At 72.3% G+C, this 55,690-nt stretch carries 59 protein-coding genes and 1 tRNA gene (2 of these 60 cut by a window edge); 19 read left to right on the top strand and 41 right to left on the bottom strand.

What is annotated here, in order from left to right; genetic code table 11:
• From ACK8HX_RS07760 to ACK8HX_RS07735, 6 genes are all read right to left on the bottom strand, one after another.
• Positions 1-203, bottom strand: the beginning of a protein-coding gene (locus tag ACK8HX_RS07760; protein WP_411940104.1) for a hypothetical protein. The gene continues 466 nt to the left of window position 1, outside the view; the window shows 203 of its 669 coding nt (coding positions 1-203); its start codon is at positions 201-203; the stop codon falls past the left edge of the window.
• 73 nt (positions 204-276) lie between these two features.
• Complete coding sequence (locus ACK8HX_RS07755; protein ID WP_411940103.1) at positions 277-648, bottom strand: helix-turn-helix domain-containing protein; 372 nt, start codon at positions 646-648, stop codon at positions 277-279.
• A gap of 476 nt (positions 649-1,124) precedes the next feature.
• Positions 1,125-1,625 (bottom strand): DUF4395 domain-containing protein, encoded by a 501-nt coding sequence (locus ACK8HX_RS07750; RefSeq protein WP_411940102.1) that lies wholly within the window; start codon positions 1,623-1,625, stop codon positions 1,125-1,127.
• 187 nt (positions 1,626-1,812) lie between these two features.
• Positions 1,813-2,679: a beta-keto acid cleavage family enzyme gene (locus ACK8HX_RS07745; protein WP_411940101.1), complete on the bottom strand. Its 867-nt coding sequence runs from the start codon at positions 2,677-2,679 to the stop codon at positions 1,813-1,815.
• Between the two features lie 42 nt (positions 2,680-2,721).
• Entirely contained in the window at positions 2,722-3,747 is a 1,026-nt protein-coding gene (gene ygfZ / locus ACK8HX_RS07740) for a CAF17-like 4Fe-4S cluster assembly/insertion protein YgfZ (RefSeq protein ID WP_411940100.1), read from the bottom strand.
• Entirely contained in the window at positions 3,744-4,166 is a 423-nt protein-coding gene (locus tag ACK8HX_RS07735) for a Fur family transcriptional regulator (RefSeq protein ID WP_411940099.1), read from the bottom strand. Before ACK8HX_RS07735 ends, ygfZ begins: the two co-directional genes overlap by 4 nt.
• 57 nt (positions 4,167-4,223) lie before the next feature.
• On the opposite strand from ACK8HX_RS07735, the gene ACK8HX_RS07730 reads away from it, so the two are divergent.
• Complete coding sequence (locus tag ACK8HX_RS07730) at positions 4,224-5,279, top strand: LCP family protein (RefSeq protein WP_411940098.1); 1,056 nt, start codon at positions 4,224-4,226, stop codon at positions 5,277-5,279.
• Between the two features lie 18 nt (positions 5,280-5,297).
• Here the strand turns inward: ACK8HX_RS07730 and ACK8HX_RS07725 are convergent, their stop codons facing one another.
• Positions 5,298-5,807 (bottom strand): heme-binding beta-barrel domain-containing protein, encoded by a 510-nt coding sequence (locus tag ACK8HX_RS07725; RefSeq protein WP_411940097.1) that lies wholly within the window; start codon positions 5,805-5,807, stop codon positions 5,298-5,300.
• Between the two features lie 12 nt (positions 5,808-5,819).
• Here ACK8HX_RS07725 and ACK8HX_RS07720 point away from each other — a divergent pair, with 12 nt between their 5' ends.
• Positions 5,820-6,191 carry a DsrE family protein gene (locus tag ACK8HX_RS07720; protein WP_411940096.1) on the top strand — a complete coding sequence of 124 codons (372 nt, stop codon included), beginning with the start codon at positions 5,820-5,822 and terminating at the stop codon, positions 6,189-6,191.
• 12 nt (positions 6,192-6,203) lie between these two features.
• On the opposite strand, the gene ACK8HX_RS07715 is transcribed toward ACK8HX_RS07720, so the two are convergent.
• Together ACK8HX_RS07715 and ACK8HX_RS07710 are read right to left on the bottom strand one after the other, a co-directional pair.
• Positions 6,204-7,058, bottom strand: a complete 855-nt coding sequence (locus tag ACK8HX_RS07715; RefSeq protein WP_411940095.1) for a hypothetical protein — start codon at positions 7,056-7,058, stop codon at positions 6,204-6,206.
• Between the two features lie 16 nt (positions 7,059-7,074).
• Positions 7,075-7,359, bottom strand: a complete 285-nt coding sequence (locus ACK8HX_RS07710; RefSeq protein WP_411940094.1) for a MoaD/ThiS family protein — start codon at positions 7,357-7,359, stop codon at positions 7,075-7,077.
• Positions 7,360-7,380: 21 nt separating this feature from the next.
• On the opposite strand from ACK8HX_RS07710, the gene ACK8HX_RS07705 reads away from it, so the two are divergent.
• The 8 genes from ACK8HX_RS07705 to pstB all read left to right on the top strand — a co-directional run bounded on the left by ACK8HX_RS07705 (position 7,381) and on the right by pstB (position 16,503).
• Positions 7,381-8,079 (top strand): winged helix-turn-helix transcriptional regulator, encoded by a 699-nt coding sequence (locus ACK8HX_RS07705; protein WP_411940093.1) that lies wholly within the window; start codon positions 7,381-7,383, stop codon positions 8,077-8,079.
• Between the two features lies 1 nt (position 8,080).
• Positions 8,081-8,986: a mycothiol synthase gene (gene mshD, locus ACK8HX_RS07700; protein WP_411940092.1), complete on the top strand. Its 906-nt coding sequence runs from the start codon at positions 8,081-8,083 to the stop codon at positions 8,984-8,986.
• Between the two features lie 31 nt (positions 8,987-9,017).
• Positions 9,018-11,333, top strand: a complete 2,316-nt coding sequence (locus tag ACK8HX_RS07695; RefSeq protein WP_411940091.1) for an RNA degradosome polyphosphate kinase — start codon at positions 9,018-9,020, stop codon at positions 11,331-11,333.
• Positions 11,334-11,358: 25 nt separating this feature from the next.
• On the top strand, positions 11,359-12,318 hold the full coding sequence (locus ACK8HX_RS07690) for an NUDIX hydrolase (RefSeq protein WP_411940090.1): 960 nt from the start codon (positions 11,359-11,361) through the stop codon (positions 12,316-12,318).
• A gap of 172 nt (positions 12,319-12,490) precedes the next feature.
• Positions 12,491-13,618, top strand: a complete 1,128-nt coding sequence (gene pstS / locus ACK8HX_RS07685; RefSeq protein ID WP_411940089.1) for a phosphate ABC transporter substrate-binding protein PstS — start codon at positions 12,491-12,493, stop codon at positions 13,616-13,618.
• 113 nt (positions 13,619-13,731) lie between these two features.
• The gene (gene pstC / locus ACK8HX_RS07680) at positions 13,732-14,745 is read left to right on the top strand and encodes a phosphate ABC transporter permease subunit PstC (RefSeq protein ID WP_411940088.1); all 1,014 of its coding nucleotides are present in this window, start codon (positions 13,732-13,734) and stop codon (positions 14,743-14,745) included.
• On the top strand, positions 14,742-15,674 hold the full coding sequence (gene pstA / locus ACK8HX_RS07675) for a phosphate ABC transporter permease PstA (protein WP_411940087.1): 933 nt from the start codon (positions 14,742-14,744) through the stop codon (positions 15,672-15,674). Before pstC ends, pstA begins: the two co-directional genes overlap by 4 nt.
• A gap of 52 nt (positions 15,675-15,726) precedes the next feature.
• A complete protein-coding gene (gene pstB, locus ACK8HX_RS07670) occupies positions 15,727-16,503 on the top strand; it encodes a phosphate ABC transporter ATP-binding protein PstB (protein ID WP_411940086.1) in 777 nt (258 codons plus the stop codon).
• 913 nt (positions 16,504-17,416) lie between these two features.
• Here the strand turns inward: pstB and ACK8HX_RS07665 are convergent.
• From ACK8HX_RS07665 to ACK8HX_RS07650, 4 genes are all read right to left on the bottom strand, one after another.
• Entirely contained in the window at positions 17,417-18,415 is a 999-nt protein-coding gene (locus tag ACK8HX_RS07665) for an inorganic phosphate transporter (protein WP_411940085.1), read from the bottom strand.
• A 5-nt stretch (positions 18,416-18,420) separates the two neighbouring features.
• Positions 18,421-19,044, bottom strand: coding sequence for a DUF47 domain-containing protein (locus ACK8HX_RS07660; RefSeq protein ID WP_411940084.1), 624 nt, complete (start codon positions 19,042-19,044; stop codon positions 18,421-18,423).
• A gap of 92 nt (positions 19,045-19,136) precedes the next feature.
• Positions 19,137-19,310 (bottom strand): hypothetical protein, encoded by a 174-nt coding sequence (locus ACK8HX_RS07655; RefSeq protein WP_411940083.1) that lies wholly within the window; start codon positions 19,308-19,310, stop codon positions 19,137-19,139.
• Positions 19,311-19,607: 297 nt separating this feature from the next.
• The gene (locus ACK8HX_RS07650; protein ID WP_411940082.1) at positions 19,608-20,252 is read right to left on the bottom strand and encodes a hypothetical protein; all 645 of its coding nucleotides are present in this window, start codon (positions 20,250-20,252) and stop codon (positions 19,608-19,610) included.
• A gap of 118 nt (positions 20,253-20,370) precedes the next feature.
• Here ACK8HX_RS07650 and ACK8HX_RS07645 point away from each other — a divergent pair, with 118 nt between their 5' ends.
• Complete coding sequence (locus ACK8HX_RS07645) at positions 20,371-21,558, top strand: YihY/virulence factor BrkB family protein (protein WP_411940081.1); 1,188 nt, start codon at positions 20,371-20,373, stop codon at positions 21,556-21,558.
• A 110-nt stretch (positions 21,559-21,668) separates the two neighbouring features.
• A complete protein-coding gene (locus ACK8HX_RS07640; RefSeq protein WP_411940080.1) occupies positions 21,669-22,715 on the top strand; it encodes a serine/threonine-protein kinase in 1,047 nt (348 codons plus the stop codon).
• A 50-nt stretch (positions 22,716-22,765) separates the two neighbouring features.
• Here the strand turns inward: ACK8HX_RS07640 and ACK8HX_RS07635 are convergent, their stop codons facing one another.
• The 12 genes from ACK8HX_RS07635 to ACK8HX_RS07580 form a co-directional block, all read right to left on the bottom strand.
• Positions 22,766-23,638, bottom strand: coding sequence for a fumarylacetoacetate hydrolase family protein (locus ACK8HX_RS07635; RefSeq protein WP_411940079.1), 873 nt, complete (start codon positions 23,636-23,638; stop codon positions 22,766-22,768).
• A 48-nt stretch (positions 23,639-23,686) separates the two neighbouring features.
• A complete protein-coding gene (locus tag ACK8HX_RS07630) occupies positions 23,687-24,361 on the bottom strand; it encodes an SDR family NAD(P)-dependent oxidoreductase (protein WP_411940078.1) in 675 nt (224 codons plus the stop codon).
• Positions 24,358-25,146 (bottom strand): SDR family NAD(P)-dependent oxidoreductase, encoded by a 789-nt coding sequence (locus ACK8HX_RS07625; protein WP_411940077.1) that lies wholly within the window; start codon positions 25,144-25,146, stop codon positions 24,358-24,360. Before ACK8HX_RS07625 ends, ACK8HX_RS07630 begins: the two co-directional genes overlap by 4 nt.
• On the bottom strand, positions 25,143-26,054 hold the full coding sequence (locus ACK8HX_RS07620; RefSeq protein ID WP_411940076.1) for a dihydrodipicolinate synthase family protein: 912 nt from the start codon (positions 26,052-26,054) through the stop codon (positions 25,143-25,145). The genes ACK8HX_RS07625 and ACK8HX_RS07620 overlap by 4 nt, the downstream gene beginning before the upstream one ends.
• A complete protein-coding gene (locus ACK8HX_RS07615; protein ID WP_411940075.1) occupies positions 26,051-26,797 on the bottom strand; it encodes a TSUP family transporter in 747 nt (248 codons plus the stop codon). The genes ACK8HX_RS07620 and ACK8HX_RS07615 overlap by 4 nt, the downstream gene beginning before the upstream one ends.
• On the bottom strand, positions 26,797-27,642 hold the full coding sequence (locus ACK8HX_RS07610) for a carbohydrate ABC transporter permease (protein ID WP_411940074.1): 846 nt from the start codon (positions 27,640-27,642) through the stop codon (positions 26,797-26,799). Before ACK8HX_RS07610 ends, ACK8HX_RS07615 begins: the two co-directional genes overlap by 1 nt.
• A complete protein-coding gene (locus tag ACK8HX_RS07605; protein WP_411940073.1) occupies positions 27,639-28,535 on the bottom strand; it encodes a carbohydrate ABC transporter permease in 897 nt (298 codons plus the stop codon). The genes ACK8HX_RS07610 and ACK8HX_RS07605 overlap by 4 nt, the downstream gene beginning before the upstream one ends.
• A gap of 59 nt (positions 28,536-28,594) precedes the next feature.
• The gene (locus ACK8HX_RS07600; RefSeq protein WP_411940072.1) at positions 28,595-29,950 is read right to left on the bottom strand and encodes an ABC transporter substrate-binding protein; all 1,356 of its coding nucleotides are present in this window, start codon (positions 29,948-29,950) and stop codon (positions 28,595-28,597) included.
• Positions 29,951-30,011: 61 nt separating this feature from the next.
• Positions 30,012-30,479 (bottom strand): nuclear transport factor 2 family protein, encoded by a 468-nt coding sequence (locus tag ACK8HX_RS07595; protein ID WP_411940071.1) that lies wholly within the window; start codon positions 30,477-30,479, stop codon positions 30,012-30,014.
• An 11-nt stretch (positions 30,480-30,490) separates the two neighbouring features.
• The gene (locus tag ACK8HX_RS07590) at positions 30,491-31,411 is read right to left on the bottom strand and encodes an SMP-30/gluconolactonase/LRE family protein (protein ID WP_411940070.1); all 921 of its coding nucleotides are present in this window, start codon (positions 31,409-31,411) and stop codon (positions 30,491-30,493) included.
• An 11-nt stretch (positions 31,412-31,422) separates the two neighbouring features.
• Positions 31,423-32,601 carry a mandelate racemase/muconate lactonizing enzyme family protein gene (locus ACK8HX_RS07585; RefSeq protein WP_411940069.1) on the bottom strand — a complete coding sequence of 393 codons (1,179 nt, stop codon included), beginning with the start codon at positions 32,599-32,601 and terminating at the stop codon, positions 31,423-31,425.
• 117 nt (positions 32,602-32,718) lie between these two features.
• Positions 32,719-33,444, bottom strand: coding sequence for a GntR family transcriptional regulator (locus ACK8HX_RS07580; protein ID WP_411940068.1), 726 nt, complete (start codon positions 33,442-33,444; stop codon positions 32,719-32,721).
• 180 nt (positions 33,445-33,624) lie between these two features.
• Here ACK8HX_RS07580 and ACK8HX_RS07575 point away from each other — a divergent pair, with 180 nt between their 5' ends.
• Positions 33,625-35,727 (top strand): hypothetical protein, encoded by a 2,103-nt coding sequence (locus ACK8HX_RS07575; RefSeq protein ID WP_411940067.1) that lies wholly within the window; start codon positions 33,625-33,627, stop codon positions 35,725-35,727.
• 26 nt (positions 35,728-35,753) lie between these two features.
• Here the strand turns inward: ACK8HX_RS07575 and ACK8HX_RS07570 are convergent, their stop codons facing one another.
• Positions 35,754-37,346, bottom strand: coding sequence for an alkaline phosphatase D family protein (locus tag ACK8HX_RS07570; RefSeq protein ID WP_411940066.1), 1,593 nt, complete (start codon positions 37,344-37,346; stop codon positions 35,754-35,756).
• Between the two features lie 106 nt (positions 37,347-37,452).
• Complete coding sequence (locus ACK8HX_RS07565; RefSeq protein WP_411940065.1) at positions 37,453-37,710, bottom strand: SHOCT domain-containing protein; 258 nt, start codon at positions 37,708-37,710, stop codon at positions 37,453-37,455.
• 442 nt (positions 37,711-38,152) lie between these two features.
• Here ACK8HX_RS07565 and ACK8HX_RS07560 point away from each other — a divergent pair, with 442 nt between their 5' ends.
• The gene (locus ACK8HX_RS07560) at positions 38,153-38,935 is read left to right on the top strand and encodes an AfsR/SARP family transcriptional regulator (protein ID WP_411940064.1); all 783 of its coding nucleotides are present in this window, start codon (positions 38,153-38,155) and stop codon (positions 38,933-38,935) included.
• A 10-nt stretch (positions 38,936-38,945) separates the two neighbouring features.
• Here ACK8HX_RS07560 and ACK8HX_RS07555 read toward each other — a convergent pair whose 3' ends face one another.
• The 6 genes from ACK8HX_RS07555 to ACK8HX_RS07530 form a co-directional block, all read right to left on the bottom strand.
• Positions 38,946-39,263, bottom strand: coding sequence for a hypothetical protein (locus ACK8HX_RS07555; protein WP_411940063.1), 318 nt, complete (start codon positions 39,261-39,263; stop codon positions 38,946-38,948).
• Complete coding sequence (locus tag ACK8HX_RS07550; protein WP_411940062.1) at positions 39,260-40,576, bottom strand: S8 family serine peptidase; 1,317 nt, start codon at positions 40,574-40,576, stop codon at positions 39,260-39,262. Before ACK8HX_RS07550 ends, ACK8HX_RS07555 begins: the two co-directional genes overlap by 4 nt.
• 114 nt (positions 40,577-40,690) lie before the next feature.
• Positions 40,691-41,056 (bottom strand): protease inhibitor I42 family protein, encoded by a 366-nt coding sequence (locus ACK8HX_RS07545; protein WP_411940061.1) that lies wholly within the window; start codon positions 41,054-41,056, stop codon positions 40,691-40,693.
• A gap of 6 nt (positions 41,057-41,062) precedes the next feature.
• The gene (locus tag ACK8HX_RS07540; RefSeq protein WP_411940060.1) at positions 41,063-41,476 is read right to left on the bottom strand and encodes a hypothetical protein; all 414 of its coding nucleotides are present in this window, start codon (positions 41,474-41,476) and stop codon (positions 41,063-41,065) included.
• Positions 41,477-41,508: 32 nt separating this feature from the next.
• The gene (locus ACK8HX_RS07535; RefSeq protein WP_411940059.1) at positions 41,509-41,721 is read right to left on the bottom strand and encodes a hypothetical protein; all 213 of its coding nucleotides are present in this window, start codon (positions 41,719-41,721) and stop codon (positions 41,509-41,511) included.
• Between the two features lie 39 nt (positions 41,722-41,760).
• On the bottom strand, positions 41,761-42,858 hold the full coding sequence (locus ACK8HX_RS07530; RefSeq protein ID WP_411940058.1) for a C1 family peptidase: 1,098 nt from the start codon (positions 42,856-42,858) through the stop codon (positions 41,761-41,763).
• Positions 42,859-43,068: 210 nt separating this feature from the next.
• Here ACK8HX_RS07530 and ACK8HX_RS07525 point away from each other — a divergent pair.
• Positions 43,069-43,144, top strand: a tRNA-Lys gene (locus tag ACK8HX_RS07525).
• A gap of 94 nt (positions 43,145-43,238) precedes the next feature.
• Here ACK8HX_RS07525 and ACK8HX_RS07520 read toward each other — a convergent pair.
• Positions 43,239-43,439, bottom strand: coding sequence for a hypothetical protein (locus tag ACK8HX_RS07520; protein ID WP_411940057.1), 201 nt, complete (start codon positions 43,437-43,439; stop codon positions 43,239-43,241).
• 74 nt (positions 43,440-43,513) lie between these two features.
• Between ACK8HX_RS07520 and ACK8HX_RS07515 the strand changes: the two genes are divergently transcribed.
• The gene (locus ACK8HX_RS07515) at positions 43,514-43,999 is read left to right on the top strand and encodes a MarR family winged helix-turn-helix transcriptional regulator (protein ID WP_411940056.1); all 486 of its coding nucleotides are present in this window, start codon (positions 43,514-43,516) and stop codon (positions 43,997-43,999) included.
• A 278-nt stretch (positions 44,000-44,277) separates the two neighbouring features.
• Positions 44,278-44,856 (top strand): TMEM165/GDT1 family protein, encoded by a 579-nt coding sequence (locus tag ACK8HX_RS07510; RefSeq protein ID WP_411940055.1) that lies wholly within the window; start codon positions 44,278-44,280, stop codon positions 44,854-44,856.
• A gap of 4 nt (positions 44,857-44,860) precedes the next feature.
• On the opposite strand, the gene ACK8HX_RS07505 is transcribed toward ACK8HX_RS07510, so the two are convergent.
• Positions 44,861-45,166, bottom strand: a complete 306-nt coding sequence (locus ACK8HX_RS07505; protein ID WP_411940054.1) for a glutaredoxin domain-containing protein — start codon at positions 45,164-45,166, stop codon at positions 44,861-44,863.
• Positions 45,167-45,275: 109 nt separating this feature from the next.
• Between ACK8HX_RS07505 and ACK8HX_RS07500 the strand changes: the two genes are divergently transcribed.
• Positions 45,276-46,091, top strand: coding sequence for a transglutaminase-like domain-containing protein (locus ACK8HX_RS07500; protein WP_411940053.1), 816 nt, complete (start codon positions 45,276-45,278; stop codon positions 46,089-46,091).
• Between the two features lie 4 nt (positions 46,092-46,095).
• Here the strand turns inward: ACK8HX_RS07500 and ACK8HX_RS07495 are convergent, their stop codons facing one another.
• The 3 genes from ACK8HX_RS07495 to ACK8HX_RS07485 form a co-directional block, all read right to left on the bottom strand.
• Positions 46,096-47,271, bottom strand: coding sequence for an AGE family epimerase/isomerase (locus ACK8HX_RS07495; RefSeq protein ID WP_411940052.1), 1,176 nt, complete (start codon positions 47,269-47,271; stop codon positions 46,096-46,098).
• On the bottom strand, positions 47,268-48,104 hold the full coding sequence (locus ACK8HX_RS07490) for a D-hexose-6-phosphate mutarotase (RefSeq protein ID WP_411940051.1): 837 nt from the start codon (positions 48,102-48,104) through the stop codon (positions 47,268-47,270). Before ACK8HX_RS07490 ends, ACK8HX_RS07495 begins: the two co-directional genes overlap by 4 nt.
• Positions 48,105-48,189: 85 nt before the next feature.
• Positions 48,190-49,038, bottom strand: coding sequence for a hypothetical protein (locus tag ACK8HX_RS07485; RefSeq protein ID WP_411940050.1), 849 nt, complete (start codon positions 49,036-49,038; stop codon positions 48,190-48,192).
• 1 nt (position 49,039) lies between these two features.
• On the opposite strand from ACK8HX_RS07485, the gene ACK8HX_RS07480 reads away from it, so the two are divergent.
• Entirely contained in the window at positions 49,040-52,708 is a 3,669-nt protein-coding gene (locus ACK8HX_RS07480; RefSeq protein WP_411940049.1) for a PxKF domain-containing protein, read from the top strand.
• A gap of 93 nt (positions 52,709-52,801) precedes the next feature.
• Here the strand turns inward: ACK8HX_RS07480 and ACK8HX_RS07475 are convergent, their stop codons facing one another.
• From ACK8HX_RS07475 to ACK8HX_RS07465, 3 genes are all read right to left on the bottom strand, one after another.
• Entirely contained in the window at positions 52,802-53,878 is a 1,077-nt protein-coding gene (locus ACK8HX_RS07475; protein ID WP_411940048.1) for a TerC/Alx family metal homeostasis membrane protein, read from the bottom strand.
• Positions 53,879-54,171: 293 nt separating this feature from the next.
• On the bottom strand, positions 54,172-55,539 hold the full coding sequence (locus ACK8HX_RS07470; RefSeq protein WP_411940047.1) for a cryptochrome/photolyase family protein: 1,368 nt from the start codon (positions 55,537-55,539) through the stop codon (positions 54,172-54,174).
• A gap of 10 nt (positions 55,540-55,549) precedes the next feature.
• Positions 55,550-55,690 carry the 3' end of a CPBP family glutamic-type intramembrane protease gene (locus ACK8HX_RS07465; protein WP_411940046.1) on the bottom strand. It continues 585 nt past the right edge of the window, so only the last 141 of its 726 coding nucleotides appear in the window; its start codon lies beyond the right edge, outside the window — the gene reads right to left on this strand; its stop codon occupies positions 55,550-55,552.

Genomic DNA, 55,690 nt, shown 5'->3' with positions numbered 1-55,690 from the left:
TTGAGGGCGAGGGCGGGGAGCTCCTTGACCTGGTCGGCGACCTTGGTCGCGTCGAAGTCGTTGGCGGCCTTCTCGGCGCGCACGCGGGCGGCCTCGGCGCGGACGCGGGCGTCGCGAACCTTCTCGACCGCGAGGTCGGTGGCGCCGACGGCGGCGAAGAACGGGGTGGTGTCGACCTTCTTGAGGTCCTGGAGGACGGTCATGGTGGATCTCCTTCTCGGTGGGCTGGGCGGGGTCAGCGGGCCGGCGACGCTGCCGGCGGGGTGCGTGGGGCGGTCAGGGCCGCGGGTCGTCCTCGACGTAGGACTCGTAGATGTCGAGGAGCGTCTTCTTCTGACGGGCGGTGAGGTGCGGGTCGTCGGCGACCGCACGGCGCACGTCGGTGTGGGAGGCCTCGTGGGTGACCTCGGCGTCGAGGATCCCGGCCTTGACGTAGAGGCTCTCTGCGGAGACCTCGAGTCCCTTCGCGAGCTGCTGGAGGATCTCGGCGCTCGGGCGCTTCAGGCCTCGCTCGATCTGGGAGAGGTAGGGGTTGGACACCCCGGCGAGCTCGGACAGCTGACGGAGGGAGAGCTTGGCGGCCTGGCGCTGCTCGCGCAGGTAGTCGCCGAGGCTGCTGCCCAGGTCGTTCAGCGGGTTCTTGCTCACGCCACCATTGTGCTTGCTTCAGTTAGCAAAACGCAAACTGCGGCAAGCGTGAGGGTGCTCACACGGTGAACACGGGGCGACAGCCGTGCCCAGCGACGACCACGACTCCGCCATCCGGCTGGTGGCACGCGGGGACGCCACTGGCCGCAGCGCCAGGCCCCGAGCCTTGTCGAGGTCCCACCGGCGGACCCGCAGACCCACCCCGTCCGCTGACTACGCTTTGCCTCCCGTCAGGACGCGAAGTCACCTGCCCCCCGCGGGGACGCACCACGCTTTGCCTCCCGTCAGGACGCGAAGTCATCTGCCCCCCGCGGGGACGCACCACGCTTTGCCTCGCCTCGGGAGGCAAAGTCACCTGCCTCCTGAGGGGACGCAACGCACCGTGCTTCTCACGCGGACGCAGGTGACTTTGCTCGCCGGGGGGAAGCGAAGCGTAGTGAGCGGACAGGATGTGTGGCCGGGCCGCGTGGCGCCGATCAGGCGAGCGCGGCCTCGCGGCTGCGCTGGCGCAGGGTGATGTCGTTGCACTCGACGCACACCGCCTCGGGCACCAGGCCCCAGCGCATGAGGTAGCCGAAGACCCAGCAGCCGGCGCAGAAGCCGAGGGCACTCTCCAGGAGCGCGAAGACGACGAGGATCGCGAGCAGGCCGAACGCCACCCCCGAGGCGCCGAGGACGAGGGCCACCGTCGCGGCCACGGTGAAGGCCAGCCCCACCGCCTGTGCGAAGCGCTTGGGGGCGCCGGCCACCCACACCGGCCGCCCGAGCCTCGGAGCGATGACCTTGGTGGCGAGCTGCCCGAACGGGTCGAGCTTCGGGCCGCTCGCGACGCGGAGGGCGAACCCGACCGCCAGCACGGCCGCGAGCCACAGCCATCCGGTCACGAGCGCGAGCCCGGCGACGAGCACGACGATCCCGGCCACCACCCGGGCGGCCTTCTCGTTGACGACCTTCGGAAACCCAAAAGCACGACGCACGACTGTCATAACCAAGGATTATGCAACGTGGCGTGCACCGCCACCACCGCGTGTCCATCCTTCGGCCGGGCTCCGGCTCGCGTGCCGACCGACGGACGGCGGACGGCGGCGTGGCCCCCGGCAGCCCGAAGGCGGCACCGCCCGGTCGAGCCGGGCGGGCCGAACGACCGCGCGGCGAGCCCGCGGGTCAGGCAGCCGGCCGGGAGCGACGGTCCTTGATGCCGAGGAGCTCGCGTGCCTGGGCCGTCGACAGGGGCGGGCGCTGCATCACCACCGCGAGCTCGGCGGCCCGCGACACCAGCTCGTCGTTGTGCGACACCACCTGGCCGCGCCGGAAGACGACGTTGTCCTCCATCCCGACCCGCAGGTGTCCCCCGGCCGACAACGCCGCCGCCATGATCGGCAGGTGGCCGCGGCCGATACCGGTGGCCGACCACGACGTCACCTCGTCGGGCAGCATCGCCACGCCGGCCATGAGGGCCGCGGTCGTCGCGGGCATCCCGCCGGGCACCCCGGTGACGAAGTCGACGTGGACTCGGCCCCCGAACGGCAGCCCGTGGGTGTCGAGCAGCCGCCGCAGCGCGTGGACGTGCCCGAGGTCGAACAGCTCGAACTCCGGGACCACCTCGCGCTCCTGGGCCTGCACGTACAGCTCGGACATGAAACCCCACGGGTTGAGGAAGACGTCGTCACCGAAGTTCGTCGTCCCGCACGTGAGCGAGCACGAGTCGGGCTCGGCGTCGAGGACGGTCAGCCGGGCCTCGAGCGGGTCGTGGACGGACCCCCCGGTCGACAGCTGCACGACGAGGTCGGTCGCCTCGCGCACCGCGTCGACCGCGGCCCGCAGGTACGCCCCGTCCAGCGTCGGCGCGTGCGCCGCGTCGCGGACGTGCAGGTGGATGAGCGAGGCCCCCGCGGCCTCGCACCGCACGGCCGTCTCGACGACCTCCTCGAGGGTCGTCGGCAGCTGCGGCAGGTCGGCCTTGGCGTGCTCGGCGCCCGTGGGCGCGACGGTGATGAGGGTGCCGGCGGAGGCCGTGGCGACAGGGCTCATGCGCCCATCATGGCAGCCGGGAACCGGAGGACTTGCGGCGAATCAACCGCGCACGACGACGGTCTGCGCCGCCGACACGCCACCGGCGAGAAGATCCGCGTCCTCGGGCACGGACCGCTTGATGACGGCCAGCGCCACCGGGCCGTCCTCGAAGTGCCGTGCCACCGACGTCAGGCGGCCGACCTCACGCCCGTCCCGGACGACCGGCGCCCCGGCGTCGGGCAGGACGTGCCCGGACCCGTCGAGGTGGAGGAAGACGACCCGCCGCGGCGGCCGCCCCAGGTTGTGCACCCGCGCGATCGTCTCCTGCCCGCGGTAGCAGCCCTTGTGCAGGTGCACGGCCGTGCGCAGCCAGTCGACCTCGTGGGCGATGGTCCGGTGGTCGGTCTCGAACCCGAGCCGCGGCCGCCACGCGGCGACCCGCAGCGCCTCGGCGGCCCAGGTGCCGGCGAGCGGGCGGTCGCCCAGCGCGGCCTCGAGCGACTGCCGCGGCACGACGAGCTCGCGCCAGACCCGCCCGATGCCCGGGTGGCCGTCGACCGGGCCGTACGCCGCGGTGTCACCGACGAGCGAGGGCCAGGGGTCGACCCACGCGAGCGCCTCGCCCTCGACGGACTCCGCGCCCACGGGCTCGCCGAGCACGGCCCACTCGGCCGTCACGTCGGCCACCTCGACGCGGAGCATGAACCGCATCGACTCCAGCCACGTCACGAGCGCCGGCGCGGTGCCGGGCTCGACGGTGACCCACGTCGTCGAGCCGTCGTCGACGAGGTGCAGGGCGTGCTCGACGTGACCCTTCGGGGAGAGGACGAGCGACTCCCGCGACTGCCGCGGCCCGAGCCCGAGGAGGTGCTGGGTCGTCATCGAGTGCAGCCACGACAGCCGGTCGGGACCGGACACGGTGACGACCCCGCGGTGCGAGAGGTCGACCGCGGCCAGCCCCTCGGCGAGCAGCCGCTGCTCGCGCGCGGGGTCGCCGTAGTGCGCGGCGACCCCGGCGTCGGGACCCTCCCCCTCGACGGCGCCGGGGCGTCCGAGGAGGGGCGAGGTGGCGGTGGACGTGCTCATGGGGTGCTCTCCCTGCAGGTGCGGCACAGGCCGTGGACGGCGGCGTGCGAGATGTCGGCGGCGAAGCCGAGCCGCTCGTCGACGCGCGAGACGAGCTCGTCGGCGACGTCGAGCGGGACCTCGCCCACCCAGCCGCAGCCCCGGCAGACGAGGTGGAGGTGGGTGGCGTGGTCGGCGAGGTGGTAGCTGGGGGCGCGGTGGTCGACGTGGGTGTGCCCGACGAGCCCGAGCTCCTGGAGGGCGTCGAGCGCCCGGTAGACCGTGGACGCCGGCACCGACGGGCCCCCGTCGGCGCACACCGCCTCCGCGACCTCCTCCGGCGTGCCGTGGCCGAGCCGGCCGACGGCGGCGAGGACGCGCTCGCGCTGCGACGTCAGGCGCTTGCCCTGCGCCCGCAGCCGCTCACCGAGGTCACTCACCCCTCCAATGTAGGCCGGGCGCCAGCGGGCCATGGGGGCCCCACCTACACTGACGACGTGGCTCAGCACGATCTCGACTCCCTCACGGAGCGCATCGGCGGCGGCGAGGAGGTGCCGGCCGAGACCCGACGCAAGGACCGCCGGGGCCTCAGGCGCGTCCTCATCGGCCTGCTCGCCATCGTCGTCCTCCTGTTCGGTGGGGCCGCCGGGTTCGTCGGCTACCTCGGCTACACGGTCAACGACAACGTCACCCAGGAACAGCTGCTTCCCGAGAAGCGCCAGCCCGTGGTCGCCCCCGACGGGAAACCGGTCGCGGAGACCGGGACCGGCACGAACTACCTCGTCCTCGGTGCCGACACCCGCCCCGGGGACGCCGGCCGCAGCGACGTCATCGTCCTCGTCCACGTCCCGCAGGACGCCGAGACGATCCAGATGATCCACTTCCCCCGCGACCTCTACGTGTCGATCCCGGGCCACGGGAAGAACAAGATCAACGCCGCGTACGCGTTCGGCCGCGAGCCCCTGCTCGTCGAGACGATGGAGAACCTGCTCAAGGTCCGCATCCACCACGTCGTCCGCACCGACTTCGAGGGCTTCGAGAACATGACCGATGCCGTCGGCGGCGTGCGCGTCTACGCCGAGGAGGGCAGCGACGGCACCGGCAACGGTGGTGAGGTCGTCATCCGGAAGGGCTGGAACGACCTCAACGGTGAGCAGGCCCTCGCCTTCGTCCGCGAGCGCTACACGCTGAGCGAGGGCGACATCTCCCGCGGCCGCCGCCAGCTCGCCTTCATCAAGGCGCTCTTCCTCAAGGCCACCGCCCCCGAGACGATCACCAACCCGGTGAAGATCGCGAAGTTCACGAACGCGGCGACCGAGAACCTCGTCCTCGACCAGACGCTCACCGTGGGCGACATGCGCGACACCGCGATCAGCCTGCGGCACATCCGCTCCGGCGACATCGTCTTCGCGACCGCCCCGTTCACCGGCTTCGGCACCTCGCCGCAGGGCGCCTCCATCGACATCGTCGACGAGAAGGGCATGGCCGACCTCGGCGAGGCGATCCGCACCGACACGATGGACGAGTACGGCGACGTCTTCGTCACCCCCTGAGGGGCCGGTGCGGCAGCGTCACTCGACCCGCTTGAGCTCAGCGCTCACGTGCGACTGGAGCGGCTGCCCGACGGCGCCCATGTCCATGACCCACAGCAGGTCGGAGTTGACGTAGCCGTACATGCGGTGACCCGCGGTGTACTCCTTGGCGAACGGGCTGCGCATGACCCCGTCGGTGCGCAGCTCGACCTTGGCGGTCTCGGCAACGCCCGCGTACATCTCGACGATGCCCGTCGGGTGGGTGAGGAGCAGCTCGACGTTCGTGCCGTCCTCGGCCGGCGGCGTCATCCGCCAGAAGCCCACCTCCGTGGCGAGCGGGCGCACCTGGTTGCCGTCGTCGTCGAGGAGCCAGGTCCGGGAGCGCCACTCGAGGAAGGGGCGCCCGTCGTGGCTGACGACGACCTCCTGCCCGAAGCGCTGCGACTCGATCGTCGGGTAGCCCACGAGGCCGGCTCCCGCCCACCGGCCGACGAGCCAGGCGAGGGGGGCGAGGTCCTCGTGGAGGGAGGTGTCGAGCGTGAAGACCATAGGGTGCAGTCTATGGAGTCCCCCGCGACCACCCTCGTCGTCAAGGTCACCTGCGGTACCGAGGCCCCCGAGCGCCTCAACCAGGGCTTCACCGTCGCCTCGACCGCCCTCGCGTCCGGCCTGGACGTCAGCCTCTGGCTCACCGGCGACGCCACCTGGATGGCGGTGCCGGGCCGGGCCGAGGACGTCGCCCTCCCCCATGCCGCACCCCTCGCCGAGCTGCGCGACGCGCTGCTGGACGGCGCCCGCGTCACGGTGTGCGGCCAGTGCGCCGCGCGGCGCGAGCTCACCGAGGCCGACCTGCTCCCGGGCGCGGTCGTCCGGGGCGCGGCGGCGTTCGTCGAGGAGGTCGTCGCGCCCGGCGCTCGCTCGCTCGTCTACTGACCCGGCCGCTGCTCAGCCGACGAGGGCGAGCGAGAGGACGTACACGACGACGCCCGGCACGAGGGCGCTCGCGGCCCCGGACGCGAGCTGGGCCCGGAAGGTGCCGATCGCCGGCAGCACCGTGAGGACGCGGCGCACCGCATGGGCCACGGCGGCACAGAGGAGACCGGTGAGCGCGGCGGGCCCGGAGTCGGGGCCACCGAGCAGCGCGGCCACCACGAGGCCCGCACCCCCGCCGAGGAGCATGGCGATCGGCAGCATCCACGGCCGCAGCCTGGCCAGCCCGGTGACGAGGTCGCCGAGCGCGGACGCGGCGACGGCGGCGAACGCGATGACGGCGAGGTCGGCCGCCCGGCCGCTGCGGGTCAGGGGCACCCAGGCCGCCCCGAGGGTGACGACGGCGATCCCGAACGAGGTGACGGCGATCGACTCGGTGAGCCGGGGCCGCCCGTCGCGCCGCACCATCTGGTGGACGAACATCACGGCCAGCCCGGCGACCACCGCGACGGGCACGAGGCGCAGGTAGGGCTCGTCGGCGGGCACGACCGCCGCGGCGGGTCCGAGGACCGCCACGACGCCGATGGCCAGCGAGGACCCGAACCGGCTCGAGGAGCCGTGCAGGCCCGGCCAGCCCCAGGCGAGAACGATCCCGGCCCAGGCGAGCCCGGCCGCGAGGACGACGGGGTCGGCGACGAGGGCCAGGCCCAGCAGGGCGGCGAGGACGACGGTGGCGACGACGGCGAGGGGCCGCGGCACGGTCGCGAGCGCCGGCAGCACCGGGTCGCGCAGCAGGGCCTCGCGCCGCGCCCGCCGCGACGCCCGGGTCTCGCTGACCTCCGCGGTCACCTCGGTCGCTCGGTCGTCCACGCGCGGCATCCTCCCATCATCCACCGGCGAAGGGCGGCAGGACCTCGACGACCGACCCCTCGGCGACGACGGTCGCGGCCTCGCTCGCCCGCCCCTCGACGAGGACGGTGCACACCGGCAGGACGGCGGCCAGCGCAGGCCGCCCGGCGAGGAGGCGCGCGGTCAGCTCGCCGACGGTCGCGACGCCGGACACGCGCTCCTCGTCGACGCCGGCGGCCGCCCGGGCCCCGGCCCAGTAGCGCACGGTGACGGCCTGGGGGCTCGTCTCACCGGCGCCGACATCCGGACGTTGCGTGTGCATGACCGCCTATCCTGTGGGGCAATGGCCCACCTGCTGCTGTTGACGAACACCTTGGCGCCCTCCGCCGAGGTCGTTCCGGCGCTCGGGCTGCTGTCGCACCATGTTCGCATCCTCCCGGCGGAGGCCAGCGCCCTCGTCGACGCCCCGCAGGCCGACGTCGTCATCGTCGACGCCCGCCGCGAGCTCGCGATGGCGAAGTCGCTGTGCCGCGTCATCTGCACGACCGGCATCTCCTCGCCCCTCCTCGCCGTCGTGACCGAGGGCGGACTCGCCGGGATCACGAGCGACTGGGGCATCGACGACGTCCTCCTCGACACCGCCGGTCCGGCCGAGCTCGAGGCCCGGCTGCGGCTCGCGCTCGGGCGCACGGCGGAGGCGGTCCCCGACGAGGGGGGCCCCATCACCGCCGGCGCCCTCGTCATCGACGAGGCCACCTACTCGGTCCGGCTGCGGGGCCGCCTGCTCGACCTCACCTACAAGGAGTTCGAGCTCCTCAAGTACCTCGCACAGCACCCCGGACGGGTGTTCACCCGCAGCCAGCTGCTCCAGGAGGTCTGGGGCTACGACTACTTCGGCGGCACCCGCACGGTCGACGTGCACGTGCGGCGGCTGCGCGCCAAGCTCGGCACCGACTACGAGGTGCTCATCGGGACCGTCCGCAACGTCGGGTACCGGTTCGTCCCCGAGGTCGCCGACAGCTTCTCCGAGGTCGAGGGCTGACGTGGCCCGCACCGAGCGGGCCACCTCGGTCGACGCCTCGACCGCCGACACCCTCCACGAGCTGTGGGCACGGGCCCTCGAGACCGACGGCGTCGGCGCGGTGTCCGAGGCCTTCCGCCTCGCGGTGGGTCCGCAGCCGCGGGCCGGGGTGGTCCACCTGCTCCGGTACGCCGATGACGACGCCCTCGTCGGGTACGCGCAGGTGGCCTCCACCGGAACCCCGGACGCCGTCGCCGAGCTCGTCGTCGACCCCTCGCACCGGCGGGCGGGGCACGGCCGCGCCCTCCTCGACGCGGCCCTCGCCGAGGGCGCTCGGAGCGTGTGGTCGCACGGGCTGCTCCCGGCCGCCGAGGCGCTGGCCGCGTCCGCCGGCCTCGTCCTGACCCGCAGCCTGTACCGGATGACGCGCCCCCTGACCGACGACGACCGTGCCGACCCCGTTCTGCCGCAGGGGTTCTCCGTCCGCCCCTTCGAACCCGGCCGTGATGACGAGGCCTGGGTGCGTCTCAACGCGGCGGCCTTCGCGACGCACCCGGAGCAGGGCCGGCTCACCGTCGCCGACCTGAGGGAGCGCATGGCGCAGCCCTGGTTCGACGCCGCCGGCTTCCTCCTCGTCGTCGACGACGCGAGCGGGCAGGTCGTCGCCTTCCACTGGACCAAGGTCGAGCCGGGGTCGTCGAGCGGTGAGGTGTACGTCGTGGGGGTCGACCCGGGGCACCAGGGCCGTGGCCTCGGCGGACCGCTCACCGCCCTCGGGCTGGCCCACCTGGCGCGCCTCGGGCTCGGCGAGGTCGAGCTCTACGTCGACGGCGAGAACACCGCCGCCCGGCGCACCTACGCGCGCCTGGGCTTCACCGACGCAGCCGTCGACGGCCAGTACTCCGTGGTCGCGCGGGCGCCAGCCTGACGTCGGACGCCCGACCTGACAGGATTGGCGCATGACGACGACGGATCCGGGAGTCGAGGTGGACGAGCAGACCTCTGCCACCGACGAGGCGGCCGAGGCCGCGGCGGAGGCGCACATCGTCAGCGAGGTGTCGATCGCGAGCGCGTCGGCGAGCGAGACCCGCTCGCACCAGCCGCGCGCCACCAACGGCCGCTTCGTCCGCGCGTCGCAGGGCGGTCCGCTCGACGAGGGCGAGGGGCTGCCCGCCGACCGCTTCCTCGACCGCGAGATCAGCTGGCTGCAGTTCAACGAGCGGGTCCTCCAGCTGGCGGCCGACGAGAACGTCCCGCTCCTCGAGCGCTGCCGGTACCTCGCGATCTTCACCTCGAACCTCGACGAGTTCTTCATGGTCCGCGTCGCCGGGCTCAAGCGCCGCATCGCCACCGGCATCGCCGTGCGGTCGGCGTCGGGCCTGGAGCCGCGCGAGGTCCTCGACCAGATCAGCCACGTCGCGCACGAGCTGATGTCGATGCAGGCCCGCGTCTACCGCGACCAGGTGCGCCCGGCGCTCGAGACCGAGGGCATCACCATCGTCCGCTGGGACGAGCTCGCCGAGGAGGAGCGCACCCGGCTCGGCTCGGTGTTCCGCCAGCGGCTCTTCCCCGTGCTCACCCCACTCGCCGTCGACCCGGCGCACCCGTTCCCCTACATCTCCGGGCTCTCGCTCAACCTCGCGGTCGTCCTCGTGAACCCGCGCACCGGCAAGGAGCACTTCGCCCGCGTCAAGGTGCCCGAGGTGCTCCCCCGCCTCCTGCGCGTCGAGGCCGGGCCGGAGGAGGACGCCCTCGCGGACATGTACGACACCCGGTTCGTGCCCCTCGAGGACGTCATCGCCGCCCACCTCGAGCACCTCTTCCCCGGGATGGAGGTCCGGGAGCACTTCACCTTCCGGGTCACCCGCAACGAGGACCTCGAGGTCGAGGAGGACGACGCCGAGAACCTCCTCACCGCGCTCGAGCGCGAGCTGACCCGTCGGCGCTTCGGTCCGCCGGTGCGCCTCGAGGTCGAGGAGGTCATGGACGACCACGTCCTCGACCTCATCGTCCGCGAGCTCGGGGTCGCCTCCTCCGAGGTCTACCGGCTGCCGGCCCCCCTCGACATCCGGGCGCTCAACGTCATCGCCGACCTCGAGCGCTCCGAGCTGCACTTCGAGCCGTTCGTGGCCCGCACCAACGCCGACCTCGCGCCGACCGAGAGCGCCAAGGCCCGCGACCTGTTCGCCTCGATCCGCAAGCAGGACGTCCTCCTGCAGCACCCGTACGACTCGTTCTCGACCTCCGTGCAGGCGTTCATCGAGCAGGCCGCCGCCGACCCGCGGGTGCTCGCCATCAAGCAGACGCTGTACCGCACGAGCGGCGACAGCCCCATCATCGACGCCCTCATCGACGCGGCGGAGGCGGGCAAGCAGGTGCTCGCCGTCGTCGAGATCAAGGCGCGCTTCGACGAGGTCAACAACATCAGCTGGGCCCGCAAGCTCGAGCACGCCGGGGTCCACGTCGTCTACGGCATCGTCGGGCTCAAGACGCACTGCAAGCTCGCGCTCGTCGTGCGCCAGGAGGCCGAGGGGCTGCGGCGCTACTGCCACGTCGGCACCGGCAACTACAACCCCAAGACCGCGCGCGTCTACGAGGACTTCGGCCTCCTCACCGACGACGACCAGGTCGGTGAGGACCTCACCCGCCTGTTCAACCAGCTCTCGGGGATCGCCCCGCGCAGCCGGTTCAAGCGCCTCCTCGTCGCCCCGCGCTCGGTCCGTTCTGGGCTCATCACGCACATCGAGGCCGAGATCGAACACGAGCGGGCGAACCCCGGGACCGGGCACATCGCCATCAAGGTCAACTCGATCGTCGACGAGCAGGTCATCGACGCCCTCTACCGCGCGTCGCAGGCCGGAGTCCGGGTGCAGCTGTGGGTGCGCGGCATCTGCGCGCTGCGCCCCGGCATCCCCGGCGTCTCGGAGACGATCGAGGTGCGCTCGATCCTCGGCCGCTTCCTCGAGCACTCGCGGATCTTCCTCTTCGGGGGAGGCGGCGAGCCCGTCGTCTACATCGGCAGCGCGGACATGATGCACCGCAACCTCGACCGTCGCGTCGAGGCGCTGGTGCGCCTCAGCGACCCGCGCCACATCGCCGACCTCCAGGCCCTCATGGCCCGGGGGATGAGCGACGAGTACTCGCACTGGCGCCTCGGCAGCGACGGGCGGTGGACGCGAAACCACGTCGACGACGAGGGCGCGCCGCTCGCCGACCTCCAGTTCGCCCTCATCGAGATGCACGCCAAGCGGCGCCGGAAGGCCCGGCGGCGCTGAGGCGCCCCTGCCGGACCCGGACACCGTGTCTCCGACGAGGATCCCCGCCGCCGGGACGGTGCCGTGGCGCCTCCGCGACGGTGTGCTCGAGGTCGCCCTCGTCCACCGTCCCCGCTACGACGACTGGTCGTGGGCCAAGGGCAAGCTGGACCCTGGGGAGGACTGGGCGGTCGCAGCCGCGCGGGAGACGACCGAGGAGACCGGGCTCGTCGTGCGGCTCGGTCCCCCGCTGCCGGAGTCGCGCTACGTCGTGCTCGACCGGGGGCTGCCCGGCGACAAGGTCGTGCGGTACTGGTCGGCCCAGGTGACGGGCGGGGACGGGCGGCTCGTCAACGAGATCGACGAGGTCGTGTGGCTCGACGTCGCCGGTGCCCACGCCCGGCTCGACTACGCCCGGGACCGGGACCAGCTCCTCGCCCTCGTGCGCCTGCAGCAGAACGACCGGCTCGACACCTGGCCGCTCGTGCTCGTGCGGCACGCGCACGCCGTGGGCCGGGGGGCGTTCGACGGCCCCGACGACAGGCGGCGCCCGTTGGACGACGCGGGTCGGGCGCGGGCGCGCGACCTCGTCGCCGTGCTGGGGGCCTACGGGCCGACCCGCATCGTCAGCTCACCCTCGCTGCGGTGCGTCGACACCGTCGCGCCGTTCGCGAAGGCCGCCGGTCTGCGGGTGCGCACGCGGGACGGGCTGTCGGAGGAGGGCCACGCGGAGGCGCCCCTCAAGGCCCGGCGTCACCTCCTGCGCGTCCTCGACAGGGGTGAGGCGGCCCTGATCTGCTCGCACGGCCCGGTGCTTCCGGCCCTGCTCGACGAGGTCGCCGCCCGGCTCGACCTCGACACCGAGGGGGCCGTCGAGGTCGTCGAGGCGTTCGCGGAGGCACGCGACGAGGAGCTCGCCAAGGGCGAGGCGCTCGTCTGCCACGTGGTTGGGCGTGGCGAGGAGGCACGCGTCGTCGCGGTCGAGCGCCACCTCCCCTCCCTCTGAGCCGCGGGCGGCAGGACGGATGCGCTGACCAACCGGACGGCCAATGGCCGGGCGCCGTTCACGGGGCGTTCACCCGGGACGGGCCGATGCGTCATCCGGCGTCCTTACCGTCGCTGACGTCGGGCACTGCAGCCCGGCCCCCATGACCCTTGTCCTCCGAGAGGTACAGACAGTGAAGATTCAGCGTTTCGGCCAGGTGGCGGCTCTCGCCCTGGTCGGGTCGATCGCCCTCGCGGGTTGCGGCTCCGACAACAACGCCGGCGCGGGTGCGGGCGCCTCGGGCTCGGCCTCCGGCTCCGCGTCGGCCTCGGCCGACTGCTTCGAGGGCACCCTGAACGCCGAGGGCTCCTCCGCGCAGAAGAACGCCTTCGAGGAGGCCGCGGCCTCCTTCGGCGAGGTGTGCTCCGGAGCGACCGTCAACTACAACCCGACCGGCTCCGGCGCGGGCATCAAGCAGTTCATCGCCGGCCAGGTCGACTTCGCCGGCTCCGACTCGGCGCTGAAGACCGAGGAGAAGGACGGCGTCGTCGAGGCCGACGCGGCCGCCGCCTACTGTGGCTCGCCCGCGTGGAACCTCCCCATGGTCACCGGCCCGATCGCCATCTCCTACAACCTGCCCGGCGTCGACAAGCTCACCTTGACCCCGGCCGTCGCCGCGGACATCTTCAAGGGCACCATCACCACCTGGAACGACCCGAAGATCGCCGCCGTCAACTCGGGCGTCCAGCTCCCGTCGACCGCGATCAAGGTCTTCTTCCGCTCCGACGAGTCCGGCACCACCGAGAACTTCACCAAGTACCTCGAGGCCGCCTCGGGTGGGGTCTGGACCGACGAGCCGTCGAAGAAGTGGACCGGCAAGGGCGAGGGCAAGGAGAAGTCGGCCGGTGTCGCCGAGGGCGTGAAGTCCACCGAGGGCGGCATCACCTACGTCGAGTGGAGCTACGCCAAGGACAACGACCTCGGCATCGCCCAGGTCGACAACGGCGGCGGCGCCGTCGAGCTGACCGGTGAGTCGGTCGGCAAGGCCGTCGAGGCCGCCGAGGCGGCGGGCGAGGGCAACGACCTGCGCCTCAAGCTCGACTACGCGACCAAGGAGGCCGGCGCCTACCCGATCCTCCTCGTCACCTACGAGATCGTCTGCTCGAAGAACAAGGACGCGGAGAAGGGCAAGCAGATCAAGGCCTTCCTGTCGCACTTCGCCTCCGCCGACGTGCAGAAGAGCCTCGAGGAGATCGGCTACGCCCCGCTCCCCGCCTCGGTGCAGACCAAGGTCGAGGCCGCCATCGAGGCGATCTCCTGACCACCGTCCCCCGGCGGCTCCGGCCGCCGACCTGACCGCGAGGGGGCGGGCCGGACACCGGCCCGCCCCCTCCGGCACGACCTCAGACCAGCGAGAGAACGACGAGGACCACCGTGACGACCTCCATCACCGGCCGCTCGGTCGGCGACGAGCTGCCCGGGCCCGACGGGCGGCCCCCGCTCCAGGGCGACCGCGCCGGCACCGGCCGCCTCGGCGACCGGGTGTTCGGCGCACTGGCCACCGGGTCCGGTCTGCTCGTCATCGCGATCGTCACCCTCGTCGGGGTCTTCCTCGTCTGGCAGGCCGTCCCGTCCCTGCTCAACAACGACGCGAACTTCCTCACCTCGCGGGTGTGGGAGCCCAGCGGCGCGAACCCGCGCTTCGGCATCGCGGACCTCGCCTGGGCGACCGTCGTCTCGTCGGTCATCGCCATGGCCATCGCCGTCCCCCTCGGCGTCGCGGTCGCGCTCTTCATCACCCAGTACGCCCCGAGGTGGCTCTCGCGGCCGGCCGCCGCGACCGTGGACCTGCTGGCCGCCGTGCCGTCGATCGTCTACGGGTTCTGGGCCATCCAGATCGCCGGCCAGTACTTCCAGCCCGTCGCCGACGCGATGACGAGCGTCTTCGGCTGGGTCCCCTTCCTCGCCGACGCCGGGACCTCCGCGAAGTCGACCCTCGCCTTCGCCGGCATCATCCTGGCGATCATGATCCTCCCGATCATCACCGCGATCTCGCGCGAGGTGTTCGCGCAGGTCCCGACGACCCACAAGGAGGGCGCCCTGGCGCTGGGCGCGACCCAGTGGGAGATGATCCGCGTGGCCGTGCTGCCCTACGGCAAGCCGGGCGTCATCAGCGCGGCGATGCTCGGCCTGGGCCGGGCGCTCGGCGAGACCCTCGCGGTCGTCATCATCCTGTCGACCCTCAACGCCTCCTCCCCCTGGAGCTGGTCGATCTTCTCCGGTGGCTCGACCTTCGCCTCGCGGATCGCGTTGGGCGCCAGCGAGTTCGACACCCCGCAGAAGACGGGGGCCTACATCGCCGCGGGCCTCGTCCTGTTCGTCCTGACCTTCATCGTCAACGCCATCGCCCGCATCGTCATCGAGCGCAGGAAGGCCTTCACCGAATGAGCACCGTCCAGCTCGAGGACACGACCACCGCCGGGCCCGTGGGCCCGCGGTCCCCGCTCGGTGGTCAGCTTCGCGCCAAGTCCGGGGGGCGGGCCGCGCGCGACATCCTCGCCCGGGTCGTCATGTGGAGCGCCTTCGCGATCGCCTGCGTGCCGCTGCTGTGGATCCTCGGCAGCACCATCGTCAAGGGCGGGCACATGCTCGTCGACGCGACGTGGTGGACGAACAGCCAGGCCGGGATCACCGCCCGCCGGGTCGGCGGGGGGGCCGCCCACGCCGTGCAGGGCACCCTGCTCCAGGCCGTCGTCACCGCCGCGATCTCGGTCCCGATCGGCGTCCTCACCGCGGTCTACCTCGTCGAGTACGGTCGCGGCCGGCTGGCCAGGGCCGTCTCCTTCATGGTCGACATCCTCACCGGCGTCCCGTCGATCGTCGCGGCCTTGTTCATCTACGCCCTGTGGGTCACGACCTTCGGCTTCCAGCGCGTCGGGTTCGCGGTCTGCCTCGCCCTCGCCCTCCTCATGATCCCGACCGTCGTACGGTCGACGGAGGAGATGCTCAAGCTCGTGCCGAACGAGCTGCGCGAGGCGTCCTACGCGCTCGGGGTGCCCAAATGGAAGACGATCATGAGGATCGTGGTCCCGACCGCGCTGTCCGGGATCGTCACCGGCATCCTGCTCGGCCTCGCCCGGGTGATGGGCGAGACGGCCCCCCTCATCATCCTCGGCCCGTACACCAAGGTCATCGCCTACGACCTGTTCGGCGGGCTCATGGGCACCCTGCCCACGATGATCAACCAGGACCGGACCGAGAACCTCCAGCCCGCCATCGACCGGGTCTGGGGCGCCGCGCTCACCCTCATCCTCCTCGTCTTCCTCCTCAACCTGCTGGGCCGCTTCATCGGCCGCTTCAGCAAGGTCAAGGGCTGAGAACCCTTCCCCCCGAACGCATCCACCCAGCAGCGACGAAAGAGCACCCACCATGGCCAAGCGGATCGACGTCAAGGACCTCGACATCTACTACGGCGACTTCAAGGCCGTCGAAGGCGTCACGTTGACGGTGGAGCCCCGGTCCGTGACGGCCTTCATCGGCCCGTCCGGCTGCGGCAAGTCCACCGTGCTGCGGACGCTCAACCGGATGCACGAGGTCATCCCCGGCGGGCGCGTCGAGGGGTCGGTCATGCTCGACGACCAGGACCTCTATGCCTCGTCGATGGACCCCGTGTCGGTGCGCCGGACGGTCGGCATGGTGTTCCAGCGGCCGAACCCGTTCCCGACGATGTCGATCCGCGACAACGTCGCCGCCGGGCTGAGGCTCAACGGGCTGAAGAACAAGAAGCAGCTCGACGAGGTGGTGGAGGCCTCACTCAAGGGCGCGAACCTCTGGAACGAGGTCAAGGACCGCCTCGACAAGCCCGGGGCCGGGCTCTCGGGAGGCCAGCAGCAGCGGCTGTGCATCGCCCGCGCCATCGCGGTGAACCCGCAGGTGCTGCTCATGGACGAGCCGTGCTCGGCGCTCGACCCGATCTCCACCCTCGCCATCGAGGACCTCATCAACGAGCTGAAGTCCGAATACACGATCGTCATCGTCACGCACAACATGCAGCAGGCGGCGCGGGTCTCCGACCAGACGGCCTTCTTCAACCTCAAGGCGACCGGTGAGCCGGGCCGTCTCGTCGAGGTCGGCGACACCCAGCGGATCTTCTCCAACCCGACCGAGAAGGCGACGGAGGACTACATCAGCGGTCGCTTCGGCTGACCGTGCCGCCGGGGCTCCGTCCCCGGCCTCGTGACCACCCGCGGGGGTCGCGCCGGTGCTGCGTCCACAACAACGCCCCGGCCGCGGCCCCCGCGGGCCTCGTCGGGGGCTTCCCTGGGCTGTCGGCTACCAGAGGGCGCGCAGGACCGACCTGCTCCCGGAGGGCGCACAGGACCGACCTGCTCCCCGAGGGCGCACAGGACCGACCTGCTCCCCGAGGGCGCACAGGACCGACCTGCTCCCCGAGGGCGCGCAGGACCGACCTGCTCCCCGAAGGCGCACAGGACCGACCTGCTCCCCGAGGGCGCACAGGACCGACCTGCTCCCCGAGGGCGCACAGGACCGACCTGCTCCCCGAGGGCGCGCAGGACCGACCTGCTCCCCGAAGGCGCACAGGACCGACCTGCTCCCCGAGGGCGCACAGGACCGACCTGCTCCCCGAGGGCGCACAGGACCGACCTGCTCCCCGAGGGCGCACACGACCGACCTGCTCCCGGCCAGTACGCTTCGCTTCCCCAGAGGACGCAGAGGCAGCTGCCCCGCCCCACGGCGCAACACCCTTTGCCTCCCGGCGCGAGGCAAAGGCAGGGGCCGCGCCACGGGAGGCAGCACGCTTTGCCTCCCGGCACGAGGCAAAGGCAGGGGCCGCGCCACGGGAGGCAACACGCTTTGCCTCCCGGCACGAGGCAAAGGCAGCCGTTCCTCCACGGGAGGCAGCACGCTTTGCTTCGTCAGGGGGAGCGAAGCGTAGTCAGCGGATGAGGTGCCCGCGGGCGGGCGTCCCCGCGGCCGGTCGCCCCCGCGGGCGGGCGTCCCCGCGGACGGTCGTCCCCGCGGACGGTCGTCCCCGCGGGCGGCCGTCCCCGCGGGCGGATCGTCCCGTCACCCTGACCAGCGCCCCAGCGGCGGGCGGTCAGATGGTCAGCCAGGCGAGCAGGCCGTAGGCGAGGGCCCCCGCCAGACCGGCCCCGGGGAAGGTCAGCACCCAGGCCAGCACGATCTGGCGCGCCACGCCCCATCGCACCGCCTTGAGGGACTTCGTCGAGCCGACGCCCATGATCGCCGACGTGATGGCGTGGGTCGTCGAGATCGGCGCCCCCGTGGCGGTCGCCACGTAGAGCACCGCCGCCGCGGTCGTCTCCGCCGCGAACCCCTGCGGCGGGTCGAGATCGATGATGCGGCGCCCGAGCGTGCGCATGATCCGCCACCCGCCGGCGTACGTCCCGAGCGAGAGGACGACGGCCGACAGGGCGATGACCCACACCGGGATCGACTCGTCGCCGACCTCCCGGTGGCCGCTCGCGATGAGCGTCAGCGCGACGACGCCGGCGGTCTTCGACGCGTCCTGCATGCCGTGGCCGAACGCCATGGCCGCCGCCGACACCGTCTGCGCGTACCGGAACCCGCGCGCCGTCGGCCCCGGCCGCCTCGTCCGGAACAGCCACAGGATGGCCGCCATCAGCGCGAAGCCGCCCACGAGCCCGACGACCGGCGACAGGAGCATCGGCACCGCGACCTTGTCGAGGATCGAGTCCCACTTGACCGTCGCCCCGCCCGCGAGCGCCGCCCCACCGAGCCCGCCGATGAGCGCGTGCGACGACGACGAGGGCAGCCCCCGCCACCACGTCAGCATGTTCCAGCCGATGGCCCCGACGAGGGCGCCGGCGCACATCGCCACGCCCGCTCCCCCCATCGGCACCTCGATGATGTCGCCGCCGATCGTCTGCGCGACCCGGACCCCGACGAACCCGCCGAGCAGGTTCATCACCGCCGCCAGCACGAGGGCGATCCGCGGCGTCAGCGCGCGCGTCGTCACCGACGTGGCGATGGCGTTCGCGGCGTCGTGGAAGCCGTTCGTGTACGTGAAGCCCATCGCCAGCACGACGACGAGCGCGACGGGCAGCCAGTCCACCCCGCTCAGGACTCCCGGACCGCGATCGCCTCGACCTTGAGCGCGACGGCCTCGAAGCCGTTGGCCGCGGCCTCGAGCGCGTCGATGATGTCCTTGTGCTTCATCACCGTGATGGGGTCGAGCTTGGGGGTGTTGAACAGCTCGGCGAGCATCCGGCGGTACTGCTTGTTCGCCCGGCTCTCGAGCCGGCTGACCTCGGCCCAGTACGCGGTGAGGCCCTTCATCGACCGCAGGCGGGGCATGGCGTCGGCCGTGAGCTCGGCCATCCGGGCGATGACCTCGACCTGCTTGGCGACGCGCGGGAGCACCTCGTCGACGCGGTAGAGCACGATGAGGTCGACGGCCGCCTCGATGAGGCCGACGCACCCGTCGAGCTGGACCGCGAGCGCGTGCATGTCGGCGCGGTCGAACGGGGTGACGAACGAGCCGCCGACCTCGCGGATGATCGTGTGGGTGGCCTCGCCGGAGGACGCCTCGATCTCGTGGACCCGCTTGAGGATCAGCTCACGCTCCTCGGCCGAGGCGCCGAGGAGGGCGGTGAGCTCGCCCGCGGCGTCGACGAGGTGGCGCGCGGACGCGCCGAAGAGGTCGAAGAAGCGGGGGTCCTTCGGGGTGAGGCGGATGCCCACGGTCGGTCTCCAGAAAGGGGGCCAGTCAGTGGTGTACAGGCTATGGCCACGAGGAGGACGACGGGTAGCCGGGGGCCGGGCGTCCAGGGCGGTCAGCCCTCGTCGGCCGCCGCGACGCCGACCGTACCGTCCTCGATGCCGAGCACCTCGTCGATCTGGGCCTGGGTGAGCGGGCTCTCGCTCTGCGACGCGGCGAGAACGAGGTCGCCGACGAGCCTGATCTCGGCCTCGAGCTGTTCGTCGTTGAGCGACGGGTCCGGCATCACGCCTCGACCCTACGGGCGCCCACGGCCTTGTGGAGGTTGTCCACAGCGAAATGACTCGACCTGACCACGGGGTGTCGAACGTCATGGCTCGGTCGGGTCGTGCCGGGGCCACGGCGGATAGCCCGAACTGCTGACGGAGGCGGGTGCCGGACCGGGAGCGCCTCACGGCGCGTGGCCGCTCGTAGCGGCTGATGTTGGGACCCGGGGCTGCCGCGGCCCGGCACCCACGAACGACCCTAACGCCTCCTCCCCGCCGTCGTGTTCCCGAACGGTGGTGTTCCGGGACGGGGCGTGACGTCAGTCGAGGTCGCCGGCCCGCCACAGGTGCGCGCACGCCCTGAGGTCCTCGCCCGTCGTGAGCATCGCCGCGCCGGATCGCGTGAGGTCGTGGGCGCCGTCGGGGTCGGCGGCGTCCCGGTCGTGGGCGAGCTCGGCCCGTCCCGCCGAGATGACCGCGCAGAAGGCCGCGGCCCGTTCGAGGGCGACGGCGAGGTCGCCCTCGAAGACCCCCGCGAGGATCTGGTCGGCGACCCGTTGGAGCTCCTCCGGTCGGGGCGGCTCGGCGATCCCCGCGACGGCGTGGGCGACGTCCGTGAACCGGATCCCGGCGGTGTACTGCCGGCTCGCCTCCTCCGGGCTGCGCCGCACCCACTCGCGCAGGGCGTACAGCCGCCAGAGGGCGCCGGGCAGGGACCTCGCCGGTCGGGCCGACCACAGGTCGGCGACGGTGGACAGGCCCAGGTCGTCGACGAGCCCCACGAGGCGATTCGTGATGTCGGGGTCGTGGGCGGCCCGCCCGGCCCCCACGAGGATGGCGGCGGTCTGGTGGGCGACCTCGGTGATCTCGGCGGGACCGGGGAGGGTGCCGCCGTGGGCCTCCAGCGCGTCCGGCCCGAAGGGCACGGGGCGCCGGGGGAGCGCGCGTCCGCCGTCCTGGCTCATCGCGCCAGTGTCGCACCCGGGTGGTGCCGCAGGCCCGCCGAGGGCGCTCCGCGCGCGTCGCCGCAGGTCGCCGGTCCCTCGCACCGTCCACCGCGGTCGCCCCCGTTAGGTTGGGGCGATGACCGCCCCGCACCCGGACGCCGCCTTCAAGCCGGCCTCCCCCACCGACATCGACCGGCGAGGCTGGCGCGTCACGGGGAAGTCGGCCTTCGCGGAGTTCCAGCGCGACCAGTGCACCGACCTCGCGGCCGCCCTGACGTACTACTCGATCCTGTCGATCTTCCCCGCCCTGCTGGCCCTCGTGTCGCTGCTCGGCGTGTTCGGCCAGGGCGAGTCGACGACCCAGGCACTCCTCGAGGTCATCCGCGGCCTCGGGCAGGGCGACGCCGCCGAGCAGCTCGCCGAGCCGATCCGGGCGATGGTCGGGGCGAGCGGCGCCGGCTTCGCGCTCGTCCTCGGGATCGCCACCGCCCTCTTCTCGGCATCCGGCTACGTCGGGGCGTTCGGGCGCGCGATGAACCGTGTCTACGAGGTCACCGAGGGCAGGCCGGTGTGGAAGCTGCGCCCCCAGCAGGTGCTCATCACCCTCGTCCTCGTCGTCCTCGCGGGGCTCGTCCTCGTCGGCCTCGTCGTCAGCGGACCGGTGGCCGAGGCGGTGGGCCGGGCCATCGGGCTCGAGGCCGCTGCGGTGACGACGTGGAGCATCGCGAAGTGGCCGGTCATCCTCGTCATCGTCACGGGCATGGTCGCAGTGCTCTACTACTGGACGCCGAACGTCCAGCAGCCGCGGTTCCGCTGGGTGTCGGTCGGCGCGGCCGTCGCGATCCTGCTGTGGGTCCTCGCCTCGATCGGGTTCGGCGTCTACGTCTCGACGTTCGGCAGCTACGCGAAGACGTACGGCTCGCTCGCCGGCATCGTCGTGTTCCTCCTGTGGATCTGGATCACCAACCTCGCGCTCCTGTTCGGGGCCGAGGTCGACGCCGAGCTCGAGCGCATCCGCGAGCTCGAGGCGGGCCTGCACGCGGAGCGCTCGCTCCAGCTGCCGGCGCGGGACTCCTCCGGGTCGCTCAAGGCGGCCGAGAAGCTCGAGGAGCGGGTGCTCACCGCCCGGCGGATCCGCCTCGAGGCCGTGGCCTCCGGGGCGGGCCCCGGGAGGTCCGGGACCCGTCCGGGGATTGGGGAGGGCGGCGGGGGGTACTCAACGGGGCATGCCGGACGCCGCCGCCCTCGACCCTCCGCCCACCCCGACGCCCTCGTCGAGCTCGAGCCGCTCCCCTCGGAGACCGCGAGGGGGGTCCGGTCGTGACGACCGCCGAGCGTGACTCTCGACAGAGCTTCGACATCGCAGGTGAACGGCGGCCGCCGACCGGTTCACCCGAGGGCTATGATCGCGGTCGTGACCTGCCGGAACTCCCCATGAACCGCCTCGGCGAGGGCTTCGTCCTCGGGGACCGCTACGCACTGAGGGCCCGGATCGCCTCCGGGGGCATGGGAGACGTCTGGGAGGGTCACGACCGCGTGCTCGAGCGCGAGGTGGCCGTGAAGGTCCTGCGCCCCGGCACCGACGAGGAGGTGTTCGCGCGGCGCTTCCGCAGCGAGGCGCTGCACTCGGCCAACCTCGCGCACCCGAACGTCGCGACCGTCCTCGACTACGGCGAGGACGAGCCGTTCGCCTACCTCGTCCTCGAGCTCGTCCCCGGCGAGCCGCTGTCGGCTCTCGTCCAGCGTGAGGGTGCCCTCGACCCGGCCCGCGTGCGCTCGATCATGGGGCAGGCCGCCCTGGCCCTCGGCGCCGCGCACGAGTCCGGCGTCGTCCACCGCGACGTCAAGCCCGCGAACATCCTCGTCACGCCCGACGGCACGGTGAAGCTCACCGACTTCGGCATCGCCCGCGCCGTCGACGGGTCCGGGCACACCCAGACCGGCGAGGTCCTCGGCACGCCCCACTACCTCTCCCCCGAGCAGGCGCTCGGCGAGCGGGCCACCGGGGCGTCGGACCTCTACGCCCTCGGGGTCGTCGCCCACGAGATGCTCACCGGGAGACGCCCGTTCGACAAGGGGACCCCCGTCGCGACGGCGCTCTCCCAGGTCAACGACCCGCCGCCGCCACTTCCCCCGCACGTCCCGCCGGGGCTGCGCGCCCTCATCGAGCAGTGCCTGGCCAAGAAGCCGGAGGACCGCCCGGCGAGCGCCCGTGAGCTCGGGGAGCGCCTCGGCCTCCCGGAGGCCGACCTCCCCGACGAGCACCCGGCGCTCGCGTCGGACGTCGTCGGCAGGGCCGAGCAGGAGGAGGTCGACGCCGGCCCCCACCGCTGGGGCGACGCGAGCGACCCCACCCCGACTCCCGAGGCGGTCGAGCCGGTCGTCGTCCCCCGCGGGCACGTGCACTGGGCCTGGGTGCCCGCGATGAGCGTCGTCGTCCTCGCCGTCGCCGCGGCGGCCTGGTACGCCATGACCCACTGAGGGGTGGGGTGACCGGGGGCGGGCGTGTGGGCCCGCCCTCGGTCGTGGCCTCACACCCCGTCCGCCACCGCTGACCACACCCGCTGGCGCTGCCGTCCGAGGCCACCGATCCCGAGCTCCATGACGTCGCCGGCCCTGAGGAACACCGGCGGCTGCATCCCCATCCCGACGCCCGGCGGGGTCCCGGTGTTGATGACGTCGCCCGGCTCGAGCACGAAGAACTGGCTCAGGTACTGCACGATGGTCGCAGGGTCGAAGACCATCGTCGACGTGCTGCCCCGCTGGCGCCGTTCCCCGTTGACGTCGAGCCACAGCTCGAGGGACGACGGGTCGCCCACCTCGTCCGCGGTCACCAGCCAGGGTCCCATCGGGTTGAAGGTGGCCGCCGACTTCCCCTTGCACCACTGCCCGCCACGCTCCAGCTGGAAGGCCCGTTCGCTGACGTCGTTGCAGACGGCGTAGCCCGCGATCACCGCACGGGCGGCCTCCGCATCCGGGAGGTAGCTGCTCCGTCGCCCGATGACGATCGCCAGCTCGACCTCCCAGTCGGTCTTGGTCGACCCCCGAGGGATGAGGACGTCGTCATCCGGGCCGACCAGGGTGTTGGGCGCCTTGGTGAAGACGATGGGCTCGTCGGGAACGGGCTGTCCCGTCTCGGCCGCGTGGTCGCGGTAGTTCAGCCCGATGCACAGGATCTGGTGCGGTCTGGCGACGGGCGGGCCCACACGGAGCCCGGAGAGGTCGTGGACCAGTCCGGCCGCGACGCGTTCGCGCACCAGCGGCCGCACGGCGTCCACGCCACCGTCCTGGAAGAACCGGGCGTCGAAGTCCCCGACCACGTCGGAGACGTCGACGTAGGTGGTGTCGCTCGCCAGGACGCCCGGCGACTCCTCACCGGGGGGTCCCACTCGGATCAGTCGCACCGTGCCGTCCTCCTCGTCGTTCGCGCGACCACGGCCGGTCGCGAAGGGTCAGTAGGTCGCACGTCCGCCGCTGATGTCGTAGACGGCGCCCGTGGAGAAGCTGCACTCGTCCGAGGCGAGCCAGGCCACGAGTGCGGCGAGCTCCTCGGGACGTCCCAGCCGGCGCATGGGGATCAGGGAGACGAGCCGGTCCAGCACCTCCGGCGCGGTCGTCGCGTTCATCGGGGTCTCGAACACGGCCGGGGTCACGGCGTTGACGAGCACCCCGCTCGTCGCCAGCTCCTTCCCGAGCGACTTCGTCAGGGCGATGACGGCCGCCTTGGAGGCGGAGTAGGCGCTCAGCCCCGGGTTGCCGTCCTTGCCCGCCATCGAGGCCAGGTTGACGACGCGGCCCCAACCGGCCTCCACCATGGCGGGCACCACGGTGCGGCACATGAGGAACGTCCCGGTGACGTTGACCGCGAAGGTCCGCTCCCAGTCCGAGGTCGACACGTCGACCAGGGGCGCGTTGGGGCCCACGACGCCGGCGCTGTTCACGAGGACGTCCACGCGCCCGACCCGGGCCACGGCAGCCTGCACCGCAGCCTCGTCGCTGACGTCCACGACCTCGTCGGCGTCCGGTGTGACGTCGAGCCGCACGACGTCGAGCCCCTCGTCGGCGAGGCGCTCGGCGCAGGCGGCACCGAGCCCGCTCATCCCTCCGGTGACGACCGCCCGTCTCATCGGCGGTCCCCGGGGCCGGTGGGCCAGGCGTCGGGCGACCCGGGGTCGATGAGACGGCGCAGGTCCGGGCGGGCCCAGGCTCCGGTCTGGGTGACGGACAGCCCACCGTCGACGGTGACCACCGTGCCGGTCACGAATGACGCCTCCGGTGACGCGAGGAAGTCGACGACGGCCGCCACCTCCTCCGCGGTGCCGGTCCGCCCCAGCGGGTAGCCCTCCGCGGCGTTGACGAGGTCCTGACCGCCGATCAGGCCGGGGGCCACCGCGTTCACGCGGATGCCGGCAGCGCCGTGCTCGAGCGCGAGGACGCGGACGAGCGCCTCCAGGCCGCCCTTGGCGGCCGCGTAGCCGGCGACGCCGGGCGACACGTGGTGCGACATCACCGAGGACACGGCGACCACGCTGCCTCCGCGCGGCATGTGCGGCAGCGCGGCGCGGGCGCTGTAGAAGGCGGAGTCGAGGGTGGCCCCGAGGGCGGTGCGCCACATCTCGTCGGTCTGGTCGACGGCGCGGGCGCGGGGGTTCCGCGCGGCTGCGGTGACGAGCACGTCGAGGCGCCCGTCGAAGCGGTCCAGGACGACCTCGAACACACGGGCCACCTCGGCGGGGTCGGAGCAGTCGGCCACCAGGTGCTCACACACCCCCTCGGCCGGGTCGAGGCTGACACCCAGGACCTCGTCGCCCCGCCCACGGAGGCGCTCGGCGATCGCCAGACCGATCGCCGAGCTGGACCCGACGACGAGGGCGTGGCGCGCACCACCTGCCGTCGGGGCGCTCGTGCTCACAGCCCGGCTCCTCGCATCATCCGGTCGAGGTCGGCGAGGTCGACCTCGTCCAGGGCCGGGCTGGCGATGCGCACGGTGGCGTCGCTGATGACGCCACGCCGTCGGAGCACCTCCTTGTGGAACGCGACGTTGTAGAGCACCTCGCGGGTGAACAGCGACCCCATGGCGTCGATCTCCTGCTGGGCCGTGTCCGGACCGTGCTCGGTCCACGTCCGGTAGGCCGAGACCACGCGGTCGACGAAGGCCGGCGACGGCATCGTCCCGACCGCTCCCCGTTCGAGCTCGTTGACGAGGTACACCCCGCCGATGCCGCCGAAGACGCCGTCGATGGCGTCGCCGAGCGCCCCGATGACGGCCGAGATGCCCTGGGTGGGAGGGTTGCTCTCCTCCTTGACGTACCGCACACCGGGAACGGAGGCGACGACGTCGGCGAGTGCCTGTGCTCCCAGGGGGAACCCGACCCGCGCGTTCTGCATGATGACGGGGACACCGACCTCTGCGACCCGGCGGGTGTGCTCGACCACGAAGGACGTCGACGGGGCGAAGAAGTGCTGGACGTAGGGGACCATCGTCATCACCGCCGCCACCCCGAGACCTGCCGCGTGACGGGTGAAGTCGACCGCGGTGTCGGTGCTGGCCCCGGTGACACCGACCGCGACCGGTACGTGACCGCTGGTGGCGTCCACGACCGTCTCGACGGCTGCTCGTCGTTCGTCGTCGCTCAGTGTGTAGAACTCGCTGACCACGCCCGGGTAGAGGATGCCGTCGGCGCCGTGGCCGAGGCAGAACTCCACCTGGGAGCGCAACCCGGCCAGGTCGAGCTTCCCGCCGCTGCTGAAGGTGGTCACCGGGATGGGGACCACGCCCCTCAGGCTCCCCGGGGCGGCGCCCCTGCTCGTGTCCGTCATCCCCACGCTCCTCTCGTCAACCACACCAGTGCCCGTCCCAACGTCCACACCCCCATGAGTCCCAGCGCCACGAGCGTGACGCGGTCGAGCAGGTCGTGGCGTCTGCCCGCCCACCACCGGCCCAGCAGCGTCCCGGCGACCGCAGCCGGGCCGATCTGCGCGACGAGCCGCAGGTCCGTGCAGGCCACGGCTCCCCGCAGGGTCAGCAGGGCCAGGCCGAGGATGCTGACGGCGCCGACGTAGGCGGCCATCGTCGCGGCCTGCTGTCGCGCGGAGACCCGGCGGCCGTGGACGTACATCGCGACAGCCGGCCCGCTCAGGCCGGTGCTCGTCGCCAGGATGCCGCCGAGGACACCGCTGGGGACGACCCAGTGCCGGTGGACGGCGACGCGGCCCGAGCCGGCCAGCCCGTAGCCGGCGTACGCGGCCAGGACCACACCCATGAGCCCGGTGACCCACATCGGGTCGACGTGCTCGAACACGACGATGCCGACGGGAAGGCCGATGACGGAGCACGCGGTGAGCGCACCGACGGTCCTCGCACGCACCTGCCCGCGAAGGCTCGGCGAGAGCAGGAGGACCGCGCTGGTGAGCGGCACCAGGCACAGGGCGATCACGACGACCTCCCGAGGAGGGAGCACGAGCAGGAGGAGGGGCACCGACAGGACGCTGAAGCCGAAGCCGGTGACGCCCGTGAGGACCCCGGCGAGCACCACCACGAGGACGGGCACGAGGAGTGACATCACTTCTCCGAGCCGGCCATGAAGCCGGACAGGAAGTAGCGGACGCCGGTGACGTAGAGGACGAACATCGGCAGGGCCGCGATGGTCAGCCCGGCCATGATCGCGGGGATGTTGCTCGAGAACTCGCCCTGGAAGACGGTGAGCCCGGCCATGAGTGTCCGCTTGTCGTTGCGCTGCAGGAAGATGATGGCGATGAGCAGCTCGTTCCACACCCAGAGCGTGTTGACGATGGCGAGGGTGATGACGCCCGGGCGCGACAGCGGGAGGGCGATCCTCCGGAACATCGTCAGGTGCCCGGCACCGTCGAGCTGCGCGGCCTCGAACAGGGCCGAGGGCAGCCGCCTGAAGAAGCCGGTGAGGAAGTAGGTCGTGTACGGGATCATCAGGCCCACGTAGGCGATGACCGCTCCCGGCAGGGTGTTGATGAGCCTGGCCTCGACCATCACCCGGAACAGGGGGATGGCCACGGTCACGGCGGGGGCGCCGAGCATGGCGACGAAGCCGATGAACGCGACCTGCCGGCCGGGGAAGTCCATGCACGCCAACGCGTACGCCGCCAGGGCGGAGATGGCGATCCCGATGGCGACGGAGACGACGGTCAGGACGAAGCTGTTGCGGATCCAGGTGAGGAACATGGGGTTGCCGAGGATCTGCTCGTAGTTCAGCAGCGTCGGGGACGTCGGCGGGGCCAGCTGGCTGTCCGCGTACTGCACCTCGGTCTTGAACGAGGTGCTGACCATGAAGTACAGCGGGACGATCGCCGACAGGGTGACGGCCAGGGCGACCCCGTGCTTGGTCAGGGAGCCGACCACGTCGACCGGTCGGTACCGGCTGACGGCGGTCACAGCGCCCCCCTCCTCGACAGCCACGTGAGGAAGGTGACCATGAAGGCGAGGATGGCCCCGAGCATGAGGGTCGACAGCGCAGCGGCGTTCCCGAAGTCGCCGTAGATGAACGCCCGGCTGTAGATGTAGTACTCCATGACGTACGTGCTGGTCCCGGGCCCGCCCTTGGTGAGCACGAACACGTAGTTGAAGACCCAGTTGAACAGGGCCACGACGATGATGCCGGCGTAGAACGCGATCATCGTCGACATCTGGGGGACGGTGACGTGACGCAGCCGCTGGTACCAGTTCGCCCCGTCCACCCTGGCGGCGTCGTACAGGTCGACGGGCAGCTGCGTCATCCGGGCGAGGAAGAGGATCACCCCGAAGGCGAGCTCGCGCCACTGGACGACGCCGGCGACCGACCACACCGCCGTCTTCGGGTCCCCCAGCCAGTTCTGCGCCAGCCCGCCGAGCCCCACCGCCTCCAGGATGGCGTTGACCAGGCCCCGGCTCTGGAGGATCTGGCCGAACACCAGTGCCGCGACCACGACGGGTACGACGTAGGGCACGAAGATGATGGCGCGGTACAGCCGCCACCCCCGGATCTGGTCGTGGAGGATCTGCGCCACGACCAGCGAGGTGATGACGAGGAACGGGAGGACGACGAACAGCTTGAGGTTGTTCGTCACCGCGGCGTGGAAGATCGGGTCGCTGAAGAGGGCCCGGTAGTTGGCCAGCCCGGCGAACTCGTCGGTGAACGGGTCCAGGAAGCTGGTCCGGACGACCGCGAAGATGGGGTAGATGAAGACGAACCCGACGAAGGCGGCTGCCGGCAGCATGAACACGACGGCCGCGCGAGCGTCCCGTCTGCGGGTGGTGCGGGGTCGGTGGTGCTGCAGGGTCGTGGCCATCGGTGGGGTCACCTCAGGGTCGGTGGCGTCGCCTCCGTGACGGGAGGCCGGTCGCGAGATCAGCTCCCGGACCACGCCCTGAAGTTCTTCAGCTCGTTGGCCGCGGACTGCCGCCACGCCCCGAGGCGCTGCTCGACCTCCTCGGCAGCCTTCTCGGGAGCGGTCCCCGAGAACACCGCCTGCACGGCGAGGAAGGAGTTCTCGCGGTCCATCTTCGAGGGCCAGAAGTTCTGGTAGCCGATCGTCGACTGGTTGCTCTGGAGCTCCCACAGCTGCTGGTCCTGGGGGGAGTTCATCGTCGAGCTGTCGAAGCGGTCGTCAGCCGGGAAGAAGCCGGTCGCCTTGTACATGCCGTTGAGCGCCTCGGGGCGGTGGAGGAACGCCAGGAACTTGGCGGCCAGCTCCTTCTTCTCCGAGAAGCTCGTGATGAACAGCGGATGCGAGTTGAAGTGCACCCGGCCGGCCAGGGCTCCGGACCCGCACTTGGGCGGCGCCATCACACCGAGGTCGCCCTTCAGGGCCGCCTCGAACTTCGTGAGGCTGCTCGTGATGGCGAAGGCGCACTTGCCGGCGAGGAACATGTTCATCGCGTCGGCGTACTCGAGGGAGGTGACGTCGGGGTTGAATACCTCGGCGTCGATCATCTGCTTGACCCAGGTCAGCCACTGGGAGAACTTCGGGTCCGTGTACTTCTGCTCGCCCAGCACGACGGGCAGCAGCTCCTTGGGGTCATCGAGGTTCTGCGTGTTGAACATGCCGGAGAAGTTCCCGATGCCGGTCAGGTTCTTGACCCCGTACCCCCACGGGGTGATGCCGGCCTTCCGCAGGGCGGCCGCCGCCGAGATGAGCTCGTCCATCGTGGCCGGTGGCTTCTCGGGGTCGAGCCCGGCCTTCGTGAAGAGGGCCTTGTTGTACATGAGGGGGATGGGGGCGTTGTACCAGGGCAGGGCCCAGGTCTTCCCCTGGAACTTGTAGATGTCGAGGGCCTGAGGGGGCAGGACGTGCCCCATCGTCTCGGCGTCGAGGGTTCCGTCGAGAGGGGCGATGCACTTCTCCCAGACGAACTGCAACGTGTAGGGGCCGGAGTACTGGTGCTGGAGGTCGGACCCCGTCCTGGACTGGCAGGCGGTGCGGAAGTTGCTCGCCAGCTGTTCCGAGGGCTGGGTCGTCGACTCGACGGCCGTGCCCTGGTTCGCCGCGACGAACTCCTTGATGACCCCGTTCATCCACGTCTGCATCTGGTCGGCGGACTCGACGCTGGGGTTCCACCAGAACTCCAGCGTCTGGGTTCCGGCGCCCTGGGAGGCGCCGCCGTCGCCGCAGCCCGCCACGAGGCCGGGCACGGCGAGCGCGGCGCCCATGAGCCCCGCGCCCTTGAAGAACGTCCTGCGGTCGAGATCGGTCGAGCCATCCATGGGTGCCTCCCCAGCGCCGGTGCTGATCGTGCCCTTTTTATATCTAATGCATAATGCAGTGTCAATGCCTTCCCGGGCGTGTCCACCCGCTGTCGGTGGGATCGGCGAACGCCACGTGCTGGACGCGGCTCGCGAAGAGCCATCGACCACCGACGCGCTCGTACTCGTCCTCGTACGACGCGACGAGGGCCGGCGTCGTGACCGGTACGGGCCCCGGCGAACCGGGCTCCCGCCAGCGGCGGAAGAGGCACAGGTTGACCCACCCTCGCGCCGCGGACCGCGAGAGCAGCTCGACGTCGATGTTCGTGCACAGGTGCAGGGTCCGCAGGTCGGCGAGGGCCTCGCGCCGCGCGAACGTCTCCGCGATGGCTGGCCGACCACGCAGCTCGAGGTCCGGGGTGGCGAACACTCCGTCCTCGGTGAACAGTCCGGCCAGCCGGGACGCCTCGCCCCCGTCGGCGAACCGGCAGTAGCGGTAGGTGAGCTTCTCGCAGTCACGCTCCGCGACCAGGGCCTCCAAGCGGTCCATCGTGCCTCTCCTCAGTCCGGAAGTGGTGCGGCGTAGAGACGCCCTTCGGCGCTGGGTGACCCCTCCGGCGACCTGACCGCCTCGGGGCGGGGGTCGCCGTCGCCGCCGTCGCCGCCGTCGCCGCCGTCGCCGCCGACGGCTGCCGGAAGGCGGCCACGCGCCGTCGTCACCACCAGCTCGCGCCCGTCACGGGACTCGATGACCAGCACGGCGGTCGGGCGGGCCACCGGGGCGGCGAGGACCTGTCGCAGCGTCCCGCGCGGGTCGTAGCGGTGGATCAGCCCCTCGTCCCAGACGGCGACCCACAGGTCCCCGTCCGGGCCCACCGCGAGCCCGTCCAGCCGCCCCGGCCCCTCATGGACGACGAGCAGGCGGCCCGCGTCCTCGGGGGGCCCGTCGAGCCGGTGCCGACGCACCGTCGCCCTGGCGGTGTCGACGGCGTAGAGGCCCCGGCCGTCCGGGCTCACCGCCAGCCCGTTGGCCGTGACGTACCCGCGCACGACGGGGGTCACCGTGCGCCGGCGCAGGTCGAGCGCGACGACGCCACCACGAGCCGAGACGCGGTCCTCGCTGAACAGGCCCACGAGGAGCCTCCCCGCGGGATCGACGGTCATGTCGTTGGTCCGCACCTCGGGGTGCGCCACCGTCACCGCGACTGGCCGGCTCACCTCACCGAGAGGGTCGATGACGCACATGGCGCCGTCGACGGCGACGGCGAGCGACCCGTCGGGCAGTGGCTCCGCGGCCGTCGGCATCCGTCCGAGGCGCCGGCGACGGACCTCGCCCCACGCAGCCCCGCTCCTCGTCGCCGTCGCCACGGTCCCGCCGAGGAGGTCGACCCACGACAGCCGCTGCCGGACCGCGTCCCACCGGGGGCTCTCCGCGAGCAGGTGGTCCCCGAGCGGCAGCTCGGCCCAGGCCGGGCGGTGCACGGGTGCAGGGCTCACAACCGGATCTCGACCTCCGCGGACGCCATCGCACGGACGCGCTCGTCGTCGACGTCCACGCCCAGACCCGGCCCCTCCGGCACGACGACGACGCCGGACTCCACCGTCAGCGACCCATCCACGAGGCCTCCGAAGGTCTCCAGCATGACCGGCTGGAACTCCTGGACGGCGAAGTTCGGCAGGGACGCGGCCACCTGCCAGGACGCGGCCATCCCCACGGCGGTGACCACCCCGGTGTGCAGCGCGACGGGCACGTGGTGGGCGGAGGCGAGCGCCGCGATCGCCAGCGACTCGGTGACGCCGTTGCGCATGAGGTCGGGCTGGGCCAGGCCCATGGCACGCCGGCCCAGCCAGTCGGCGAACTGGAAACGCGTGCGCAGCGGTTCGCCGACGGCGACCGTGACGTCGACGGCCTGGACCAGGTCGCGGTGGCCCAGGACGTCCTCCGGGGCGAGGGGGGACTCGAAGAAGGCGACGTCGGCCTCGGCCAGCACCCGTGCCAGCTGCTTCGCCTGCGGGAGCGTGTAGCCCCACATGCCGTCGACCGCGAGCCAGGCGTCGGCGCCCATGGCGTCGCGCAGGCCGACGACCTCGGCGGCGTCGGGCCCCACCCCGAACCCCAGGCACGGCTTGACGCCGAAGCCCCGGCGCGCCCACTCGGCGGCCTCCTCCCGTCGACCCTCCGGCGACGTCTCTCGTAGGCCGGTGACGTAGCAGGGGAGCCGGTCCCTCAGCCTGCCACCGGCGAGCTCGGCGATGGACAGGCCTGCCACCCGTCCGCGCAGGTCCCACAGCGCGGTGTCCAGGGCCGCGATGGCATCGAGCTGGAAGCCGCCGACCTGGCCCCTGACCCGCAGCGTCTCGTACATGTCGATGCCGCGCGCGGTCGTGGCGAGCGGGTCCGTCCCCAGCAGCGTGGGGCCGAGCACGCGCTCGACCACCGTCATGACGACCTCGGGGCCGATCGGCGCCTGGGCCTCGCCCCATCCCACGAGACCGGCGTCGGTCTCCACCCGGACCAGCAGGGCCTCGGAACGGTCCGAGTACAGCTGGCGGTGCGGGGCGAAGCGGCGGTAGTCGCTCCCGGGCAACCGCTCCCCCGGCCGCACGGCGCCGGACATCGCGTAGGCCGTCTCGGACTTGACCGCAAGGGCCGTGATCCGGGTGATCCTCATGGGTGCTCAGACTCCTGGCTGGCGGTCCTGGACTGGACCCACAGTAACGAGCCGGCGTCCCGTCAGGACCGATCTCCGCACAGTTTCTGCATTATGCCTAAGACTGCGCCGATCGCCTCACGCGAGCTGCCGCGCGGCGTCCTCGGTGGCGGCGTCGGGCCCCTCGTCCGCCGCGGCGGCCCGGGCGCGCAGGACACCGAGGACGTTCTCCTTGGCCGAGCCGATGTGCCGGCGCACGGCCTCCTGGGCCAGTCCGGCATCCCGCAGCCGGAGCGCCTCCACGATCTCGGCGTGCTGGTCCTGGGCCGCGCGCAGGCGCCCGGGCACGGACGCCCGCACGCGCGCCGCCTGGATCCTGCGGTGCACGCGCTCGGCCTCGGCCGCGAGCTCGCGGTTGCCACCGAGGTCGCTGATGGCCCGGTGCAGGCGCGCGTCCGCCTCGGCGAAGGCGGCGTCCCCCTGACCCACGAGCTGCTCGAGCTCTGCGAGCACCGAGTACACCGGCCCAAGGTCCAGCTCGGTCCTGGACGCGGCGAGACGCACGGCCTCGACCTCGAGGAGGAGCCGGAGGTCGTACAGGTCGGCCACGACGGCGTACTCGAGCGCCGTGACCACTGCCCCGCGCCGGGGGTGGACCTGGACCAAGCCCTCGCTCTCCAGCCTGCGCAGCGCCTCGCGGACGGGGGTGGTGGACACCCCGAAGTGCTTGGAGAGGGGGATCTCGCGCAGCCGGTCCCCGGGGTCCAGCCGACCGGACGTGATCGCCGCACGGATCGAGTCGCGCACCTGGTCGACGAGGCTGCCGCGGTCGGACAGCGCCTGGAGCGCCGCGAGGTCGGTCATGACGCACAGTATCCAAACGCGGGACCCACGGGCGCAATGGCCCGGACGGCAGGCTGCATGATGCATGCCCGTGGCCGCGTGGGCGCCGGGCCTCCGGCGCGAGGAGGCGTCATCATGGTTATGCATAATGCCTCAAAGGAGTCACCGGGCGCCCGCGCCCCTCACCGACGGAGGTCGACCGTGCCCGAGAGCTCGATCCAGTGGCTGACCGTGCGCGGTGGCGGGGTGGGTCTCGACCCGGCCTCCGGCGCGCTCGTGCGCGCGCAGCTCGACCCGGACGGGCGCGAGGTCGTCCACGCCGCCGGAGACCAGGGGCTGCTCCGGCTCGCCGTCCCCCTGCCCGACTACGGGTCCCACTACCTGGACGTCGGCGCCCACGGCCGGCCCGACGTCGCCCTCGGCCACGACGAGGTCAGTCTCACGTACTCCGGACTCACCTCGGCCCACCACAGTGCCGACATCACGGTGCGGCTCGAGCTGCGCTCGGCGCCGGAGGGGCTCGTCGTGCGCGCTCGCGTCCACAACGGCAGTGAGGCACCCATCCCCCAGGTGGCCTTCCCCCAGGTGACCGGCCTCCTCGCCGGGGGCCACGACCCGGACGCGCGGGTCTCGCTGCGCGCCTCGGCCGCCGGCCACCCTCCCCGCGTGGAGGTGAGCGGCTCGGACGAGACCCGGCTCCGGCTGAGCCGGGGCACCGTGTGGCCGCTGCGGCAGCTGGCCATGCGCCCGGACGACGCCTCGTTCCTCGAGACGCCGCTCCAGCGCTACTACGGGTACGGCGCCTTCGAGTTCAGCATGAAGTGGCTGGACTTCGGCGACCCGCGTGGGGGGATGACGCTGTACTCCCGCGACCGGCGGTACACGGCCCAGGGGCTGCTGGTGGAGCGTCCGGACCGGGCGCGGGACGAGTTCGTTCTGCGGTGGATCCACTTCCCCACCATCGAGCCCGGCGCGACGTGGGACAGCGGTGACTACGTCCTGGTCCTGCACGAAGGCGGATGGCACACCGGGGCCCGGGCCTTCCAGGAGTTCGCGGCCGAGGCCTATCCCTACGACGCGCCGCAGCACATCCGCGAGGCCCTCGGCATCCGGACGGTCTGGCCGCGCATCCGCCACGCGCCGGTCAACTTCGCCATCGACGAGCTGCCCCGGTACGCGGCGGAGCTGGCCGACCCCGACCTCGGACTGGCCGAGCTGTGCGTGTGGCACTGGTGGGAGAAGAACGGGCTGCCGGTCGTCATGGACCCGCGGCTGGGCACCGAGGAGGACCTCCGCTCGGCCCTGTCCCGGTGTCGCGAGCTCGGCGTCCCGGTCTCGTTGTTCGTCAGCCACCACCTGCTGCGGGACACCGACGAGTCCCCCGACGAGTGGAAGCACCACAACGCCGCCGGGCAGGTCGTCGGTGACGACTGGACCTACGGGCTGGACTTCCTGCCCCGGTTCCGCGTGCCGTTCATGGGCACGCACGCGATGGTCCGCGGGTCCCTCCTCGCGCCCGGGATGCGGGAGGCGATCCTCGCCGAGCACGCGCGCCTCCTCGACCTCGGCGCCACCTCCACGTCCTGGGACCAGTACTGGTCCTGGTTCGAGCCGAACTACGGCCCCCACGTCGACGGCCGGGCCGACGAGGAGGGCGACCGGCTGCTCGACGTGGGCCGCGCCATCCACGCCCTCGTGCGGAGCCGGGACCCCCGGGGCACCTTCTCGGGGGAGATGATCACCGAGCAGAAGGTGCCGGTCCTCGACTACACGTGGGACTGGCGCAACGGGGCCGACCTCGACGAGGACGCCCCCTTCCGCTACGTCTTCCCGCACGTCCGCCTCAACGCCAACGTCAACGAGCACCCGCGGGGCGCGCTGCTCGCCTTCGCCGACGGCGGTCTGATCAACGTCATGCCCGGGCAGATGCACAGCCTCCTCCTCGCGCAGTGCCCCGACCTCACGTCCACGCTGCGACGGCTGGCCGCTCTCCGCCGGCGGTTCCTGCGGTTCTTCTGCGAGGGCCAGTTCCACCACGTCGAAGGCCTGACCGTGCACGGCGGCCACGGGAGGGTCTACGCCCACGAGGGGGACGTCCTCGTCGTCCTCGTCAACCCCACCGACCAGCCGGCGGACGTCAGGGCCGGCGTCGACCCGCGTGCCTGGGGCGGCGCGGCGGTCTCCGGTCACCCCGAGGTCGTGGGACTCGACGGCGGCCACCGTCGTGGGGCCGAGCACGGCGGCTACGCGGGAACGCTCGAGCCCGACGACCTCGTCATCCTGCTGTTCACCGCACCGGGCTGAGCCCGGCTGCCCGAGGCGCCACGGCGTCAGGCCACCTGCAGGCCCGGACGGAGCGGTTCGGTCACGAGGGTGGCGGAGGTCCAGGCCCGGTGGTCCAGCGTCGAGATGCGGTCGATGGCGCGCACCTGCGTCGTCCACAGGTCGGGGGTGATCCGGCATCGCAGGTACCCCCGGCGCAGGTCGGCCCGGACCAGGTGGGCGTTCGCCCGCTTGCGAACCTCCAGGCCCGCGTCCGTCTCGCCGCCGTCGCGCCCACTGGAGATCGACGAGCCCGCGAACTCGACGCCCACGACCCGTGACTCCGGGTCCTCGAAGTCCTGCAGGACGTTGAGGTGGTAGTTGCGATGGATGTCTCCGGTGAGCACGACGAAGCCGCCGGCCTCCTTCGCGGCCACCGTGTCGATGACGCGCTGCTGCGCGGCCTGGTAGGCGTCCCACTGGCCCGTGGAGAAGCGTTCGCCCGCGGTGTCGTCGCTGTCGAGCCGGCTGAACAGGACCGTGTTCGCGAGGACGTCCCAGGTGACCTCGCCCGACCCGAGGGTGTCCAGGAGCCAGGCTTCCTGGGCCGCTCCGAGGATCTGCCGGCTCGGGTCCCGCCGCTCTGCGGTGTCGCCGACGGTGCTCCCCGGCAGCTGGTCGGTCTTGTACTGCCGGGTGTCGAGGACGTGGAAGCGCACGAGGTCCCCGTAGTCGAGCCGCCGGTACATCCGGGCACCGTGGCCATCCGGGCGCTGCGGTGGCCGGAGGGGCATGTGCTCCCAGAAGGCGCGGTAGGCGTTGGCCCGCAGCTGGAACAGCGCCGGGTCCTCGGCGTCGTAGTCGTTGGTCACCTCGTGGTCGTCCCAGGTGACCATCCACGGCGAGAGCCGGTGCGCCTCCTGCAGGTCCGGGTCGCTCTTGTAGAGCCCGTACTGCTGCCGGAACCGGCCGAGCGTGTCGGTCTGCCTCGAGTAGTCGTCGGGCAGCGGCGGCAGGTACGGCCAGCGCACGCTCGTCGCGTCGGTCGCGTACTCGTAGATGTAGTCGCCGGCGAAGTACACGAGGTCGGCCGGGTCGGAGGCGGCGTCCTTCCACGCGTGGTACCAGCCGGCGCCCAGGGACTGGCAGGAGGCCACGACGAGGTGCAGGTGGTCGAGGCGCGCGCCGGGGGCCGGGGCGGTCCGCGTGCGGCCGACGGGGCTGAGGTGTCCCCCGGCTCGGAACTGGTACCAGTACTCGCGGTCGGGCTCGAGCCCGTCGACGTCGACGTGGACGCTGTGGGCGTACTCCGGGTGGGCGAGGGTGCTGCCCCGCCGCACGACGCGCGCCATGCCGGGGTCGAGCGCGACCGCCCACTGCACGGGGAAGCCGACCGGGCCCAGCCCCCCGTCCGCCTCGAACGGGCTCGGCGCCAACCTCGTCCACAGGACCACCCTCGTCGGCAGGGGGTCACCGGAGGCGATCCCCACCGTGAAGGGGTCAGCCGCCGGACCGCTGCCCGCGACCGTGGCGGAGGCCCGGTGGGGACGGCCGGCGGCGAAGGCTGCCGTGACCGCCAACCCCGCAGCGGTGAGCAGCCTTCGCCGCCCGAGCCCGCTCCTGATGACTGAACCGGACTCGATCTCCCACCCCGAGGTCATGCAGGAGGAGCCTATGAGCGCTCAGCCAAGAAAACAATACATTCTGCAGAATCGTCCCGGAGCGCGGCGGCGCCCGCACCTGTGACCGCGGCCGTGGCCGTGGCCGTCAGAGACCGCGGAGCGCGGCGCTCGCGCGGCGGTAGGTCTCCTCGTCGATCTCGCCTCGGGCGAACCGCTCGTCGAGGATGGCGCGAGCGCCGGAACCCTCCGCCGGTCCGCGTGGAGCGGTGCGCCCTCCGGTCGGGGCGTCGACGGCCCAGCGCACGACGAGGGCGACAGTGACGAGCAGGACCAGCCAGAAGACCACCATGCCCAGACCCATGCCCCACCACGCGGCAGGTCCCATTCCTCCGTTCCAGTACATCGCCGGACCTCCTTCCGCGGCGGTGGCCGGGCCCCGGGTGAGGGGATCCGGTCGCGGCGACCGGCCCGCGACCGCGCTCCCATCGTCCCCCTGCCCGCGGGGTCCGGCGGCGAAGTGGCTGCCACGTCACACGCCCCCGGCTGCCCCCTCCCACCCGATGTGACTATGGACGCCGTGGGCGGTCGGGGCAGAGACTGGTCGAGGTGCTTGCCGCGGTTGACGGGCCCGGCGGGCGGGAGTCTTCTCTCGTCCCCGATGGCGGCAGGGAGCGGCGGTGCGACCGCCGTGCCGGCGCTGCACGCCGGGGTGGCACCTGGAACGAAGTGTGCCGACCTTGCTGTGCGACTGACGGACGGGGGCCCGCAGTGGATGTCAGCCAGATGCCCAGAAGTCCTGCCCGGTGCCGGGGCCCGCTCGTGGTCCCGACCGGGCGCGTCCGACGATGAGCTCGGCGGTCGTCGGGGCGGTCACGACGGCGACGCCGGCGGGTGTCGCGGGCGTGGACGCGCGGGCGGGCAGGCCGGTGGTCTGCCTGCTGGGTGGGCCCTACCTCGTGGTGGGCGGGCGCACGTCCACGGTGCCGGACGGGTGCCAGCGGCTGCTCGCCTTCCTCGCGATGCACGGCGGGAGGGCGCTGCGGCGCCAGGCGGCCGGGTTGCTGTGGCCGGACGTCGAGGAGGAGCGGGCGGCGGGCAACCTGCGCTCGGTGCTGTGGCGGCTGCGCGCGTGCGGCCACGGGGTGGTCGAGTCGGACAAGAGCGCGGTCTGGCTGCACGCGGGGGCCGGGACCGACATCGGCTCCGTCCACGAGTGGTCCGCGCGGCTCACCGGCGGGCGACCGCTGCCCGGGGACCTGCACACCCGGTGGTGGCACCCGGAGGTGGCCGACCTGCTGCCCGGCTGGTACGACGAGTGGATCGTCGTCGAGCGCGAGCGCCTGCGCCAGCACGTGCTGCACGCCCTCGAGTGCCTCGCCGGGCTCCTCGTGGCCCAAGGCCGGTACGCCGAGGCCATCGAGGCGGCCCTCCTCGCCGTGGCGATCGAGCCGCTGCGCGAGAGCGCCCAGCGCCGGCTCGTCGAGGCCCACCTCGCCGAGGGGAACGTCGCCGAGGCCCACCGGGTGGTCCGGCTCTACGGCGAGCTGCTGGACCGGGAGCTGGGGATCGAGCCCTCACCGGAACTGGTGTCCCTGGTCCCGGGCCGGTGGGCGCCGGGCGTGCGATGACGCGGGGCGGCTACTGGACGTCGTCGTCGGGAGGCGGGAGCTGGTAGCCCAGCTCGGCGTCCACCGTCGACACCCCCTCGACCTCCCGGAGGGCGTCCACGTCGGACGTCCGGCCGGTCACCATCCCGAGGCCCTCGAGCACGGTGTCGACCTCCAGCCCGCGCTGCCGCAACCCCTCGACGACGCCGCCCATGGCGGCCAGGTGCTCCTCGTCGACCGTGACGGTCACCCGGGACACGCCCTCACCCGCGCCGTCCGGCACGTCCGCGGGGTCGGTGTCGGCCGGCTCGATCGGCCCGTCCGGCAGGTCCTCGTCGTGCGGGCTCACGGCGCGAGCACCATCCCCGACCCGACGTCGAGCGAGGGCGCCATCAGCCGCCGGCTCTCCTGCGTCAGCACCGACCACAGCTCGCGACCCCGGTACCCGGTCGCCTCCGCCCACAGGGCGGCCAGGCCCGAGACGTGCGGGGTGGCCATGCTCGTGCCGCTGATCGCCCGGTAGCGCGTCGGCATCGGCCACGACGAGTAGATCTGGTAACCCGGGCCCGCGACGTCGACCTGTCCGCCGCTGACGTCGGGCAGCGTGCGGGCGGAGAAGAACGCCACGTCCAGCTGCTGGTTCAGCGCACCCACGGCGACAATGTACGGGCTGTTCGCCGGCGCCCCGACGAACCCGAACTCCAGGTCCGTGCGCATCGCGTTGTTGCCGGCGGCGGCGACGATGAGCGACCCCTTGGCGAGGGCGCGCCGGCCGGCCGCGGTGTAGGGCGGGTGCACCCGCGGCACGTCCGCGCCCAGCGACATCGAGATCACGGCACACCCGGCCCGGACGGCCCAGTCGATGCCGGCCAGGATGCCCCCGTCCGTCCCGGACCCGCCGTTGCTGAGCACCTTCCCGACGAAGATCGCCGCCTGGTGGGCCACGCCGTACCTCGGTCCGGTGGCGGGCTTCCTCGGACCACAGGCCGTCCCGATGCAGTGGGTGCCGTGGCCGTGGCCGTCCTGCGCCGACTCGCCGGGGACGAAGGACTGCATCGTCACCGCACGGCCCCCGAAGTCCGGGTGTCCGGCATCGAACCCGGTGTCGAGCACGGCCACCGAGATGCCCTGCCCCGACCACCTCGAGGCATCGGCGCGAGTGGCCTGGACGCCCCACGTCAGCTCGGTCGTGTCGCGGAAGACCTGCGGGGACACGGCCGGCCCCTCGCCCGTCACGGGTGCCGGGCTGCCCGCCACGCCGAGGCGCTTGCCGAGGTCGGCGACGCCGTCGACGTAGCCGCGGACGTAGTCGTCGGCGCGCACGTGGTGGACGAGCTCGGGGGAGATCGAGACCACCGTGCCGCGGGACTCCGCGGAGGTCTGCAGCGCCCCCAGCTGGTCGGGGTCGGCCGTGACGACGGCCATGTTCAGCTCCTCGAACACGGTGTCGGTGCTCTTGGCGGTGGCCTCGGGCACCTCGTCCTCGAGCAGCGACCGGGAGGTCGCCACGCCGGACATGCCCGCGGAGTCCTGCAGGATGCCCGCGGGGTCGTCCGCACCCTCCGCGAACACGACGATGAACCGGCCCGTCGTCTCGGGCGGCGTCTGCAGGATGGCCCCGCCGGGGCCCGGCGCGAGCGGGGTGGAACCGGACTCGATCATCGTCTCTCCTGAGGTCGTGGGCCACCGTCCGACGGCGCCCGGTGACAGCGGTCGCGCTCCAGTGAAGGGCGCGGGGCGTCACCGCAGCGTCACCGGCCGCGCCGGGGGCACGCGTCAGGCGGGTGGTTCGGCCACGCTGACGGACACGGACCAGCGGGCGAGGCCCTCGCCCTCCTCCTCCCACTCGTGCTTGAGGACGAACACGAGCGTCGCCGACCCGACGGAGGTCGCTGCCAGCCGGAACTCGCGGAGCCCCCCGCGCCCGAACACCGGGTCGTCGGGCGAGTCCCCCTGTGCCGCTGGGTGGTCCGGCGGTGCGGCGAGGTAGCCGTCCCCGACCACCGTGAGCACCGTCCCGGCGCCGGCCGGGACCCACCGGTAGCCGGTCGTGGCGTTCTCCTCGAGCACCACGACGAGGTCGTCGCCCACCCGGGCGGTGATGCTGCGGCCGTCATCGACCGCGCGGAGCGGGATCTCCACGGGCGGTCAGCGCTTCGACGCCTTCGGCCGGGAGACGCGCTTGGGTGGTGTCGCCGGAGCCTCTCCCTGGGAGGTGGCCTCCTGGAGCTCCTCCACCGACAGTGGGGCCGGCGGGCCACCGCTCGCGGCGACGAGCGAGGCGACCTCCGCGGGTGCTGGGGCCGCGGCGGCGCTGCCCACCGACAGCTGCTCGACGGCCATCGGCGTGGGCAGCCCGGAGTCGGAGGAGACCTGCTCCCCACGGGCCTCGGCCAGCCGGGCGGGCTCGAGGGGCTCGGGGGTCGCACCGGAGCCGGCCGTCTGCAGCTCGTCGAGGGCGACCGGGGCCGGAGCCCCTCCGGCGCTGGTCGACACCGCGGCACCGGCCTCGCCCTGCCCGGTGCCGCCGACGGTGATCGTGATGGTGACTTCGGAGCTCACGACGAGTCCTTTCGTTTGCACCGGTGTGGGTCCTACAGGTACGCCTGCACGATGTTCCCGCTGCCGTCGCGCACGACATAGGCCTGGCGGTTGTTCGCCTTCGCGGCGCTGAGGATCAGCAGCACGTTGGTGACCCCGTCGCCGCTCCCCGGGAGGATGCGGTGCCACGCGTTGGTGCCGGCGAGGTGCGCCCAGGCGTTCTGGGCGTCGCGGCTGGCATAGACCTGGTTGATGTTCGTCCACATGGGGGCATCTCCTTACGTCTCGTAAGCCGTTCGCCCGGCCTACAGGTACACCTGGTGGACGTGGGAGCCGTCCACCAGCACGGTCACGGTCAGGTTCTTGGCGGCCGCGTCGGTGAGGACGGCGTGCACGTTGGTGACCCCGTCCGGGGCGCCGGGGAGGATGCGTCGCCACCCCAGGCCCGGGAAGTGCGCCCACGCGTTCTGCGCGTCTCGACTGGCGTAGACCTGCGACACCTTGGTGCTCTGGTAGACCGGGCCCACCAGCACGTCGGCCGAGTAGAACGACCAGCTCGAGTCGATGAGGAGGTCCGCCTGGCCGTACCGGATGCGGCCGAAGCCCTGGGCCCCCCACGAGGTGCCCCAGCTGTTCTTGATGATCCAGCACTGCTGGTTGTCGTCGTAGCCGACGACGCAGATGCAGTGGTACCCGGGCGGGTTCAGCCGCGTGGCCGCCGACGACTTCACGTAGACCGACGTCCCGTTGTAGGCGAAGAAGTCGCTCCAGACCTCCATGCCGGCGAGGACCGGGCCACGGGCCACGGCCTCCTTGCGGGCGGCCATCGTCGCGTGGCCGGCGTAGCCGGAGATCTTGGTCAGCCGGTTCTGCCAGTCGCTGCACCGGCTGGTGCTGCAGACCATGTTCTGCGGCTGGTAGGGCATGCAGCCCTCGTCCGTGACCCCGGTGCTCTGCGCGAACGCCAGGCCGGACGTCAGGCCCCAGCCGCTGCAGCTGCCACCGCCGCAGAACTGGAGGAACGCCTCCGACAGGTCGATGCCGTAGGAGGGGTTGTTCAGCTTGATGCGGGCCCCGGACTCCATCACCGCGCACGTGCAGAAGGACACGCAGGAGCCGCACCCGCCCTGGTTCTTCACCGGCGTCACGAAGCCACCGGTGCGCCAGTCCACCGCGGTGGGGGCACCGACACCCGTCCCGAACGACGCCGCCTCCTGCGCGGCGAGCGCCTGGGTCTCCGCCGTGAGCGCCGCCATCTCCTCCGGGGTGACGACCACCCCGAGGTAGCCCTGCCGCTCCTGCGCCGACATGCGGGTGAGGAAGTTCTCCTCCGCCTCCCAGGAGAGACCGTCCGCCTCGATGGCCGCCTGGATCTCGCTGACCGTGGGTCCGTCGTTCGCCATGTCTCACCTCACCGGGATGCGCTTCGGTTCGGTGCCATTGAAGGACCTCGCCGTCACGCCGCCGTCACCCCGGCGTCATCGGTGTGGCTCGCCGCCGCTGTGGCGAGGACGGTCGTCGACCGCTCGGTGATGACGTCGCGGTACCCTCGGGCGTCGTGCGGGTGGGACCGGCGAGCCGCGGGCCCGCCCGGGCTGCAGCCCACACCCCCCGGGCCTCTAGCTCAATTGGCAGAGCTGCGGACTTTTAATCCGTAGGTTGTGGGTTCGAGCCCCACGAGGCCCACCATCACCCGGAGACCTACAGCCCACCATCAGCGCAGGTCGCGCGCCCTCTCCGTGACAGCCGACGAGCGATGTCGAGGAGGGTGACAGGCCCCGGCTCAGGCGGCGGGGCGGTGGGTCTCGGCGTCGGCTCGAGCTCGGCGCGCCGCGGCGGCACGCTCACGGCGCTCCTGGCGCAGCCGCTCCTGCGGGTCGTCGGTGCCGAGCTGGGCCGGTCCGAAGACGCTCAGTGCCGCGTACCGGAGCCTCCAGCGGATGCGGTACCCGAGGGGGAGCCCCTCGTGGTCGGTTCTGCCCATGACGTCCTCCGATTACTTTGTGCCCTAAGTGTTACGACACGAATATACCTTCTCGAGGCGCTACCATCGTCCGCATGACCGCCCCCCGGACCGCCGACGCGCCCGCCGTGGCCGGTGGTGCCGCGGTCGACCTCCTCGCCCTCGACCGTCAGGTGTGCTTCGCGCTCGCCGTCGCGTCACGCACCGTCATCGGGGTCTACCGGCCGCTCCTCGAGCCGATGGGACTGACCCACCCCCAGTACCTCGTCATGCTGGCCCTCTGGGAGGAGGCGCCGCTGCGGGTGTCGGAGGTCGCCGAGCGCCTCAGCCTCGAACCGGCCACCCTCTCACCGCTGCTCAAGCGCCTCGAGGCGATGGGCTACGTCGAACGCCGCCGGGACCCGGAGGACGAGCGCGCGGTCGCCGTCTCCCTCTCCACGCGCGGTCGACGGCTGCGGGCGAGGGCCGAACGCATCCCCCCGGCGGTCGTCGAGCGGCTCGGGATGGAGATCGCCGAGCTCGAGGACATCCGCGACCGCCTCACCACCCTCATCGCCGCGACGAGGCGACCCGCCTCCTGACCTCGCCCTGACCGACCGCCGTGCCGCCGACGACGGGCGTCCGGACGGTGGACGCCCGGGACCCGCGATTTCACCGGGGCCCGAGGCCGCCGGTAGCGTGACGCCCGAAAGGGAGTAGTCCCCAATCACCGCGTCGACACACTGACCCTCGGGTCCGGTGCGGTGGGCCACCTCGGGTGGCGGACGAGACTTTCGGCCGGAACGACGACCCATCAACGGGCGTGCCTGGCCGAAGGTGCGTCCAGGCGCTCCTCGGCGGGGGCACGCGAGGAGACCACATGTACGCCTTCCTGCTCAGCACCGCCGTCATCTTCGTCGCGGAGCTCGGCGACAAGAGCCAGCTGATGGCGATGACGTTCGCCACGCGCTACCGCGTCCGCGACGTGCTCATCGGCATCACCGTCGCGACCGCCGTCGTCCACCTCGCCTCGGTGGCGATCGGGGCCGCCGCCGGTGTCGCCTTCGGCGAGTACCAGGGGGCGATCTCCGTCGTCGCCGGCCTCGCCTTCCTCGCCTTCGCGATCTGGACGCTGCGAGGCGACGAGCTCACCGAGGAGGAGGCGTCGAAGGCACGACGCTCGACCGGAGCCGCGATCCTCGCCGTCGGTACCGCGTTCTTCCTCGCCGAGCTCGGCGACAAGACGATGCTCGCCACCGTCACCCTCGCGACCCAGGAGGACTGGTTCGGTGTCTGGGTCGGCAGCACCCTCGGGATGGTCGTCGCCGACGCGCTCGCCATCGGCGTCGGGGCTGTCCTCGGGCGCAGGCTGCCCGAGCGGGTGATCCGCTACGGGGCCGCGATCGCCTTCGCGCTCTTCGGCGCGCTGCTCATCGCCGAGGGGCTGGGCCTGCTCTGACTGCTCAGCGCGTCAGGGCCTCGAGGACGAGGGTTGGAGCAGGGTTCGTGTGCGGCACGCCGTCGATGACGACCGTCGGCACGGTCTCGTTGCCGTCGTTGACGCTCGCGACGAACGCGCGGCCGTCGTCGTCCTCCCAGATGTTCACCCACGCGATGTCGTCGTTGTGCTTCCGCACCGCCACCCGCAGCCGCCCGCTGAAGGGGCAGCCGGGCCGCCAGTAGATCGCCACGCCGTCGCGGGCGTGCTCGACGGCCTCCGCGTGGGTCGTGGGCTGCGGCGTACCGGCAAATCGGTCGACGAGGGGCATGGCACCAGCGTAGATGGGCCGGCGGCGCCGCTGTAGGCTCCTCGACCAGCGGACACGCCTCCCGACGACGCCCGGCCACCGCGGCAGACCCGCCCGTCCCGGAGGTTCCATGAGCCCCGAACGCTCCACAACGATCCACGTCGCACTCGACCTTCCCGTCGAGACGGCGGGGCGGCTCGCCGTGTCGGTCGCCGTCGCCGGTCACCTCGAGCGAACCGAGAGCCTCACCGTGGCGACGGAGGACGGCGCGCCCGTGCCGCACCACGAGGTCGAGTTCGACTGCGGCACAGTGCTGCACGTCATCGATGCGCCGTCCGGGCACGTTCGCGTGCGCTACGGCGCGACGGTCGCCCTCGGTGTGACCGAGCCGCGCCCGGTGACGGAGGCCGATGCCCTGCGCTACGTGATCCCGAGCCGCTACTGCCCCAGCGATCGCGTGGAGGGTTACGCCACAGCAGAGTTCGGGCACCTCGAGGACGACACGGCGCGGGCGCTCGGCGTCGCCGAGTGGGCCCACCTGCGCCTCACCTACAGCCCCGGGTCGACGACGGCGTCCGACGACGCCCTCGTGCCGCTTCACTCCGGGCACGGCGTGTGCCGCGACTACGCCCACCTCGTCGTGACGATGCTGCGCGCCCTCGGGATGCCCGCCCGCTACGTGTCGGTCTACGCCCCCGGCCTCTCACCGATGGACGCCCATGCAGTCGCGGAGGTCGCGGTCGACGGCACGTGGCGCCTCGTCGACGCCACCCGGCTGGCCCCTCGGGGCTCGATGGTGCGGATCGGCACCGGCCGGGACGCCGCCGACGTCGCCATCGTCACCGGGCTCGGGGGCACCTCGGCCGCACCGGGGTTCACCGTGACGGCGACGGCGGAGCCGCATCTCCCCGAGGACGACCCCGACCAGCTCGTCACCCTCGCCTGAGTGGTCAGACCTCGAGGGGGGTGACGAGCGCTCCGAGGCAGTGGTAGACGTCCGGGCGGCCGGGCCAGATCGTCCCGGCCTCGCGCAGGTCGTCGTCCAGCTCGTTGCGCCACGTCCCGCGCTCGTCGACGAAGTACCGCACGGCGTGGTCCCAGAGCCGGCGGTACCAGGCCTCCCAGTGGGGGTCGCCGGTACGGCGGACCAGGCCTGACGTCACCTGGATGCCCTCGCAGACCGGCCAGTGGAGGCGCACGTCGGCGACCGGGGCGCCCTCCCAGTCGACGGTGTAGACGAGCCCCGGGCGGCCGTCGAGCCCCCACCCGCCGTCGAGCGCCCTGCGGGTCAGCTGTTCGGCGCCCTCGAGCAACCAGGCCGGTGAACCGAAGAGCGGTGACGCGTCGAGCTGGAGGAGGAAGCGCGCCCACTCCAGCGAGTGGCCGAAGGTCGCGCCGAAGGGCCGGAACGGGTGGTTCGGGTCGTCGCGGTTGTAGTCGGGGATCTCGTCCCAGTCCTGCGAGAAGTGTTCGGGGAGAAGCCATTCCCGGCCACGGGCCGCGCGGTTGATCAGTCGGTCGGCGACATCGAGGGCGCGCTCGTGCCAGACCGCGTCACCGGTGGCGTGGCCCATCTGGATGAACGCCTCGATGCCGTGCATGTTGGCGTTGGCCCCCCGGTAGGGCTCAGGGGCGGACCAGTCGCGGGCGAAGGACTCCCGCAGTGTGCGGCTGTCCTCGTCCCACAGGTGGGTGTCGACGACCTCGGTGATCTGCTCCAGGAGGGTCACCGCGGACGGATGGCCGACCGCCGCGGCGGCGGACGCCGCCAAGCCGACGTGCACGTGGTCGTACGTGGACTTCGGTGTGTCGGAGCCGGGTTCCGTGAACCATCCGCCGTACTCGGGGTCGGCGTGCAGTTCGAGCAGCGACGCCAGCGCATGGTCGAGGAGCTCTCCCGAGCCGGGGATCCCGTGGCGCACCCCTGTGGCCGAGGCCCACGCCATCCGGGCGGTGAGGAAGAGCTGGGGTCGCTTGTCCGGGAGCGGGTTCCCGTCGGCGTCGAGCCAGTGGAACCCGCCGCCCTCGCGGATGGACGGGAGCACGAAGCGGAGGACGTCGGCCATCCCACGCTCGAGCCAGGCCCGGTGGGCCGGGGTGTCGAGCCATGACGCAGCGGCGGTCATCGGGCCTGCACCTCGACTCGGTAGGTCATCGTGTGGCTCTCGCCGGGGTCGACGATCACGGTGTTCTCGAGGGCGTTCGCGCCCTCGACGCACACGAACCCGGTCCAGTCGTCGTCGCCGATGTCGGGGACCTCGGCGGCCTTCTCGGCCCACGGGTTCCACACGACGACGTTGCCCGCGCCCTCCGTCGAGACGACGAGACGACGGCCGAGCACGGGGTCGTCGACGACGACGGGGTCGCTGGTGCGGAAGACGGCGTCGGTCTCGCCGCCGAAGGTGACGTGGCCCACCTGCACACGTTCGGCGCCGGTCACCTTGTCGTAGAACGGTTTCCCGGCCATCCCGTGGAGGGTCGTCTCCCGGATATCCCCGACGACGAGGTAGGCGTGCAGGGCCTCCTCGACGTCGATGGGGCTGTCCCCGGTGTTCGTCGTCGTCAGGGTCAGCTCGAGGGCGGCCCCGAGCCGCGAGCGGAGCTCGAGGACGTAGGGGTGCGGCCACAGCCGGGACGACGCCGCCGCCTGCGTGAGCCGGTGGGTGAGGACGACGTCGTCACCGTCATCGGCCCGGTCGACGAGCTCCCACGCGGCGACGCGGACGAACCCGTGGGCGGGCTCCATCCCGCCGTCGCGCCCCGGGCCGAACCACGGCCAGCAGACCGGCACCCCGCCGCGGATCGGGCGGCCGCCCTCGAACCGAGCCGTCGTGCTGACGTAGAGGACGGGGTCGGCGCCGGCGGGGGCCCAGCGCACCACCTGGGCGCCCTGGTCGTGCACCTCCGCGGTGCAGGAGGGGGAGTCGACGATGTGCGGGGGCGGCAGGGGGTCGGCCATGACCACGACCCTACGGAGGGTCGAGAGGTGCTGCCAGAGGGGCGTCCACCTGGGCGCTGCTGAGAGCGTCCACAAGTGACTTGGGTCACTTTCTCCATTCGTCTGCGCAGGTCACGGGCGCGGCTTTACCGTTCGGTGACCATTTGTTGACCGTCAGGGGAGGGCCAATGAGCCCAATGTCACGGGTGCGCGCTGTCGCCACCCTCGCCATCACGTCCGTCATCATCGCTGCCGGGGGAGGTGCAGCCCTCGCGGACAACGTGATCGTCGACGGTGACACGGTCACGTCCGGCGTCCAGGCTCCCGTCGCCCTCGGCAGCATCTGCACCGGCGTCCAGACCACGCGGACCATCGAGGTGTGGATCACGCGCCAGGGGCAGGGCTCCGGGAACAACGTGTACGAGGACGGAACCTCGGTCGACCTCCAGGTGTCGAGCAACAACGCGGTCGTGAGTGCCACCATCCCCGCGGACAGCACGAGTGACCTGACCGTGCCGACCACCTGGGAGGGGTCGGCCAACGGGGTCATCACGGCCAAGAAGAGCGTCAGCGTGAGGGTGACACCGACGGCGACCGGCTCCGGGACCGCCACCATCACGGTGAACGCCGTGGGCACCGAGGCGAGTGGCGGGAGCCTGACGCGTACCGGATCCATCGGCTTCAACTGGACGGCCGAGGACTGCGCGAAGGCGACGACGACGACCGTCTCGTGCCCGACCAGCTCTCCGTACACCGGAATGCCCGTCGCGGTGTGCACCGCCACCACGACGGAGACGGTCGGCGGGGCGTTCGTCGCCAACCCGACGGTGTCGTACACCCCGAACGTGAACGTCGGCGCCGTCACGGCCTCTGCATCCTTCGGTCCGACCGCGACGCATCTCGCCAGCAACGACACGGAGACCTTCCAGATCACCCAGGCCTCGACGACGACCACCGTGAGCTGCCCCTCGCAGCCGCAGCCGTACACCGGGAGTGCGCAGACCCCGTGTTCCGCATCCGTCAGCGGCCCCGGTCTGAACCAGTCGCTCACCGTCGGGTACTCGAACAACACCAACGCCGGCACCGCGACGGCCAGCGCCTCGTACACCGGTACCGCCAACCTGGCGGCGAGCAGTGACAGCGAGAACTTCACGATCGGCCAGGCCACGACCACGGTCACCGTGACGTGCGCCCCCGGGCCGTACACCTACACCGGCTCACCGATCACGCCCTCCTGCACCGCATCGGCCAATGGTCCGGGCCTGGACGAGGCACTGACGGTGACCTACAGCGACAACACGAACGCCGGCACCGCCACGGCCTCGGCCGGCTACGCCGGTGACGCCAACCACGCCCCCGCAACCGGCACGACGACGTTCCAGATCGGCAAGGCCGCCCCGGACTGCTCGTCGATCACCGGCTACACCGGCGTCTACGACGGTGAGGCCCACGGCGCCACCGGAACCTGTGTCGGCGTCGACGGCGAGGTCCTCGCCGACCTGGACCTCGGAGCCACGTTCACCGACGTCCCCGGCGGCACCGCGAACTGGTCCCTCCCGGCCAGTGCCAACCACGAGTCCGACAGCGGCAGCGTCTCCATCTCCATCGGAGGGGCCACGCCGGACTGCGCCGTCGACGGGTACTCCGGCGTCTACGACGGTGAGGCCCACGGCGCCACCGGAACCTGTGTCGGCGTCGACGGCGAGGACCTCGAGGGCGACCTCGACCTCGGCGCCACGTTCACCGACGTCCCCGGCGGCACCGCCACCTGGAGCTTCACCCCCGACAGCGGCAACTACGTCGCCACCGGCGGCACCGTCGACATCGTCATCACCCCGGCCACACCGGTCTGTGACGTCGACGGCTACACAGACGTCTACGACGGTGAGGCTCACGGCGCCAGCGGCAGCTGCGTGGGCGTCAAGGGCGAGACCCTGAGCGGGCTCGAGCTCGGCGACACCTTCACCGACGTCCCCGGCGGCACCGCCAGCTGGTCCATCCCGGCCAGCACCAACTACCTGGCCGACAGCGGCGCCGCCGCCATCACCATCACCCAGGCCGCGCCGGACTGCTCCGGCATCGCCGGATACTCCGGGGTCTACGACGGTGACCCGCACGGCGCCAGCGGCAACTGCGTCGGCGTCAAGGGCGAGACCCTGAGCGGGCTCGACCTCGGCGACACCTTCACCGACGTCCCCGGCGGCACCGCCAGCTGGTCCATCCCGGCCAGCACCAACTACGTGGCCGACTCCGGCACCGCCGAGATCGTCATCACCCAGGCCACCCCGGTCTGTGACGTCGTCGGCTACACCGGGGTCTACGACGCGGCCGCCCACGGCGCCACCGGCAGCTGCACCGGCGTCAACGACGAGGAGCTGCCGGGCCTGACCCTCGGCGACACCTTCACCAACGTCCCCGGCGGCACCGCCGAGTGGACCTTCACGGGCGGCACCAACTACGCCGACGACTCCGGCTCGGTCCAGATCGAGATCAGCAAGGCCACCTCCACGGTGACCCTGATCTGCGACGGCGCCAAGGTCTACACCGGCAACGCGGTCAAGCCGTGCAACGCCACCGCCTCCCGCGTCGGCGCCCTCCCCGTCGAGCTCGACGTCGACTACACCGACAACGTCAACGCGGGCCCGGCCTCGGCCAGCGCCACCTGGGAAGGGGACGGCAACCACACCGGCGACTCCGCGTCCGAAGGCTTCACCATCGCCAAGGCCGCACCCATCTGCACCATCACCGGATACAGCGGCTCCTACACCGCCACCGCCCACGGCGCCCTCGGCACCTGCGTCGGAGTCGACGGCACCGACCTCACCGCCAACCTCGACCGCGGCGGCTCGTACACCGACGTCCCCGGCGGCACCGCCACCTGGACCCTGTCCGAGTCCGCCAACCACCTCGGCGCCAGTGACACCGTGACCGTCACGATCACCCCGATCGACGCCAGCTGCACCATCAGCGGGTTCACCGGCACCTACGACGGCCTCGCCCACGGCGCCACCGGCACCTGCACCGGCATCGGCGGCGAGAGCCCCGGCACGCTGAACCTCGGCGCCACCTTCACCGACGTCCCCGGCGGCACCGCCACCTGGACCCTCACCGGCAACGACAACTACAACGACCAGACCGGCACCGCCCCCATCACCATCGGCAAGGCCACCGCCGACTGTGGCATCGTCGGCTACACCGGCGTCTACGACGCCGCCGCTCACGGCGCCACCGGCACCTGCACCGGCGTCAACGACGAGGAGCTGCCGGGCCTGACCCTCGGCGACACCTTCACCAACGTCCCCGGCGGCACCGCCGAGTGGACCTTCACGGGCGGCACCAACTACGCCGACGACTCCGGCTCGGTCCAGATCGAGATCAGCAAGGCCACCTCCACGGTGACCCTGATCTGCGACGGCGCCAAGGTCTACACCGGCAACGCGGTCAAGCCGTGCAACGCCACCGCCTCCCGCGTCGGCGCCCTCCCCGTCGAGCTCGACGTCGACTACACCGACAACGTCAACGCGGGCCCGGCCTCGGCCAGCGCCACCTGGGAAGGGGACGGCAACCACACCGGCGACTCCGCGTCCGAAGGCTTCACCATCGCCAAGGCCGCACCCATCTGCACCATCACCGGATACAGCGGCTCCTACACCGCCACCGCCCACGGCGCCCTCGGCACCTGCGTCGGAGTCGACGGCACCGACCTCACCGCCAACCTCGACCGCGGCGGCTCGTACACCGACGTCCCCGGCGGCACCGCCACCTGGACCCTGTCCGAGTCCGCCAACCACCTCGGCGCCAGTGACACCGTGACCGTCACGATCACCCCGATCGACGCCAGCTGCACCATCAGCGGGTTCACCGGCACCTACGACGGCCTCGCCCACGGCGCCACCGGCACCTGCACCGGCATCGGCGGCGAGAGCCCCGGCACGCTGAACCTCGGCGCCACCTTCACCGACGTCCCCGGCGGCACCGCCACCTGGACCCTCACCGGCAACGACAACTACAACGACCAGACCGGCACCGCCCCCATCACCATCGGCAAGGCCACGAGCCTGGTCACGGTGACCTGCCCGGTGTCGGTCGACTGGACGGGCTCGGCGATCACGCCGTGCACGGCTCAGGCGACAGGCGCCGGCATGGCTCCGGTCAACCTGGCCCCGTCGTACACCAACAACGTCGACGCCGGGACCGCCACGGCGAGCGCCACCTGGTCGGGCGACGTCAACCACACGGGCAGCACCGGATCCGCCACGTTCAAGATCGCCTCCTGGTGGACGCTCAAGGGCTTCTACCAGCCGGTCGACATGAACAACGTCCTGAACACGGTGAAGGGTGGCAGCACGGTTCCGCTGAAGTTCGAGGTCTTCGCCGGTTCCACGGAGAAGACCACAGTCGACGCGGTCAAGTCGCTGGCGTACGCCGAGACCAGTTGCACCCTGGCGACCATCACGGACGACATCGAGACCGTGGCGACTGGTGGGACCGCCCTCCGGTACGACTCCACCGCCGGTCAGTTCATCTACAACTGGAAGACGCCGAGCACGGCAGGCAAGTGCTACAGGGTGACGATGACCACCGCCGACGGCGGCACCCTCATGGCCTACTTCAAGCTGAAGTGACGCGCTGAGCCAGAGGAGGCGAGGGGCCGGGTCCGTGTGGACCCGGCCCCTTCGCTCCGTGCCACGACTGAGGGCGTGCAGCGACCACGACGCCTACGGGGCCGTCGCACGCGCCGTGGCCACGTCCTCCTCTGCGTCGTCCTGCTCTTCGCCCTGCTCTGCCCGCCGCTTGGCGAGCAGGCTCGTCACGGTGACGAGCGTGAGGATGCCGACGATGACGCCGAGCGAGGCCAGCGTCGGGACGGTCGGGACCCAGGTCCAGATGCCGTGGGCCCAGTGGAGGACGAGCTTGACGCCGATGAACGCGAGGATCGCAGCGAGCCCGTGGCCGAGGTGCGCGAGCGAGCCGAGCGCGCCCTCGAGGACGAAGTACAGCGCGCGAAGACCCAGCAGCGCGAACGCGTTCGTCGCGAAGACGAGGTACGGGTCGCCGGTGATGCCGTAGACCGCGGGCACCGAGTCGACCGCGAAGACGATGTCGGTGCCGAGGATCGCGACCGTCACGAGCGCGAGTGGGGTGAGGGCGCGGCGCCCGGCCTGCGCGACCGTCATCCGGGTTCCGGCGTACTCCTCGGAGACGGGGAAGAACCGGCGCAACACCCGCACGCTGCGGATCGACCCGATGTCGACGGCGTGGTCGGCCCCGGACACCGCGTTGCGGCCGACCTTGACGGCGGTGAGCAGGAGGATCACCCCGAACAGCAGGAAGGTCCACGAGAACGAGGAGATGAGCTGGGCCCCGAGGGCGATGAAGATGCCACGCAGGACGAGGGCGCCGGCGACACCGATGAGGAGGACGCGCTGCTTCAGCTCGTCGGGCACGGCGAACGCCGCGAGCAGGAGCATGAAGACGAAGAGGTTGTCGACCGACAGCGACTTCTCGACGAGGTAGCCGGTGTAGTACTCGAGCCCGCGGTCGCCGCCGTACCGGGACCAGACGAAGACGCCGAACGCGACCGGGATCGCGACGTAGAACGAGGACCAGGCGACGGCCTCCCTCATCGAGACCGCGTGGGGCTTGCGGGTCAGGACGAAGTCGAGGGCGAAGAGCGCGAGGACGACCGCGATCGTGACGCCCCAGAGGACGGGCGTGCCGACCGTGTCGAGGGGGGCACCGGGCGGGGCAGCAGCCGACGGCGCGGTGACGGGCAGGGCGGAGAGCAGTGACATGACGGGCTCCTCAGGGCACGTGGAACGGTCCTGAGGTCTCCTTCACCGGTCCGGCCGGGCCGGGCGGCGTCGCGCCGGGACCACCACCAGGTGGTCGTACTGACCGGCACGAGCTTCGAGAAGTACTCCCCTCGTGGCATCCATCGTACGAAGGACGCGACCGGTTCCCGAATCGGTCTCGTCCGGGGCGTCGAACCTTGACACCGGAACCTTCGGTGGAGCACCCCGAAGTTCGGGGTGTCTCACCGAAGCTTCCGGCATCAGGCGGGAAAGTTGGGACCCGGGGGTGGGCGTCAGCGCTTGGTGGCCTCGAGTCGCGCGAGGGCCTCGTCGCGCTCGACGGCGTGGTCGACGATCCGCTCCGGGTAGCCGTGGGCGTACCCGTCGGCGTGCTCCCACGGCTCGTGGGCCGCCTTCCCGGGCAGGTGCGCGAGCTCGGGCACCCAGCGGCGCACGTAGTCGCCCTCGGGGTCGAAGCGCAGCCCCTGCGTCACCGGGTTGAACACGCGGAAGTAGGGCGAGGCGTCGGTGCCCGTGCCCGCGACCCACTGCCACCCGTGGTTGTTGGACGCGATGTCGCCGTCGACGAGGTGCTCGAGGAAGTGCCGCGCCCCGAGCGGCCACCACACGTGGAGGTCCTTGGTGAGGAAGCTCGCCGTGATCATGCGCACCCGGTTGTGCATCCACCCCTCGGCGAGCAGCTGGCGCATCCCCGCGTCGACGACGGGGTAGCCGGTCTGCCCGGTGCGCCACGCCTCGACCGCGTCCTCGGGCTCCGAGTACCGCATCCGCGACATCTCGGGTCGGAGGTCCTCCCACGCCGTCCGCGGCTGGTGGTGGAGGACGTCCGCGTAGAACTCCCGCCAGGCCAGCTCGGTCTCGTACGTGTGCGCCCCCTCGCCCCGCTCGTCGTGGAGGTCGGCCAGCAGCGTGCGCGGGTGCACGACACCGAGCTTCAGGTACGGCGACAGCCGAGAGGTGCCGTCGAGGTCGGGCCGGTTCCGGTCGTCGGCGTAGTTCTCGAGCGCCCGCTCACGCCAGGCCCGCCAGCGGCGCAGCGCCGCCTCCTCCCCGGCCGGGGGCAGCTCGGGGAGGTCCGGCGCCGACAGCGCTGCGTCGAGGGCGGCCGTCGCCTCGGCGTCGTTGCGGGCGTTCCTGATCGGCAGGGACCTCGGGGTCGGCGCCGGGTCGGGCCACCCGTGCGCGCGCCAGGCCTTCGAGAACGGGGTGAACACCTTGTACGGGTCTCCGGACCCATTGACGACGAGCCCCGGCCCCACTGCGTAGGGAGTGCCGGTCTCGACCCAGTCGATGTCGCTCTCCCCCAACCGTTTCGCCACGACCTCGTCGCGGCGACGGCCGGCCGGGGTCGTCTCGCGGGTGACGTGCACCGAGGACGCCCCCACCCGCTGGGCCAGGGCCGGCACCACCCGGCGTGGGTCGCCGTGGAGCAGGGTGAGGGTGCCGTCGAGCGACTCGTCGAGCGCCCGGAGGTTGGCCGCGAGCCACGCCCGCCGGGCGGCCCCTCCCCCGGACCAGAGCTCGGGGTCGACGACGAAGGCGACGACGAGGTCCCCGTCACCCGCGGCGTCGCGGGCCGCGAGCAGCGCCGGGTGGTCGCGCCGCCGGAGGTCGCGGCGCAGCCAGAGGATCGAGGTCATCGGGCGCTCCTCACGAGAGCCGGTCGAGGACGGGGGGCAGGAGGAAGAGCATGCCGAGCGACCACGTGAGGTGGGTGATGGCCGGCCCGAGGATGCCGCCCGTCACCCGTCGCTGGAACGCGACGACCAGTCCGACGACGACGGCCGCGAG

It is taken from the genome of Oryzobacter faecalis (assembly GCF_046764005.1).
Taxonomy (GTDB): Bacteria; Actinomycetota; Actinomycetes; order Actinomycetales; family Dermatophilaceae; genus Oryzobacter; species Oryzobacter faecalis.
Note: the sequence above shows the minus strand (reverse complement) of the source record. Positions and strands in the feature narration are given on the sequence as shown.

Bases quoted from the DNA above. Each gene is read 5' to 3' on its own strand.
- ACK8HX_RS07585 (WP_411940069.1), bottom strand. From the start codon at position 32,601: ATGAGGATCACCCGGATCACGGCCCTTGCGGTCAAGTCCGAGACGGCC.
- ACK8HX_RS07520 (WP_411940057.1), bottom strand. From the start codon at position 43,439: ATGGGCAGAACCGACCACGAGGGGCTCCCCCTCGGGTACCGCATCCGC.
- pstA (WP_411940087.1), top strand. From the start codon at position 14,742: ATGAGCACCGTCCAGCTCGAGGACACGACCACCGCCGGGCCCGTGGGC.
- ACK8HX_RS07695 (WP_411940091.1), top strand. From the start codon at position 9,018: ATGACGACGACGGATCCGGGAGTCGAGGTGGACGAGCAGACCTCTGCC.
- ACK8HX_RS07620 (WP_411940076.1), bottom strand. From the start codon at position 26,054: ATGACGGACACGAGCAGGGGCGCCGCCCCGGGGAGCCTGAGGGGCGTG.
- ACK8HX_RS07495 (WP_411940052.1), bottom strand. From the start codon at position 47,271: ATGACCGCCGCTGCGTCATGGCTCGACACCCCGGCCCACCGGGCCTGG.
- pstB (WP_411940086.1), top strand. From the start codon at position 15,727: ATGGCCAAGCGGATCGACGTCAAGGACCTCGACATCTACTACGGCGAC.
- ACK8HX_RS07470 (WP_411940047.1), bottom strand. From the start codon at position 55,539: ATGACCTCGATCCTCTGGCTGCGCCGCGACCTCCGGCGGCGCGACCAC.
- ACK8HX_RS07500 (WP_411940053.1), top strand. From the start codon at position 45,276: ATGAGCCCCGAACGCTCCACAACGATCCACGTCGCACTCGACCTTCCC.
- ACK8HX_RS07570 (WP_411940066.1), bottom strand. From the start codon at position 37,346: ATGACCTCGGGGTGGGAGATCGAGTCCGGTTCAGTCATCAGGAGCGGG.
- ACK8HX_RS07580 (WP_411940068.1), bottom strand. From the start codon at position 33,444: ATGACCGACCTCGCGGCGCTCCAGGCGCTGTCCGACCGCGGCAGCCTC.
- ACK8HX_RS07705 (WP_411940093.1), top strand. From the start codon at position 7,381: ATGGCCCACCTGCTGCTGTTGACGAACACCTTGGCGCCCTCCGCCGAG.
- ACK8HX_RS07710 (WP_411940094.1), bottom strand. From the start codon at position 7,359: ATGCACACGCAACGTCCGGATGTCGGCGCCGGTGAGACGAGCCCCCAG.
- ACK8HX_RS07650 (WP_411940082.1), bottom strand. From the start codon at position 20,252: ATGAGCCAGGACGGCGGACGCGCGCTCCCCCGGCGCCCCGTGCCCTTC.
- ACK8HX_RS07640 (WP_411940080.1), top strand. From the start codon at position 21,669: ATGAACCGCCTCGGCGAGGGCTTCGTCCTCGGGGACCGCTACGCACTG.
- ACK8HX_RS07605 (WP_411940073.1), bottom strand. From the start codon at position 28,535: ATGGCCACGACCCTGCAGCACCACCGACCCCGCACCACCCGCAGACGG.
- ACK8HX_RS07615 (WP_411940075.1), bottom strand. From the start codon at position 26,797: ATGTCACTCCTCGTGCCCGTCCTCGTGGTGGTGCTCGCCGGGGTCCTC.
- ACK8HX_RS07595 (WP_411940071.1), bottom strand. From the start codon at position 30,479: ATGGACCGCTTGGAGGCCCTGGTCGCGGAGCGTGACTGCGAGAAGCTC.
- ACK8HX_RS07745 (WP_411940101.1), bottom strand. From the start codon at position 2,679: ATGAGCCCTGTCGCCACGGCCTCCGCCGGCACCCTCATCACCGTCGCG.
- ACK8HX_RS07490 (WP_411940051.1), bottom strand. From the start codon at position 48,104: ATGGCCGACCCCCTGCCGCCCCCGCACATCGTCGACTCCCCCTCCTGC.
- ACK8HX_RS07530 (WP_411940058.1), bottom strand. From the start codon at position 42,858: ATGGCGAACGACGGACCCACGGTCAGCGAGATCCAGGCGGCCATCGAG.
- ACK8HX_RS07645 (WP_411940081.1), top strand. From the start codon at position 20,371: ATGACCGCCCCGCACCCGGACGCCGCCTTCAAGCCGGCCTCCCCCACC.
- ACK8HX_RS07560 (WP_411940064.1), top strand. From the start codon at position 38,153: ATGAGCTCGGCGGTCGTCGGGGCGGTCACGACGGCGACGCCGGCGGGT.
- ACK8HX_RS07550 (WP_411940062.1), bottom strand. From the start codon at position 40,576: ATGATCGAGTCCGGTTCCACCCCGCTCGCGCCGGGCCCCGGCGGGGCC.
- ACK8HX_RS07565 (WP_411940065.1), bottom strand. From the start codon at position 37,710: ATGTACTGGAACGGAGGAATGGGACCTGCCGCGTGGTGGGGCATGGGT.
- ACK8HX_RS07475 (WP_411940048.1), bottom strand. From the start codon at position 53,878: ATGTCACTGCTCTCCGCCCTGCCCGTCACCGCGCCGTCGGCTGCTGCC.
- ACK8HX_RS07510 (WP_411940055.1), top strand. From the start codon at position 44,278: ATGTACGCCTTCCTGCTCAGCACCGCCGTCATCTTCGTCGCGGAGCTC.
- ACK8HX_RS07535 (WP_411940059.1), bottom strand. From the start codon at position 41,721: ATGTGGACGAACATCAACCAGGTCTATGCCAGCCGCGACGCCCAGAAC.
- ACK8HX_RS07505 (WP_411940054.1), bottom strand. From the start codon at position 45,166: ATGCCCCTCGTCGACCGATTTGCCGGTACGCCGCAGCCCACGACCCAC.
- ACK8HX_RS07725 (WP_411940097.1), bottom strand. From the start codon at position 5,807: ATGGTCTTCACGCTCGACACCTCCCTCCACGAGGACCTCGCCCCCCTC.
- ACK8HX_RS07630 (WP_411940078.1), bottom strand. From the start codon at position 24,361: ATGAGACGGGCGGTCGTCACCGGAGGGATGAGCGGGCTCGGTGCCGCC.
- ACK8HX_RS07600 (WP_411940072.1), bottom strand. From the start codon at position 29,950: ATGGATGGCTCGACCGATCTCGACCGCAGGACGTTCTTCAAGGGCGCG.
- ACK8HX_RS07720 (WP_411940096.1), top strand. From the start codon at position 5,820: ATGGAGTCCCCCGCGACCACCCTCGTCGTCAAGGTCACCTGCGGTACC.
- ACK8HX_RS07515 (WP_411940056.1), top strand. From the start codon at position 43,514: ATGACCGCCCCCCGGACCGCCGACGCGCCCGCCGTGGCCGGTGGTGCC.
- ygfZ (WP_411940100.1), bottom strand. From the start codon at position 3,747: ATGAGCACGTCCACCGCCACCTCGCCCCTCCTCGGACGCCCCGGCGCC.